The organism is Ensifer sp. YR511 (assembly GCF_900103045.1).
Classification (GTDB): Bacteria; Pseudomonadota; Alphaproteobacteria; order Rhizobiales; family Rhizobiaceae; genus Ensifer; species Ensifer adhaerens.
In genome coordinates this window covers 224664-280558 of record NZ_FNGR01000002.1, presented here as the reverse complement: position 1 = coordinate 280558, position 55895 = coordinate 224664, and the positions used below count along the sequence as shown (strand labels likewise).

The 55895-nt window shown below is 63.5% G+C and carries 55 protein-coding genes and 1 pseudogene (2 of these 56 cut by a window edge); 30 read left to right on the top strand and 26 right to left on the bottom strand.

Annotated features, from left to right (window positions below):
• Positions 1 to 625 carry the 5' portion of a L,D-transpeptidase gene (locus BLU15_RS05845; protein WP_034804083.1) on the bottom strand. It extends 119 nt beyond the left edge of the window, so only the first 625 of its 744 coding nucleotides appear in the window; it begins with the start codon at positions 623 to 625; the stop codon falls past the left edge of the window.
• 214 nt (positions 626 to 839) lie between these two features.
• Here BLU15_RS05845 and recO point away from each other — a divergent pair, with 214 nt between their 5' ends.
• Both recO and BLU15_RS05835 read left to right on the top strand, forming a co-directional pair.
• Complete coding sequence (recO, locus tag BLU15_RS05840) at positions 840 to 1586, top strand: DNA repair protein RecO (RefSeq protein WP_060522226.1); 747 nt, start codon at positions 840 to 842, stop codon at positions 1584 to 1586.
• Between the two features lie 16 nt (positions 1587 to 1602).
• Entirely contained in the window at positions 1603 to 2112 is a 510-nt protein-coding gene (locus BLU15_RS05835) for a PaaI family thioesterase (RefSeq protein ID WP_034804064.1), read from the top strand.
• A 180-nt stretch (positions 2113 to 2292) separates the two neighbouring features.
• Here the strand turns inward: BLU15_RS05835 and BLU15_RS05830 are convergent, their stop codons facing one another.
• Positions 2293 to 4305 carry a PhoX family protein gene (locus BLU15_RS05830; RefSeq protein WP_090294628.1) on the bottom strand — a complete coding sequence of 671 codons (2013 nt, stop codon included), beginning with the start codon at positions 4303 to 4305 and terminating at the stop codon, positions 2293 to 2295.
• A gap of 195 nt (positions 4306 to 4500) precedes the next feature.
• Between BLU15_RS05830 and BLU15_RS05825 the strand changes: the two genes are divergently transcribed.
• The 3 genes from BLU15_RS05825 to BLU15_RS05815 all read left to right on the top strand — a co-directional run bounded on the left by BLU15_RS05825 (position 4501) and on the right by BLU15_RS05815 (position 9075).
• On the top strand, positions 4501 to 7380 hold the full coding sequence (locus BLU15_RS05825) for a DUF2339 domain-containing protein (RefSeq protein WP_090294626.1): 2880 nt from the start codon (positions 4501 to 4503) through the stop codon (positions 7378 to 7380).
• A gap of 6 nt (positions 7381 to 7386) precedes the next feature.
• Entirely contained in the window at positions 7387 to 8043 is a 657-nt protein-coding gene (locus BLU15_RS05820; protein WP_034804057.1) for an HD domain-containing protein, read from the top strand.
• A 180-nt stretch (positions 8044 to 8223) separates the two neighbouring features.
• On the top strand, positions 8224 to 9075 hold the full coding sequence (locus tag BLU15_RS05815; RefSeq protein ID WP_034804054.1) for an MOSC domain-containing protein: 852 nt from the start codon (positions 8224 to 8226) through the stop codon (positions 9073 to 9075).
• A gap of 46 nt (positions 9076 to 9121) precedes the next feature.
• Here BLU15_RS05815 and BLU15_RS05810 read toward each other — a convergent pair whose 3' ends face one another.
• Positions 9122 to 10054 carry a phytanoyl-CoA dioxygenase family protein gene (locus tag BLU15_RS05810; protein WP_090294625.1) on the bottom strand — a complete coding sequence of 311 codons (933 nt, stop codon included), beginning with the start codon at positions 10052 to 10054 and terminating at the stop codon, positions 9122 to 9124.
• A gap of 127 nt (positions 10055 to 10181) precedes the next feature.
• On the opposite strand from BLU15_RS05810, the gene BLU15_RS05805 reads away from it, so the two are divergent.
• From BLU15_RS05805 to nadC, 5 genes are all read left to right on the top strand, one after another.
• Complete coding sequence (locus BLU15_RS05805; RefSeq protein WP_090294623.1) at positions 10182 to 11048, top strand: helix-turn-helix domain-containing protein; 867 nt, start codon at positions 10182 to 10184, stop codon at positions 11046 to 11048.
• A gap of 98 nt (positions 11049 to 11146) precedes the next feature.
• Complete coding sequence (locus BLU15_RS05800; protein ID WP_034804045.1) at positions 11147 to 12385, top strand: MFS transporter; 1239 nt, start codon at positions 11147 to 11149, stop codon at positions 12383 to 12385.
• Between the two features lie 173 nt (positions 12386 to 12558).
• Positions 12559 to 13638 carry a quinolinate synthase NadA gene (nadA, locus tag BLU15_RS05795; RefSeq protein ID WP_034804309.1) on the top strand — a complete coding sequence of 360 codons (1080 nt, stop codon included), beginning with the start codon at positions 12559 to 12561 and terminating at the stop codon, positions 13636 to 13638.
• A 55-nt stretch (positions 13639 to 13693) separates the two neighbouring features.
• A complete protein-coding gene (locus tag BLU15_RS05790) occupies positions 13694 to 15292 on the top strand; it encodes an L-aspartate oxidase (RefSeq protein ID WP_034804041.1) in 1599 nt (532 codons plus the stop codon).
• Positions 15293 to 15341: 49 nt separating this feature from the next.
• Entirely contained in the window at positions 15342 to 16250 is a 909-nt protein-coding gene (gene nadC / locus BLU15_RS05785) for a carboxylating nicotinate-nucleotide diphosphorylase (protein WP_034804039.1), read from the top strand.
• A 132-nt stretch (positions 16251 to 16382) separates the two neighbouring features.
• Here nadC and BLU15_RS05780 read toward each other — a convergent pair whose 3' ends face one another.
• From BLU15_RS05780 to BLU15_RS05740, 9 genes are all read right to left on the bottom strand, one after another.
• On the bottom strand, positions 16383 to 16628 hold the full coding sequence (locus BLU15_RS05780) for a hypothetical protein (protein ID WP_077961811.1): 246 nt from the start codon (positions 16626 to 16628) through the stop codon (positions 16383 to 16385).
• Positions 16629 to 16783: 155 nt separating this feature from the next.
• Entirely contained in the window at positions 16784 to 17806 is a 1023-nt protein-coding gene (locus tag BLU15_RS05775) for an NUDIX hydrolase (RefSeq protein ID WP_034804035.1), read from the bottom strand.
• The gene (locus BLU15_RS05770) at positions 17754 to 18293 is read right to left on the bottom strand and encodes a tyrosine phosphatase family protein (RefSeq protein ID WP_034804033.1); all 540 of its coding nucleotides are present in this window, start codon (positions 18291 to 18293) and stop codon (positions 17754 to 17756) included. Before BLU15_RS05770 ends, BLU15_RS05775 begins: the two co-directional genes overlap by 53 nt.
• Position 18294: 1 nt before the next feature.
• On the bottom strand, positions 18295 to 18903 hold the full coding sequence (locus BLU15_RS05765; RefSeq protein ID WP_034804032.1) for a YfbR-like 5'-deoxynucleotidase: 609 nt from the start codon (positions 18901 to 18903) through the stop codon (positions 18295 to 18297).
• Entirely contained in the window at positions 18900 to 19748 is an 849-nt protein-coding gene (locus BLU15_RS05760) for a CAF17-like 4Fe-4S cluster assembly/insertion protein YgfZ (protein ID WP_060522110.1), read from the bottom strand. Before BLU15_RS05760 ends, BLU15_RS05765 begins: the two co-directional genes overlap by 4 nt.
• A 155-nt stretch (positions 19749 to 19903) precedes the next feature.
• A complete protein-coding gene (locus BLU15_RS05755) occupies positions 19904 to 20698 on the bottom strand; it encodes a hypothetical protein (protein WP_034804030.1) in 795 nt (264 codons plus the stop codon).
• A gap of 15 nt (positions 20699 to 20713) precedes the next feature.
• Positions 20714 to 20983 carry a hypothetical protein gene (locus BLU15_RS05750; protein WP_089043914.1) on the bottom strand — a complete coding sequence of 90 codons (270 nt, stop codon included), beginning with the start codon at positions 20981 to 20983 and terminating at the stop codon, positions 20714 to 20716.
• A gap of 158 nt (positions 20984 to 21141) precedes the next feature.
• Complete coding sequence (locus BLU15_RS05745) at positions 21142 to 21594, bottom strand: TIGR02301 family protein (RefSeq protein ID WP_060522111.1); 453 nt, start codon at positions 21592 to 21594, stop codon at positions 21142 to 21144.
• A complete protein-coding gene (locus BLU15_RS05740; protein ID WP_090294622.1) occupies positions 21591 to 22064 on the bottom strand; it encodes an NUDIX hydrolase in 474 nt (157 codons plus the stop codon). The genes BLU15_RS05745 and BLU15_RS05740 overlap by 4 nt, the downstream gene beginning before the upstream one ends.
• 58 nt (positions 22065 to 22122) lie before the next feature.
• On the opposite strand from BLU15_RS05740, the gene BLU15_RS05735 reads away from it, so the two are divergent.
• The gene (locus BLU15_RS05735; RefSeq protein WP_090294801.1) at positions 22123 to 22902 is read left to right on the top strand and encodes an SOS response-associated peptidase; all 780 of its coding nucleotides are present in this window, start codon (positions 22123 to 22125) and stop codon (positions 22900 to 22902) included.
• A 20-nt stretch (positions 22903 to 22922) separates the two neighbouring features.
• Here the strand turns inward: BLU15_RS05735 and BLU15_RS39455 are convergent, their stop codons facing one another.
• Entirely contained in the window at positions 22923 to 23066 is a 144-nt protein-coding gene (locus BLU15_RS39455; RefSeq protein WP_164475065.1) for a hypothetical protein, read from the bottom strand.
• 414 nt (positions 23067 to 23480) lie between these two features.
• Between BLU15_RS39455 and cysS the strand changes: the two genes are divergently transcribed.
• From cysS to rarD, 8 genes are all read left to right on the top strand, one after another.
• On the top strand, positions 23481 to 24872 hold the full coding sequence (gene cysS, locus BLU15_RS05730) for a cysteine--tRNA ligase (RefSeq protein WP_060522113.1): 1392 nt from the start codon (positions 23481 to 23483) through the stop codon (positions 24870 to 24872).
• Positions 24873 to 24979: 107 nt separating this feature from the next.
• Positions 24980 to 25363, top strand: a complete 384-nt coding sequence (locus BLU15_RS05725; protein ID WP_090294620.1) for a VOC family protein — start codon at positions 24980 to 24982, stop codon at positions 25361 to 25363.
• A 12-nt stretch (positions 25364 to 25375) separates the two neighbouring features.
• Positions 25376 to 25867: a GFA family protein gene (locus tag BLU15_RS05720; RefSeq protein ID WP_034804016.1), complete on the top strand. Its 492-nt coding sequence runs from the start codon at positions 25376 to 25378 to the stop codon at positions 25865 to 25867.
• Positions 25864 to 26340: a GFA family protein gene (locus tag BLU15_RS05715; RefSeq protein ID WP_034804014.1), complete on the top strand. Its 477-nt coding sequence runs from the start codon at positions 25864 to 25866 to the stop codon at positions 26338 to 26340. The genes BLU15_RS05720 and BLU15_RS05715 overlap by 4 nt, the downstream gene beginning before the upstream one ends.
• Positions 26313 to 26834: a GFA family protein gene (locus BLU15_RS05710; protein ID WP_034804013.1), complete on the top strand. Its 522-nt coding sequence runs from the start codon at positions 26313 to 26315 to the stop codon at positions 26832 to 26834. Before BLU15_RS05715 ends, BLU15_RS05710 begins: the two co-directional genes overlap by 28 nt.
• A 2-nt stretch (positions 26835 to 26836) precedes the next feature.
• A complete protein-coding gene (pip, locus tag BLU15_RS05705; protein WP_034804012.1) occupies positions 26837 to 27805 on the top strand; it encodes a prolyl aminopeptidase in 969 nt (322 codons plus the stop codon).
• A gap of 24 nt (positions 27806 to 27829) precedes the next feature.
• Positions 27830 to 29446, top strand: coding sequence for a citramalate synthase (gene cimA / locus BLU15_RS05700; protein ID WP_090294619.1), 1617 nt, complete (start codon positions 27830 to 27832; stop codon positions 29444 to 29446).
• A gap of 215 nt (positions 29447 to 29661) precedes the next feature.
• Positions 29662 to 30594 (top strand): EamA family transporter RarD, encoded by a 933-nt coding sequence (gene rarD, locus BLU15_RS05695; protein ID WP_034804008.1) that lies wholly within the window; start codon positions 29662 to 29664, stop codon positions 30592 to 30594.
• Between the two features lie 68 nt (positions 30595 to 30662).
• Here the strand turns inward: rarD and BLU15_RS05690 are convergent, their stop codons facing one another.
• Positions 30663 to 31283, bottom strand: a complete 621-nt coding sequence (locus BLU15_RS05690; RefSeq protein ID WP_034804006.1) for an LOG family protein — start codon at positions 31281 to 31283, stop codon at positions 30663 to 30665.
• A gap of 244 nt (positions 31284 to 31527) precedes the next feature.
• On the opposite strand from BLU15_RS05690, the gene BLU15_RS05685 reads away from it, so the two are divergent.
• From BLU15_RS05685 to pssA, 4 genes are all read left to right on the top strand, one after another.
• Complete coding sequence (locus BLU15_RS05685; protein ID WP_090294617.1) at positions 31528 to 33291, top strand: LysM peptidoglycan-binding domain-containing protein; 1764 nt, start codon at positions 31528 to 31530, stop codon at positions 33289 to 33291.
• Between the two features lie 205 nt (positions 33292 to 33496).
• Positions 33497 to 35383 (top strand): ABCB family ABC transporter ATP-binding protein/permease, encoded by a 1887-nt coding sequence (locus BLU15_RS05680; protein ID WP_034804301.1) that lies wholly within the window; start codon positions 33497 to 33499, stop codon positions 35381 to 35383.
• Positions 35384 to 35562: 179 nt separating this feature from the next.
• Positions 35563 to 36261, top strand: coding sequence for a phosphatidylserine decarboxylase (locus BLU15_RS05675; RefSeq protein ID WP_034803995.1), 699 nt, complete (start codon positions 35563 to 35565; stop codon positions 36259 to 36261).
• 9 nt (positions 36262 to 36270) lie between these two features.
• Positions 36271 to 37146: a CDP-diacylglycerol--serine O-phosphatidyltransferase gene (gene pssA, locus BLU15_RS05670; RefSeq protein ID WP_051659665.1), complete on the top strand. Its 876-nt coding sequence runs from the start codon at positions 36271 to 36273 to the stop codon at positions 37144 to 37146.
• Between the two features lie 108 nt (positions 37147 to 37254).
• On the opposite strand, the gene BLU15_RS05665 is transcribed toward pssA, so the two are convergent.
• The 5 genes from BLU15_RS05665 to alr all read right to left on the bottom strand — a co-directional run bounded on the left by BLU15_RS05665 (position 37255) and on the right by alr (position 43081).
• Positions 37255 to 37995 carry an SDR family NAD(P)-dependent oxidoreductase gene (locus BLU15_RS05665; protein WP_090294615.1) on the bottom strand — a complete coding sequence of 247 codons (741 nt, stop codon included), beginning with the start codon at positions 37993 to 37995 and terminating at the stop codon, positions 37255 to 37257.
• A 12-nt stretch (positions 37996 to 38007) separates the two neighbouring features.
• A complete protein-coding gene (purF, locus tag BLU15_RS05660; RefSeq protein WP_034803990.1) occupies positions 38008 to 39495 on the bottom strand; it encodes an amidophosphoribosyltransferase in 1488 nt (495 codons plus the stop codon).
• A 145-nt stretch (positions 39496 to 39640) separates the two neighbouring features.
• Complete coding sequence (locus BLU15_RS05655; RefSeq protein WP_034803987.1) at positions 39641 to 40264, bottom strand: CvpA family protein; 624 nt, start codon at positions 40262 to 40264, stop codon at positions 39641 to 39643.
• Between the two features lie 124 nt (positions 40265 to 40388).
• Entirely contained in the window at positions 40389 to 41792 is a 1404-nt protein-coding gene (gene radA, locus BLU15_RS05650) for a DNA repair protein RadA (protein ID WP_034804296.1), read from the bottom strand.
• Positions 41793 to 41941: 149 nt separating this feature from the next.
• On the bottom strand, positions 41942 to 43081 hold the full coding sequence (alr, locus tag BLU15_RS05645) for an alanine racemase (RefSeq protein ID WP_034803986.1): 1140 nt from the start codon (positions 43079 to 43081) through the stop codon (positions 41942 to 41944).
• Between the two features lie 150 nt (positions 43082 to 43231).
• Between alr and BLU15_RS05640 the strand changes: the two genes are divergently transcribed.
• From BLU15_RS05640 to BLU15_RS05630, 3 genes and pseudogenes are all read left to right on the top strand, one after another.
• Positions 43232 to 44089 carry an AraC family transcriptional regulator gene (locus tag BLU15_RS05640; RefSeq protein ID WP_034804294.1) on the top strand — a complete coding sequence of 286 codons (858 nt, stop codon included), beginning with the start codon at positions 43232 to 43234 and terminating at the stop codon, positions 44087 to 44089.
• A 156-nt stretch (positions 44090 to 44245) separates the two neighbouring features.
• A pseudogene (locus BLU15_RS05635) lies at positions 44246 to 44898 on the top strand (AzlC family ABC transporter permease).
• Positions 44895 to 45194 (top strand): AzlD family protein, encoded by a 300-nt coding sequence (locus tag BLU15_RS05630; protein WP_090294614.1) that lies wholly within the window; start codon positions 44895 to 44897, stop codon positions 45192 to 45194. Before BLU15_RS05635 ends, BLU15_RS05630 begins: the two are co-directional and overlap by 4 nt.
• A 117-nt stretch (positions 45195 to 45311) precedes the next feature.
• Here BLU15_RS05630 and BLU15_RS05625 read toward each other — a convergent pair whose 3' ends face one another.
• Positions 45312 to 46814, bottom strand: coding sequence for a replicative DNA helicase (locus BLU15_RS05625; protein ID WP_043611355.1), 1503 nt, complete (start codon positions 46812 to 46814; stop codon positions 45312 to 45314).
• A 332-nt stretch (positions 46815 to 47146) separates the two neighbouring features.
• On the opposite strand from BLU15_RS05625, the gene BLU15_RS05620 reads away from it, so the two are divergent.
• Genes BLU15_RS05620 through BLU15_RS05610 form a run of 3 tightly spaced genes read left to right on the top strand, consistent with a single transcriptional unit; the run spans position 47147 to position 50424 of the window.
• The gene (locus BLU15_RS05620; protein ID WP_034803983.1) at positions 47147 to 47590 is read left to right on the top strand and encodes a MarR family winged helix-turn-helix transcriptional regulator; all 444 of its coding nucleotides are present in this window, start codon (positions 47147 to 47149) and stop codon (positions 47588 to 47590) included.
• A 5-nt stretch (positions 47591 to 47595) separates the two neighbouring features.
• Positions 47596 to 49308, top strand: coding sequence for an MFS transporter (locus BLU15_RS05615; RefSeq protein WP_090294612.1), 1713 nt, complete (start codon positions 47596 to 47598; stop codon positions 49306 to 49308).
• 18 nt (positions 49309 to 49326) lie between these two features.
• Positions 49327 to 50424 (top strand): HlyD family secretion protein, encoded by a 1098-nt coding sequence (locus tag BLU15_RS05610; protein WP_090294611.1) that lies wholly within the window; start codon positions 49327 to 49329, stop codon positions 50422 to 50424.
• 103 nt (positions 50425 to 50527) lie between these two features.
• Here the strand turns inward: BLU15_RS05610 and rplI are convergent, their stop codons facing one another.
• From rplI to BLU15_RS05580, 6 genes are all read right to left on the bottom strand, one after another.
• Positions 50528 to 51103, bottom strand: coding sequence for a 50S ribosomal protein L9 (gene rplI / locus BLU15_RS05605; RefSeq protein ID WP_034803982.1), 576 nt, complete (start codon positions 51101 to 51103; stop codon positions 50528 to 50530).
• A 32-nt stretch (positions 51104 to 51135) separates the two neighbouring features.
• Positions 51136 to 52089, bottom strand: coding sequence for a membrane protein (locus tag BLU15_RS05600; RefSeq protein ID WP_034803975.1), 954 nt, complete (start codon positions 52087 to 52089; stop codon positions 51136 to 51138).
• Positions 52090 to 52281: 192 nt separating this feature from the next.
• Positions 52282 to 52530: a 30S ribosomal protein S18 gene (rpsR, locus tag BLU15_RS05595; RefSeq protein ID WP_025426448.1), complete on the bottom strand. Its 249-nt coding sequence runs from the start codon at positions 52528 to 52530 to the stop codon at positions 52282 to 52284.
• Positions 52531 to 52556: 26 nt separating this feature from the next.
• A complete protein-coding gene (rpsF, locus tag BLU15_RS05590) occupies positions 52557 to 53003 on the bottom strand; it encodes a 30S ribosomal protein S6 (RefSeq protein WP_034803973.1) in 447 nt (148 codons plus the stop codon).
• Positions 53004 to 53277: 274 nt separating this feature from the next.
• Positions 53278 to 53790, bottom strand: a complete 513-nt coding sequence (locus BLU15_RS05585; RefSeq protein ID WP_090294609.1) for a ClbS/DfsB family four-helix bundle protein — start codon at positions 53788 to 53790, stop codon at positions 53278 to 53280.
• A 19-nt stretch (positions 53791 to 53809) separates the two neighbouring features.
• A complete protein-coding gene (locus tag BLU15_RS05580) occupies positions 53810 to 54853 on the bottom strand; it encodes an aldo/keto reductase (protein WP_090294607.1) in 1044 nt (347 codons plus the stop codon).
• A 339-nt stretch (positions 54854 to 55192) separates the two neighbouring features.
• Between BLU15_RS05580 and fabD the strand changes: the two genes are divergently transcribed.
• Positions 55193 to 55895, top strand: the 5' portion of a protein-coding gene (gene fabD, locus BLU15_RS05575; RefSeq protein ID WP_089043928.1) for an ACP S-malonyltransferase. Its footprint extends 242 nt past the window's final position; 703 of the gene's 945 nt are visible here — the first part of the coding sequence; the start codon lies at positions 55193 to 55195; its stop codon lies off the right edge, out of view.

Below are 55895 nucleotides of genomic sequence, written 5' to 3'. Positions count from 1 at the left end.
TGTAGAGGTCGATGATATCGGGATTGAAGAGACGGATGCAGCCGCTGGACACGGCCTTGCCGATCGACCAGGCCTCGGTCGTGCCGTGGATGCGGAACAGCGTGTCGCGGTTGCCCTGGAATAGATAGAGCGCGCGGGGGCCAAGCGGGTTGCGCACGCCCGGCTCCATGCCGCCGGCAAGCGGGCCGTAACGTTCCGGCTCGCGCGCCACCATCTCTTGCGTAGGCGTCCAGCGCGGCCATTCGGCCTTGCGCGCGATCCGCGCTTCACCTTCGAACTCAAGGCCGGCCTTGCCGACGCCGATGCCGTAGCGCATCGCCATGCCGCCATCCTGCACGAGGTAGAGGAAGCGGTTCTGGGTATCGATCACGATCGTGCCCGGCGGCTCATGCGTCTGATAGGCGACCTGCTGGCGCAGATAGCGCTTGTCGACCTTGCTGATGTCGATGGCATCCAGCGGGAATTTTTCGTTCGGCAGCGGGCCGTACATTGCCACATAGTATGGATCCGGTCCCTTCGGCTTGGCTGGCCCCGACGTGGTGACGCAGCTTGCGAGCGTCGAGGTGGCGAGAAGAAGGGCGAAGAGCTGCGCCAGGCGGCCGGCGCTGTTCCGGGACACACACATAATAAAGTTCTGATCCTGCTGATTGTCATTTTCGGGCGGGAGACACGGCTTTTGCCGCCCTTCCGTTCTAATGTCAAAGACGGCGTCGGGGCGGCGACAGCATGTCGCAAATGAGGCAACCATTAGGTGTGGCCGAAAGGCTACAGTCGGCAATGGCATTTTGCTTCCGCAAGACAGCTTGATCCGCTTTCGACCGCGGGTGTATGCCATAGCCATGCAATGGAGCGATCAGGCCATCATTCTCGGGATCCGGCGGCACGGCGAAAGCTCGGCCATCGTCGAGGTCATGAGCGCTACCCACGGCCGGCATCTCGGCATGGTGCGCTCGGGGCGTTCGCGCACGATGCAGCCGGTGCTGCAGCCGGGCAACTCGGTGGAGGTCACCTGGCGCGCCCGGCTCGACGAGCACATGGGCGAATTCCGGATCGAACCGGTGGAGCTGCGGGCCGCCCGGCTGATGGAAACGGCAACCTCGGTCTATGGTATCCAGGCGCTCGGCGCTCTTCTTAGGCTGCTTCCCGAGCGCGACCCGCATCCGCATCTCTACGAGGCGCTGACCGTCATCGTCGACCATCTCGCCGATCCCGCCGACGCCGGAGAATTGTTCGTGCGCTTCGAACTCGCAGTCCTCAACGACCTCGGCTTCGGGCTCGATCTCACCGAATGCGTTGCAACCGGCGCTCGTACCGAACTCGTCTATGTCTCGCCGAAATCGGGCAGGGCGGTCTGCCGGGAGGCCGGAGAGCGTTATGCCGACCGCATGTTGGCGTTGCCGGACTTCCTTTCGGCCGAAGCGCGAAGGGCTGCGGATCACGACAGCCTCGCCGCCGCCTTCCGCCTGACCGCCTTCTTCCTCCACCGCCATGTCTATGAGCCGCGCGGTCTCGACGTTTCTTCCGCCCGCGACGGTTTCGTCCATGCGGCGCTGAAGGCGCTGAAAGCGCAATCCTCAGCCGCCTGATTCCCAGGAGTTATCGATGTACCAAGAGCTTTATCCCGGCATGTCCGTATCCGGCGTCGGCGTGCTGTCGCTCGACCGCGTCGCCCGCGATGGCGGTCTCAAGGCAATGCAGGATCTTTTGAGCGGCGAGCTGCCGGCGCCGCCGATGTCGAAGACGCTGAAGTTCGGGTTGAGCGAAGTCGAGGAGGGTCGGGTGGTCTTCAAGGGGCTGCCGACCGAGGAACACCTCAATCCGCTTGGCACAGTGCATGGCGGATGGACGGCAACGATCATGGATTCGGCCCTCGGCTGCGCTGTCTTCACCACCGTCAAACCTGGGGAGGCCTATACGACGGTCGAGTTCAAGGTGAACCTCGTGCGGCCGCTACTGCCCGATATGGGCGAGGTCTTCTGCGAGGGGCGCATCGTGCATCGTGGCCGCACCATCGCGACCTCCGAAGCCTGGCTGCGCGACCGTAACGGCAAGTTGCTCGCCCACGGCACCGAAACCTGCGCCATCTTCCCGATCGACAATCTCAGGCGTTAAAGCAATTCCAGGAAAAGTGCGAAGCGGTCTTCCGCTCGGAATTGCGTCACTTCAAGCTGAGCAATTCCAGGAAAAGTGCGAAGCGGTTTTCTGCTCGGAATTGCGTCGCTCAAGCAATGTCGGAAGCAAGAAACGCCGCGCAGAATGGCGCGGCGTTCCTCTTTGTAATCGCAGTCCTGATCAGCCGATGCGGCCGCCGCCCTGCTTCGTTACGGCGACGACAGCCGGGCGTACCGGCATGTCGTCCTGGAAGTCCGGCCAGCGGGTGGCCGGCGTCTCGTAAGTTGCAAGGCCGGCGTCGCCCGGGTGCTGGACGGCGAGGAAGAATGTGTCCGAGGTCGGGTTGAAGCAGGGGCCGCACATTTCGGCGCCGACCGGCACGCGGAAGAAGAGCTTCGACGTGCCGCGGGCGGCGCCGTCCGTGTCGATCGCCCAGATACCGTCGGTGCGGCCGGTGTCCTTCTCGTTGTTGCCGTCAGTCGATACCCAGAGGCGGCCATCGGTGTCGATGGCGCAATTGTCGGGCATGCCGAACCAGCCGTTCTTGGTGGTGGCGGTCGAAAACGAAGCGCCGACCTCGGCAACGCTCGGATCGCCGCACTTCAAAAGAACGTCCCAGCGGCTCTTCAGCGACGCGAAGTCGCCGTCGGTCTCGGTGATCTCGACGATGTGGCCGAAGGCGTTCTTGGCGCGCGGGTTGGCCGCGTCGACTTCTTCGGCCTTGCGCTTGGTGTTGTTGGTCAGCATCACGTAGACTTTGCCCGTCTGCGGGTTCGGCTGAACGTCTTCCGGACGGTCCATCTTGGTGGCACCGAGCGCGTCGGAGGCAAGACGGGTGTTGATCAACACGTCCGCCTGCGAGGCAAAGCCGTTGGCTTCGGTCAGCGGGCCTTCGCCGTGCGTCAGCGGCATCCAGGTGACGGAGCCGTCTTCGTCGAACTTGGCGACATAGAGCGTGCCCTCGTCGAAGAGGTCCATGTTGGCGGCACGATCGTCAGGGTTGAACGTGCCCTTGGTCACGAACTTGTAGACATAGTCGTAGCGCTCGTCGTCGCCGGAATAGAGCACGACGCGGCCGTCCTTGTTGATGATCGATTCGCAGCCTTCGTGCTTGAAACGGCCGAGGGCTGTGCGCTTCTTCGGCACCGACGTCGGATCAAGCGCGTCGACCTCGACGATCCAGCCGAAGCGATTGGCTTCGTTCGGCTCCTTGGAGACGTCGAAACGGTCGTAGAAGGACGCCCATTCATACTGGCCGCCCGGTGCGCCCAGCCGCTTCAGCTGCTTGTATTCCGGATGGTCCTCGGCAATCTCGCCGCCGAAATAGCCGTTGAAGTTTTCTTCGGCCATCATGTAGGTGCCCCAGGCGGTGACGCCGCCGGCACAGTTGTTGAGCGTGCCGAACACCTTTTTGCCGGTCGGGTCGGACGGCGTCTTCAGGCGGTCGTGACCGGCGACCGGGCCGGTGATCTGCATCTCGGTGTTGACGGTGATGCGACGGTTGTTCTTGCCGTCGAGAACCGGCTGCCACTTGCCGTCGACCTTGCGGATCTCGATGATCGTGCCGCCATGTGCGGCCATCTCGATGTCGACCAGCTCCTTGCTGTATTCGCCGAGAACGACCTTCTCTTCCTCGACTTCCTTGCCGTCCTTCGTCACCTTTTCCTTCACGACGCTGGCGAAGGCCGGGAACATCAGTTCGGCATTGGTGTATTCGTGGTTGACGACGAGCAGGCCGTGGTCGGCGCTGCCGTCGAGCGGGATGAAGCCAACATAGTCGTTGTTGTAGCCGAACAGCTTTTCCTGGGCAGCGGCCGTCTGGTTCTTCGGGTCGAACTCCGGGCTGTCGGCGAAGATCTTGTCGCCCCAGCGAAGCAGGACGTCGGCATCGTAACCTTCGGCCACATGGTGCTTTTCGTCGACGCCGGCTTCGATCTCGGTAAAGTCGAAGCGCGAACCCTCCTCGGCGCGTGCCTCTTCGGCGGTCAGGAGAGCGAGCGGGCTGACGGTGGTCGAGATCGCGGCAACTGCCAGCGAGCCGCCGATGAACGACCGGCGCGAGAAGCGGCGGTGGATGATGTCGCCCATCGTCGGATTGGCGGAACAGTTGTGGCCGACATCTTCCAGCTCTTCCCTGCGTTCCGTCAGCGTCTTGAATTCGGTCTCTTCCGTCTGGGCGAGATGCTTGTCCATGATCGGGTCTCCTGGTTGAACGATGGAAACCACCGCGCAAGGCAGCGGTGTTCATCCGCCTGTACCAGCTGCCCCATGACAGTTCTGCGACATTTCCGTGAAGAGATTACAGCGCTCGGCCGTCTATAGATTTGGCGCTTGCATAAAAGTCTGTATGGTTGCGCGCGCCGGCGATTGCGACTGCCAGGGGAAAGTATGTTCGAACTTATTGCTTTAGCTGCCTTTATTCTGGCCCTGTCCGCCTATCTCGGCAACCGCAGGACGACCGAGCGTCTTGGTACCGAACTGGCCGCCCTCAAGGCGGAGGTCGTGGCGCTGAAGGCCGCTCCGGGGGGAGGCGCCCCGGCTGAAACGGCGACCGAGGCGTTTGCGGCTGCGGATGAGTTGCCGGCCATGTCGGAGACGCCGGAGCTAGAGACGCTGGACGATGCCGCTGCCGCCTTGTCGGCCAGTGCGCGCGTGGGCGCCCGGATTTTCGGCGATGCGGAAGGAGCAGCGGCCAAAACCGAGGGCGAGGAGACGATCGCTGCCGGCACGGAAGCACCGCAGCCGGTCGCAACCGTACCCCGTCAGACCGAAAGCCTGGAAAGCCGCCTCGGCGCCCGTTGGGCCGTCTGGGTTGGCGGCATCGCGTTGGCGCTCGGCGGCGTCTTCATGGTCAAGTATTCAATCGATGCCGGGCTGTTGAGCCCGGCGGTTCGCTTGACGCTTGCTGCCTTGTTCGGCCTCCTGCTGATGGCGGCGGGCGAGGTCATCCGTCGGCGCGCGGTGCCCGTGATCGCCAACGAATTCCAGAACGCCATGATCCCCGGCATCCTGACGGCGGCCGGTGCCGTCACCCTCTTCGGGGTCGCCTATGCCGCCTATGGCATCTACGAATATATCGGCACGGGCACGGCCTTCGTTCTCCTGGCGGCGATTTCGCTCGCCACTGTTGGTCTGTCGCTGCTGCATGGGCAGGCGCTCGCTGGCCTCGGCCTGCTTGCCTCGCTGATCACGCCGGCGCTGGTTTCGAGCAACGAACCGCGCCCCTGGGTTCTTTTCGGCTTCCTCGCGATCGTTTGGCTCGCGACCCTGCTTGCATCGCGGCTGCGCCGATGGACCGTAGTGCCGACGCTTGCCAATGTTGGCATAGGGCTCTGGGGCCTTGTCTATGTCGCTGCGGCATCCCCCTTCGAAGCACGGCCGGTCGCTTTCATCCTACTTGTGATGATCGCCGGCATCGGACTTATCTGGCCTGCCGCCATCGAACGGGAGCCAGTGGCAGAAGCGCGCGAAGTGCGTGATGCGACTGAAGGGTCCGAAATGCTGGAGCCGACCGAAGCGACAACCCGACCCCGGGCCGTCGTCGGGCCATGGGAACGCCTGTTCGTTCCACCACACGCGGCAATCTCCATTTCGGCCGCGATCGTCGTCACCATGCTTGCGCTCCTCCTCATCAGCCCAGCAGTCTATGCGGTCCGCTTTCCGGTGGCGGAGTTTGCAGTTGTCGTTGCGGCGCTGGCGGCGTTGGGCGCCTGGCGGACAACGGCAGTCTATCCCGCCGTGCTTTCAGCGGTCGGCGCTGTTGCTGGCGTCTGGAGCCTGACGGCGCTGAGCGGCGTGCTCGCCTATCTCGATCCCTCGCTGGCCGACGCTCTTCCGGCAGTCGTCCTGCCCGGGCGCACCGCGATGATCACCGCAATGCTGCTTGCGGCGCTGTTCGTCGCACTCGGCGGTTTCGTGCTGTCGCGCCGGCTCGTCGCCCATCCGCAATATTCGACACTCTGGGCGGGCATCGCCGCGGTCGTTCCGATCGCGCTCGTCGCGATGTCGTTCCTGATGACCGGCAACTATGCCTTCGACCTGCCGCACGGCCTGTTCTCACTCGTCGCCGCGGCGGCGCTGCTGGCGCTTGCGGACTGGCTCTACCGCCGCGAAAGCGAGGCGGTGGCGCGCGATACGGCGGCCGGCTTGCTGGTGGCCGGCTCCTTCACCTTTCTCGTGCTTGCCCTCCACGCCTGGACGGACGGGCTGGTCACGACGCTTGCGATCGCCGTGCTTGGAACGGCCTATGCGCTCGCCACGCGGATCCGCACCTGGCCGATTCTGCCGTGGATGACTGGTGCAGCGGCCGTCGTCGTACTCGGGCGCATCGCCTGGGAGCCGACGATCGTCGGTGCCGGCAATCTCGGCACCACGCCCGTCTTCAATGCGCTGCTGCCGGGCTACGGCATCCCCGCCGTGCTGCTTGCGGGCTCCGCCTATTTCCTGAGATCCTGGCCAGGCACGCGGGTGCGCAACTTGCTGCAGGCGCTTGCCAGCCTTTTCGTGCTGTTGACGCTCGCGATCCTGGTGCGCCATGCGATGAACGGCGGCGTGCTCGACAGCGCGGTGCCGACCCTCGGCGAGCAGTCGATCTACACGCTGCTGGCAATCGGCGCCTCGGCGATCTTCATGAGCCTCGACATGAAATCACCGAGCCCGGTCTTCCGCTACGGCGGCATGGGCCTCGGCGTGCTCTCGATGCTGTCGGTGCTTTCGGCGCATCTCCTCGGCCTCAACCCCTATTTCAGCGGCGAACTGCTGGGGCGTATCCCGTTCTTCGACCTGCTGTTGATCGGTTATCTGTTACCGGGGCTCGGCTATGCGGGGCTCGCCTGGTATGCACGCGACAAGCGGCCCTTGCCCTATGTCATGGCACTTGCGGTCAGCGGCGCGGTGCTTGCTTTCGCCTGGGCGAGCCTCACGGTCCGCCGTGTCTGGCAGGGGGAAAACATCGCGGACTGGAAGGGTTTTCTGCAGGGCGAGACCTACACCTATTCGGTCGTCTGGCTGCTGCTCGGCGTGCTGCTGCTGGTGCTCGGCTCGCGCTTCCATGCCAAGAGCATCCGCATCGCGTCGGCCGTTCTGGTCTTCGTTGCCGTGCTGAAGGTGTTCCTGATCGACATGTCCAACCTCGAAGGTTTCCTGCGGGCTCTGTCCTTCATCGGCCTTGGCGGGGTATTGATCGGGATAGGGCTCTTCTACCAGAAGATCTTGTCCGGCGTCGGCGCTGCACCGACGGCGCCGGCAAAGCCTGCCGAACAGCAATAGGACATCATGACAGAGATTTCGAAACTCGCGGCCGCCTTCGCGCCGCATGAGGAACTTGCGGCGGCGTTGCTGCCGCATGCCTTCGCCGCCGATGACGGCTCGCACGATGCCGCACATCTGATCCGTGTCTGGAAGAATGCCGCCCGCATCCAGGCGGAGGAGGGCAGTGAGGCGCGTTTGCTCGCCGCCGCGGTGCTGCTGCATGACTGCGTCTCGGTCGAGAAGAACTCGCCCCTGCGCACGCAGGCATCACGACTGGCGGCCGAAAAGGCGACGGGCATTCTGAAAGATCTCGGTTGGGGCACGGATGAGATTGCCGCGGTGGCGCACGCCATCCTGACGCACAGCTTCTCGGCGAACATCCCGCCGGAAACCCTGGAGGCGAAGATCCTTCAGGATGCCGATCGGCTGGATGCGATCGGCATGGTCGGCGCTGCCCGCTGCTTCTACATCGCCGGGCGCATGGGCAGCGGCCTTTACGACCCGCTCGATCCGTTGGCTGAGGCGCGGGCGCTCGATGACAAGGCCTTCGCCATCGATCATTTCGAGACCAAGCTCTTCCGGCTCGCTGACGGGTTCAAGACCGAGGCCGGCCGCCGTCTGGCTCACGAGCGTGAGCAGCGGCTACGCGACGTGCTCGCCATGATGCTGGATGAAATCTAGTTGCCGGGAAGGGCGTGGGGCGCTTTTCTGCGAGCGATTGTGCCGCGCCGATTGCACCGGAACATTTCTCCGTTTCCATCAAACCGAGAAATGATCTAGGCCTTTCAACGGATTGCAGCCGCCCGGTGAATCGGATCGTCAGGCGCTTGAATCAGTTTTTGAAGATGGAAGGAACTGTCCATGAAGGTGACCGGCCTCAATATTCATCCGCTGAAGAGCGGTCGCGCGATTGCCCGCGAGACGGTCTCGGTCAATCTCGACGGCGTCGAGGGTGACCGGCGTTTCATGCTGATCCAGCCGGATGGGCGCTTTATCACCCAGCGCGAACTGCAGACATTGGCGCAGGTTGAGGCGAGCCACATCGATGGCGGCGTGCACCTGAGGATGGGTGAGCGGGAGATCTCCGTCCGCTTCGATCCGGACCGTCGTCTGAACGTCGTCGTTTGGGGCAGCGAGGTCGATGCCGCCGTGTCGGATGAAACGACGGACGAGGTTCTCTCTTCATGGTTCGGCCGCCCGGTCAGGCTCGCCCATATGGACGCCTCGGCCGAACGGCTCGTCGGCGCCGAATGGGCAGGAGCGGCCGCACCCGTCGGCTTTGCCGATGGCTTTCCGATCCTGATCACGACCACGGGTTCGCTTGCCGATCTCAACCGGACGCTCGCCGAAAAGGGCCAGGAACCGGTCGGCATGGAACGGTTCCGCACCAACATCCTCGTCGACTGCGATGAAGCCTGGGAGGAGGATTTCTGGGAGAGCGTCGAGATCGGCGGCATCCGCTTCGATCTCGTCAAACCCTGCTCGCGCTGCATCATGACGACCCAGGACCAGATCACCGGCGAGCGCATCGGCGGCAATCCGATCCAGGGGTTGGCGGAGAAGCGCATGTCGGCCGACCGCCGCGTGACCGGCGTGCTCTTCGGCTGGAATGCGGTGCCGCGCAGCGAAGGCACCGTGAAGCTCGGCGATGAGGTCAAGATCATCGGCCGACGCGGCGAGCGCTGGCCGATGAAGGTGCGTGCTTCGGCTTAGTTCAGAAGCAATTCCGGACGGAAACGATCTCACGCGTTTCTCGGTATCAAGCCCAGGGCGTGATACCGAGAAGCTTGGCGCCCAGATCCGAAAGGCTGGCGGGGGAGGCGTTGTGCTTTTCCCATTCGCGCGGGTCGCCGGGAAAGGCGTCGCGCTTCGGATGGTCGAGCTCGCGCCACAGGCGCACCCGTTCCTCGCGCTCGGCGACATTGCCCCATTCTGCCGGATGCATCGAAATGTACTGCGCCATGCGCACGCGGCCATCGGAATGATTGGGCCGCACGCCGTGGGCCAGCAGGCTGTTGAAGATCATCAGGTCGCCGGCCTCCATCTCGATGTTGACGGTCGAAAGACCGGTCATGTCGGGGTGCATCGGGTCGCGGTCGGCGCTTTGAGTCTTCTCCCAGCTTTCGAAGTTTTCGAACAGTTCCGGCACGCATTGGAAGCCGCCGACGTCGCCGTCCTGCTTCTTGAGGCTGAGCACGCCCTGAACGCCGATCGGCAGCGGCCGGATTGAGGTGTCGACGTCCCAATGTATGAAGCCGTTGGGATTGCCCTTGACCTTCTTCGGTGGGTTGAGGTTGGCGCGGTCGATCGTCACCCACAGGTCTTCGCGGTCCCAGATGTCGACGAAGGCGCCGTAGATGCGCGGCTCCTGGCGGTTGTCCCAGAGATACTGGTGATTGTAGATCTCCAGCATGCCGGTGTTGTTGAGTTCCTTCATCTTGTGCTCGCGTCGCTGCGGCGCATACCAGGTCGAAGGGTCGACCGGATCCTTTTCGTCGAAGCGCCAGAGCAACTCGACGAGCCGCTCGACATTGGTCGCCGGTACCGCCTGACGGACGATGACGTAGCCCTTGGTGATCCAGTGCTGCCAGTCCGCTTCCGAAAGCACGCGCAGAGGCAGCCGCTTCCGGATGTCCTTCAGTTGAATATCGAGATGGGCCGCCGTCGGGTGACTGTCTCTGAGTGGCTGCATGTGGATCTCCTCGCCTGGCAGGTTTGATTGGTGATGGAGAAAACCTAGCCCTTTCAACGGTGCCGCTGTTGCACGCAGCCTGCCTACATTGATACTATTCTGGCTTCTGAGGATAGAATGGTGCAACATGAAGGCTGTTTTGCAGAAGATCTCGAGGCCGACCAATGCCTCATCAATCTTGCTAGACCGCCGGCTCGACGATGCCATCCCGTTCCAATGGCACCATCATCCCGAGTTCGAACTGACGCTGACGCTCAACTCGCGCGGCCAGCGCTTCATCGGAGACCATATCGGTGCCTATGAGGACGGCGATCTCGTGCTGGTCGGCTCCAACTTGCCGCACACCTGGCACTCCGCCGGCAAGGTCGACGAGGCCGAACCGCACGTGGCGCTGGTGCTCTGGTTCCATCCGGAATGGGTGGAGCGCGTGGAGGAAGGCTTCGTCGAACTCGCCGGCGTCAAGGCGATGTTCGAGCGTTCGGCTCCAGGGTTGCAGTTCACGCCGGAAGTGGCCACCCGCGTGCGGCCGCTGTTCGAAGGGTTGCGCCGGTTGGCGCCGGAGGAGCGCCTGCCGGACGTCCTGTCGATGCTGACGATCCTGGCGCGCGAGCAGGCGGTAACACCACTGTCGAGCCGGGTCGTCACGCCATCAGGCCGATCGGTCGACCGCGGCCGCCTCGACCGGGTGCTCGACCATATCCACCTGCATTACGCCGAAAACCCGTCGATGGACGAACTCGCGGATCTGGCCGCGCTCAGCCTTTCCGGCCTGCACCGCCTGTTCCTGCGCCACCTCAACATGCCGGTCTCGGAATATCTGATGCGCCTGCGGATCGGCGAGGCCTGCGCGCTGCTCAGTGGTTCGGCGCGTTCGATCGCTCATGTCGCCGATGCCGTCGGCTATCGTTCGCTTGCCAACTTCAATCGCCAGTTCAAGGCGGCCAAGGGCATGACGCCGAGAGCGTTTCGCGACCGGTTCCGCAGCGCCGCTTGATCAAGGCATCAATTCCGGTGATTGCGGCGTCAATTTAATTGGCTTTTATCTGTTTTAGCAGCCGCCTAGGATCGCGCTCCATCAATCGGAGAGATTCCATGTCCGCTGTTTCCGGAGCATCCGCGCCGTCCAGTGCCCGTCAGGAGATGCCCTGGCTGATCATTGCGGCCGGCTCGGTCGTTGCGATGCTCACCTTCGGCCCGCGCTCGGCGATGGGCTTCTTCCAGCTGCCGATGCTCGCCGATACGGGCTGGGACAGGACGACCTTCGGCCTTGCCATGGCATTGCAGAACCTCTGCTGGGGCCTGAGCCAGCCCTTCTTCGGCGCGATCGCGGACAAGTTCGGAACGTGGCGCGTGCTCGCCATGTCGGGCCTTCTCTACGCTGCAGGGCTCTTCATCATGGCCTTCGCCAACGCGCCGATCTGGCTGCACATCGGCGGCGGCGTGCTCGTCGGCATGGCGGTGGGCTCCGGCTCCTTCGGCATCCTGCTCTCCGCCTTTGCCCGCAACGTCACGCCGCATCAACGGTCGCTCGCCTTCGGCATCTGCACGGCGGCGGGCTCGGCCGGCATGTTCCTGTTCGCGCCCCTGAGCCAGGGGCTGATCTCGGCCTATGGCTGGTCGGACAGCCTGGTCTATCTCGGTGTCCTCATGCTGGTGGTGCCGTTCTTCGCGATCCCGCTGCGCGGCAACGCGTCCTCCGGCCGCCAGAGCGAGGCGCAATTCAAGCAGTCGATCGGCGAGGCGCTGAAGGAGGCACTTGGCCACAAGAGCTACCTGCTGCTGGTTTCCGGCTTCTTCGTTTGCGGCTACCAGGTTGCCTTCATCACCGCGCACTTCCCGGCTTACATAGGCGATATCGGCATCGACGCGCGCTATGCGGTGATCGCGCTGGCACTCATCGGCTTCTTCAACATCATCGGTTCTCTGTCGGCGGGCTTCATCGCCCAGCGCTACTCGAAACCCTATTTCCTGGCGCTGATCTATATCGCGCGGTCGGTGGCGGTGACGGCCTTCCTGCTGCTGCCGCAGACGCCGACCTCGGTCATCGTCTTTGCCATCGTTATGGGCCTGCTCTGGCTTTCGACCGTGCCGCCGACCAATGCGCTGGTCGCGATCATGTTCGGTACGCGCCACCTCGGCCTGCTCGGCGGCATCGTCTTCCTGTCGCACCAGGTCGGCTCATTCCTGGGTGTGTGGATGGGCGGCTACCTCTACGACCACTTCGGTTCCTACGATCCGGTGTGGTGGCTCGGTGTAGCCCTCGGCGTCTTCGCTGCAATCGTCCACTGGCCGATCGAGGAGAAGGGCGTGGCACGGCCGGCGATGGCCTGATCGCGAACCAAAATCAGAAGCGCCGCGAAAAGCGGCGCTTCTATTCTTGAATTCTGTCACAAAACTTTCTAAATCAACCCATGCGGCTTTGCCGCTTTTGTTTTGGTTCAATTATGCTCAGAGTGAGCATAATTGAAAACCCGCCCAGGAAGAGGGGCGGAGAGGAGATGTCGATGACGCGCCTTGCACCCCGCACCGCGGCCGTGGCGAAACCGGTTTTTGTCAGCGCCGCTGAGCGCTTCGGCATCATCGAAAGGCCCGAGCTCGCCTTTACGCCGGCGATCGCGCGCGAAACCGAGCATCTCTACGAGAAGGTCAAGGATTTCATCCCGGCGATCGAGTGGCCGGTCTACGCGCCCTATGTGCACGCCATCAACCGGCTGAAGAAGGAGCGTAACGCGGTCATCCTCGCGCATAACTATCAGACGCCGGACATCTTCCACTGTGTCGCCGACATCGTCGGCGACTCGCTGCAGCTCGCGCGCGATGCTGCCAAAGTCGATGCGGAAATCATCATCCAGTGCGGCGTGCACTTCATGGCCGAAACGTCGAAGTTGCTGAGTCCGGAAAAGACCGTGCTGATCCCCGACGCCAAGGCAGGCTGCTCGCTGTCGGAATCGATCACCGGCGCCGATGTCCGCCTGCTGAAGCAGCGCTACCCCGGCGTTCCCGTCGTCACCTACGTCAACACGTCTGCCGACGTGAAAGCCGAGACCGACATCTGCTGCACCTCGTCGAACGTGCTCGATGTCGTCGAGAGCCTGGAATCCGACACGGTTCTCTGCATTCCCGACGAATACCTGGCGATGAACGTCGCGCGCCAGACCAACAAGAAGATCCTGACCTGGAAGGGCCACTGCGAGGTGCACGAGCGCTTCACCGCCGCCGAGTTGCTCGCCTACAAGGAAGCCAATCCGGGTATCGAGATCATCGGTCATCCGGAATGCCACCCGGACGTAATCGCCGTCTGCGACTTCGCCGGCTCGACCTCCGGCATGATCAACTACGTCAAGGACAATCGCCCGTCGAAGGTGCTGCTCGTTACCGAGTGCTCGATGGCGTCGAACATCCAGGCCGAGATCGAAGGCGTCGAGTTCGTCAAGCCGTGCAACCTCTGTCCGCACATGAAGCGCATCACGCTGCCGAAGATCCTCGACAGCCTGCTGACCATGACGGAGGAGGTTCTCGTCGATCCTGATATCGCCGATCGCGCCCGCCTTGCGGTCGAGCGCATGGTGAACCTCAAGCAGTAACAATTTCCGCCGGGTCATACCGGATGCAGGCATGCGCATTGGAGGAGAATGAATCATGCTGACCGACCATTTCCGCCCGCAATCCTTCAACGGGATTGACGATATCGTCATCGTCGGTGGCGGCCTGGCCGGCCTCTTCTGCGCGCTGAAACTGAGCCCGAGACCGGTGACGATCCTTGCCGCAGCCCCGATCGGCCACGGCGCCTCGTCGGCCTGGGCTCAAGGCGGCATCGCCGCAGCCATGAGCCCCGGCGACACCTTCGAGAAACATGTCGCTGACACGTTGGCCGCCGGTGCCGGCATCGTCGACGAGAAGATGACGCGCATGATGGTGGCCGAAGGCCCGGCGCGCATTCACGATCTGCTCGAATACGGCGTGCCCTTCGATCGCGATCTCGAAGGCAAGCTGCTGCTCTCGCGTGAGGCGGCCCATTCCGAGCGACGCATCGTCCGCGTCAAGGGCGACATGGCCGGCAAGGCGATCATGGAAGCGCTGATTGCCGCCGTCCGCCGGACGCCTTCGATCCGCGTGATCGAAGGCTATGTAGTCGAGGAACTCGTGCGCGAAGGCCGGTTCATCTCCGGCGTCATCGCCCGGCCCGATGCCGGCCAGTCGAAGAAGCGTGTGGCTTTCCCGGCCCGTGCCGTCGTGCTCTGCTCCGGTGGAATCGGTCATCTCTATGCTGTCACGACCAACCCGTGGGAAGCGTGCGGGCAGGGGCTCGGCATGGCCGCCCGCGCCGGCGCGATCATCGCCGATCCGGAATTCGTGCAGTTCCACCCGACGGCGATCAACATCGGCAAGGATCCGGCGCCGCTCGCGACCGAGGCGCTGCGCGGTGATGGCGCCCAGCTTCTGAACGCCGCCGGCCATCGCTTCATGCTCGATATCCACCCGGACGGCGAGCTTGCGCCGCGCGACATCGTTTCGCGTGGTGTCTTTGCCGAGGTCCAGGCCGGCCGCGGCGCGTTCCTCGATTGCACCAAGGCTGTGGGCAAGCATTTCCCCGAGATGTTCCCGACGGTCTATGCCTCTTGCATGGCGGCCGGCATCGATCCGGTGACGCAAGCCATCCCGGTCGTGCCGGCGGTTCACTATCACATGGGTGGCGTGCTCACCGATGCCGAAGGTCGCACCTCGATCGATGGTCTCTGGGCTGCTGGAGAAGTGACCTCCACCGGCGTGCACGGCGCCAACCGGCTCGCCTCCAACTCGCTGCTCGAAGCCGTCGTCTTTGCCGCCCGCATCGCCGAAAACATCAAGGGCACGCTGCCGACGCCGCAGCTTACCGAATGGGGCGATAATGCCGGCGAGAACGACGATCCGGTGACCGTCGAAGACAGCCCGCAACTGAAGATCCTGCGCCAGGTGATGAGCGATTGCGTCGGCGTGATCCGAACCCGCGAGAGCCTGGTAAAGGCGATCCGCGAGATCGCACAGCTCGAGCGCGACAACACCCGCATGCGCTTCACCAACATTATTACCACGGCCAAGTTGATCGCCGTCGGCGCGCTGCGGCGCACGGAAAGCCGCGGCGGTCACTTCCGCGCCGATTGCCCACAGGAACAGCCGGAATGGCGCCGCCGCACCTATCTGACGCTCGCCGACGCCAACCGCCTGGCGAGCGAACTGGCGGAGACGGAAGCGGCGTGATTTCACGCGCGCCGCTTGCATGGACCGACACTCAAGGACGAAAAAGCAGATGACCGCAGCCCTCCGCCCCGAACTTCCCGCACTGATGATCGAGGACCAGGTGCGTGCCGCACTTAACGAGGATCTCGGCCGCGCCGGCGACATTACCACGCTCTCGACCATCGGGCCGGAGCTGACCGCAAAGGCCGGCATGAACGTGCGCGATGCGGGTGTTGTTGCCGGGCTGGAGCTTGCGCGTGCCGCCTTCCGTCTGGTCGATCCGTCGATCCACTTCGAGGCATTGGTGGCGGATGGTGACCGGGTCGCGCCGGGCACGGCGATCGCCCGGATCTCCGGTCGCGCCCGCGGGCTGCTGTCGGCCGAACGTGTCGGCCTGAACTTCCTGATGCACCTTTCGGGCATCGCAAGCTATACGGCGAAATTCGCCGACGAGATCGCCCACACGCGTGCGAAGGTCTGTTGCACCCGCAAGACCATTCCTGGGCTGCGGGCGCTGGAAAAATACGCGGTGCGTCTGGGCGGTGGCTCCAATCATCGCTACGGCCTCGACGATGCCGTGCTGATCAAGGACAATCACATTGCCGTATCTGGTGGTGTCGCCAGCGCCGTCCATGCGGCGCGTGCCTATTGCGGCCATCTCGTCAAGATCGAGATCGAGGTCGATGGCCTCGATCAGATGCGCGAGGCGCTGACGGCCCAACCCGACGTCATCCTGCTCGACAACATGGGGCCGGACTTGCTCCGCGAGGCCGTTGCGGTCAACCGCGCGTTTTGGCAGCTCTCCGCCGACGCCTATGCGGTCGATGCCCGCCGGACGCGGTTGGAGGCTTCAGGCAACGTCAAGATCGATACGGTGCGGGCAATCGCCGAGAGCGGCGTCGACTACATCTCGACCTCGAAGATCACCATGGCCGCCCCGACGCTCGACATCGGCCTTGATGTGGTGATCGAAAGGTAAGCAACTCCAGGAAAAGTGCGAAGCGGTTTTCCGTCCGGAGTTGCGCCCAAAAGAGGCCAACTCCAGGAAAAGTGCGAAGCGGTTTTCCGTCCGGAGTTGCGTCTTTTCAGAAGCTAACCGAGGTTTTGAACGTCAACGCTGCATGATGAACGGGCAGGAGAAACGTTCGCCGACGGTGATCTGCGTGCCGCAGTCGTAGCGGCAGGTCCGGAACTGCCCGTTCAGGTCCTGGCTGTTGAGATTGCAGATGGTTGTCTGCGGCTGCATGCCGCCGCCCTGTTGGTTCTTGAAGTAGTCGGGCATCTTCGGCTTTTCGTCGGTTCCCGATTGGGGCGAGGTGCCGAGCAGCGACGTAAGCAGGGTCAGGACGAGCAGCATGGTTGTCACCTCGGTCGTAAACGCCGCATGGTTTGCGGGCAGCGAAAGTTCGGTCGCGTCCCACTGCACCGATTATAGCATCATCCCCGCACATGTAGGGCGTTCTGTCGGATGTTTTTAGGTGCCGATCCACCGTTTGGTGGGCGGTACTGCCCTCATCGCCCACCGACCTTGAGCCCCGGGGCAGGGCGCTCGTCGAGGATCTGGCGGCGGAAGCGGAAGAGGGCGGCCGGCCGCCCACCGGTGGAAGACAGCGTCATCCCCGTCGGCTCCACCAGTTCGGCCCCTTCGACCAGGCGGCGGAAGTTCTGCTTGTGCAGGTGGCGCCCGGAGATCGCTTCGACGGTTGCCTGCAGATCGGTCAGCGTGAACTCGGGCGGCATCAGTTCGAAGACGACCGGCCGGTACTTGATCTTGCCGCGCAGCCTCGCCATTGCCGTGGCGACGATGCGGCGATGGTCATGGCGCATCGCCAGCCCGGCGGTCAGAACGTCGTTGCCATTACCGTGGCCGTCGATGGCCGCCTCGGGCACGAGCCCTGCCTCGTAAAGGAGCTCATAGCGCTCCAGCACGCGTTCCTCGTCCCAGGGAAAATCGCCGAGGCCGAAGGCCAGGCGAATGCGCGCCCGGCGCCCGGCAATCCGGGCGGCTCGGTCGTCACCGGACACACCTGTTTCCCAGCGGGCAAGTGCCGGCAGGAGCGCCTGGTCCAGCACCGCCGGGCGACCCTGCCGCCAGTCCTCCCAGGGCAGGTAGCCGTACCAGTCGCGCCAATGCGCGCCGGCTTCGGCCAGCCGCTCGGTGTTTTCGGCATCGGTTCTCGTCAGGGCCAGATAGCCGACCGAGACCATGTGCTTGCCTTCTTCGCCCGGCAGCCGCTGACGGCCGCGATCGCCGAAGGTGTAAAGCTGTTCGATATAGCCGAGCTTCAGCGCCGTACGCTTTTCGACGCGATCGCGCAGGCTCGTCTCAAAGGTCCGGTGGAGCGCCGGATCGAAGGGGCCGAAGGGCAGGCTGTCACGCGCATCGCCGTCACTTTCGCTGACGGCGAGGATGCGCGGGCTGCGGTTGACGACGGCGACGATCGCCGCATTGAGGCCGATCTCGACCGTTGTCGGCTGCGTCTCAATCGGCAACGGCTGCTCCTTCGGAAGCAAGCGGCAGAAGGAACGGCGCATTGCCGTCGGCATCCGCGCCGCGACCGATCGCGCGAACGGCGGCGATCAGCCTTCCATTGCGCGCAAGCACGCCGTCGCCAATCTCGACGAGCCGGCTGTTGGGGGTCGCATAGGGCGAGGCGCGGCGCAGCCGCTGCACCAGCTCCGCGTCGTCCTGGTCCGGCTCGGCCGCGAGCGCGGCGATGAGGGCGGCTGCCGGCGAACGGGAGACGCCCATCCAGCAATGAACGAGGAGCGGCCGTGCACGGTCCCATTCGCGCGCAAAGGCGACGATCTGCCGGACATGGTCTTCCTGCGGCGCAATGAGGTCGCCGGTGCCGGCAAAGGTGATGTCGTTCATGCCGAGCGTCAGATGTCGCGCCTTGGCGATGACGCCGGGGCGATGGAAATCCTGGCCCTTGGCGACGAGGCTGATCATCTCGGTGCAGCCATGGCGGACGGCCATTTCGGCAATGCGGGAAAGCGGAGAAACGATGATGCCGGGCATGTCAGATTTCCGCGCGCGCGGGCACGCGCTGCGCTTCCAGCGTGAGGAACCGTTCGGTGAACAGGCGCTGCGCCTCGACCGCCGGCAAGGGATCGATCAGCAGCGTCTCGCGGGTGATGCCGCGCGGCTGGCCGAAGAACTTGCGCGCCTCTTCGACGGAGAAGCCGGCAAGCACCGTTGCTTCGAAATAGGCCGCGACATGATCGGCCTTCTTGATGCGGTCCTTCAATTCCTTGGAGCAATGCGGCGGCAGGCCGAAACGAAGGTGGATGGCGCTTTCCAGCCGCTTCTCGACCGATTTGTAGCCGCCGCCGACCACCGCCTTGAACGGCGAGATCATGTCGCCGATCACATATTCCGGCGCGTCGTGCAAAAGCGCCAGCAGGCAATCGTCGGTGCTGCACTTGTTGCTGCGGCGAAAAATATCTTCGACCATCAGGCTGTGCTGGGCGACAGAGAAGGCATGATCGCCGGCGGTCTGGCCGTTCCACCGGGCAACACGGGCGAGGCCATGGGCGATGTCGCCGATCTCGACATCGAGCGGCGAGGGATCGAGCAGGTCCAGCCTTCGGCCGGAAAGCATGCGCTGCCAGGCGCGGGCCGCCGTCACGCGCTTGCCTCGTCCGTGCTGGTCGGGAAGGTGAGGCCGGTCCATTCGGGCAGAACCATTGTCACCGGCACGTCGCCGGCGAGCAGCGGGATCCCATTCGCCATGGCTTCACCGGCCTTGTCGATGCGCACGATCGCGAGCGCCGACTTGCCCTGCACCGTGCCCAGCGCGCCGATCGCCTTGTCGTTCGCCGTAATCGTCGTTCCCGTGGGAGGAAGGGCGGCGTCCGCCGAAACGATCACGACCCGGCGGCGCGGCGTGCTGCGGTGCTGCATGCGCGACACCACTTCCTGACCGACGTAGCAGCCCTTCTTGAAGGAGAGGCCGCCGTTTTTGTCCAGGAGCACGTCATGGGGGAATGCGTCCTGCACCGCATAATCGGCACCGGCATTCGCAATGCCCGCCGCGATCCGCAGCCGTTCGAGGTCTTCTGCGCCGGCCGTGTCGCCGGTGGCTTCCCCATAGGCGCGAAAGAGCGCAACGCCCGCCTTCTCGAAACGGTGGTCCCTATAGGCACCCGTCGGTGCTGCTTCGTCGAATATCACGGTGACGGCGTCGGAAGCCCTGATCGAAAGCTCGACTGCCGAGCGAAGCTTGTACATTGTCATGCGCTTCAGCAGCGCTTCGGCCTGGTCGCGTGCCGTTTCCAGCCGTAGGCCATCGCCGTCGCGGGAGATCAGGAACTCGAACAGGATCTTGCCCTGTGGCGTCAGAAGCGCGCCAGGACGCGCCTCGTCGGGCGCAAGCGCGTCGAGGTCGGTGGTGATCAGTCCCTGAAGAAGATCTTCGGCGTCCTTGCCGGAAATGGAGACGATCGCACGATCGTCGAGGCGAACTCTGGGCATCGTTCGAATCCTGTTCGACGGGAGGGGAGAATCCCGCGCTAACCTAGCAAACGATCACCTGGTAGCCGTGGCCGACTCAGGCCCCGGTCTCACCGGCGATCTCTTGGCGAAGAGGTAGGATGTTCGGCTGTCATCGGCAAGCAGGTCGCCGGCGCTCAGTCGCCGGCGATGAAGAATTTCCACTTGCCGTCCGGCATGATGCCGACGCGATAGAAGTTGTAACTGCCGAATTCTTCCATGTCGGCAAAGTCGCCGGCGGTGACCAGGCGGAACAGGTCGACCTTTTCCGGTGCCGTCAGCGTCGAAAGCTTCTTTTCTGCAAAATAGGGCCAGACATAGGCCTCCTGCGGCGTGCCCTTGTCGACCAGCACGAAGCCGGTCGACAGCACGTCGAGCAGGATCGCGAGAATTTCGACGCCTTCCTGGTCGCCCGAAAGGCTCTTCAGGATCGACACCGGGTCTTCATCGCCGGTGACGCCGGTGACCTGGGTCTGGTTCGGGCCCTTGCCGAGCAACGGGCGCAACCGCTCGATGTCGCCGGAAGCCGCCGCCTCGACGATCAGCTCGCGCATGCGGGCGACCGGCGCCGGAATCTTGGAAACGTCGGTCAGGACTTCGACAGGCCCGGTCGGCTCCGGTTCTTCGGCTTCGGGAGCGTCTTCCTTCGTGGCTGTCGCCGACTTGTTGATCAGCGGGTCGGGCATCGGGATTTCGAGCGGAAGCGTCTCTTCCTCATCCGGCTCTTCGGCAACGGGTTCGGCGGCAGGCGGCGTCGCCTTCTGATCGCCGGCGGCAGGCTGTTGCTCGGCCGGAACGGGTTGCGGCGCGCCCTGCAATTCGCTGAGAGCGAAGGCGGGGGAAACCGCTGCCGGGGTGGTCAAGGCGACACCGGCCAACAGCAGTGTGGCGAGGCGAACCGGAAGGGTCCGGTTTGCAAGATTCCGATGCATCGGGCAGTCCTGATATTACTGAATCGTGCGCTGGGGCGAGAATTCGCCGGCGAGCACGCGCTCGCGAAGCGAATTGAGCATTGCTTCGGCGCCGTCTTCGCCATGAAGCCGAACGGTTTCCCGCATGGCAAGAGCAATGGCCGCATCGGCGATGATTTCCGGCTCGATACCGTCGGCCATTCCGTCCGCCCAGGCCTCGCTCTGGTGTTCCAGCGCAGCCTGCATCTTCTCGTGGACGATCATGTCATCGATGTCGGTCAGGCTTGGTTCCATCATTCGTTCCATGCGACTTCCATTGTGCAAGCGGTTCATATTATGGCCGTTCGGCTGAACTCCGACTGAACGACCGTGACGGACTCGCCACTTCTTACCACTCTCTTAACGAACTTAGCAGCCTTTTCCCGAAACGACACGGGGTCGTGAGAAAAGAGGTTAATTTATTGCTAATTTCCAAAGCGGGCGACGATTTCTGACGCAAGTGTTGCCCCTTCGGCACGATATCGCTGTTCGGCGACGATCGCAGGGCCTGTGCAGTTCGTATAGACCGATGCGAAGGTGCGGTACCCGCGGTTGAAGGCGGCAGTCATCCGCTCGCGTCGTTTGACTTCGGTGGCGGTTTCCTTGTCGATCAGATCCTGCATCGAGCGGCGCCAGACGTCTTCCGGTTCCTTGACGCAGAGATTCCTGAGGTAGTGCACGGAGCCGAGGATCTCGGAGAGTCGAATCAGCCGCTGGTCATAGGGCGTCGGCTTTTCTTCCACAGCGGCCGGGGCAGGGGCTGCGGTCTCGGTCTTGGCCGGCTCTTTCGTCGGTGTTTTTTGCGCCGCCGCACCAGTGGCGACCGTCAGGGCGATTGCAGCGAGCGTAAGCCTTGCGAGGATCGGGACAGGGATCATGATTTCATCAAGCCCGAATTGTCGGCGGTTTCAAGGCCGTCGCCTGATGTCGCGGCGTTCGCGCCGGTGCCGGAGAGCCTTTCCACACATTCGCGCACGCTGTCGGGGATCGGCAGGGCGAAGATCTCCTCAGGGGTGAACCAGCCGAGCCCTGCCGCGTCGTCGCTGGCGACGGCCACCGCGTCGGCATCCGCCTCGGCCCTGAACACCGAAAGCAGGAAGTGTCGCCCTTCGGACTCCCTGCCCGGCAGATCGTAGATTTCAAACAGCACCGGATCGCGCGCCTTGATGCCGGTTTCTTCGAACAATTCGCGAAGCGCTGTCTCCTCTGGCGTCTCGCCGGGCTCGGCACGGCCGCCCGGAAAGGCGTACATGTCGGCCGACGGTGGGTTGGCCCGGCGAACGAGCAGATAGCGGCTGTCGCGTTCTAGAATGACGGAGGAAGCAAGTTCGGGCTTGGTCGGCATCAGGGAATCAAATCGTCTCGGTAGCGTTGACCCATCCTACGTGAAGTGCCACATCGATGTCATGTGCGGACGTTTTGCGCTGACGGCGACCCCCGACGAAATGATGGAATTGTTCAGCCTGCTGGAAAGCGACGACTTTCCGGCGCGCTTCAATATCGCGCCAACCCAGCCGATCATGGTTGTCGTGGCCGGCGAGCGCGCGGCACCCGGCAGCAACCTGCCGGAGCGCAAGGCGGTGCTCGTGCGCTGGGGCTTTGTGCCGGGCTGGGTGAAAGACCCGCGTGACTTTCCGCTGCTGATCAATGCGCGGGCCGAATCTGCAATCGACAAGGCCTCGTTTCGCGCCGCCATGCGCCACCGGCGTGTTCTCGTGCCGGCCTCCGGTTTTTACGAATGGCGCCGGCCGCCGAAAGGCAGCCGCGAGCCGTCGCAGGCCTATTGGGTGCGCCCGCGGAAGGGCGGCATCGTCGCTTTCGCCGGGCTGATGGAAACCTGGTCCTCGGCCGACGGCTCCGAGGTCGACACAGCGGCCATCCTGACGACGGCCGCCAACGCCTCGATCCGGCAGATCCATGACCGTATGCCGGTCGTCATCCAGCCCGAGGATTTTGGCCGCTGGCTGGATTGCAAGACGCAGGAGCCGCGCGAGGTTGCCGATCTCTTCGGCCCCGTCGCGGAGGACTACTTCGAGGCGATCCCTGTCTCGGACAAGGTCAACAAGGTCGTCAACACCGGTCCCGAAATCCAGGATGCCGTCACGCCCAGGTCGGTTGCGGATGCCCAGCTAAAAGGCAAGGGCAAGCCGACCGAGCCCGATGGCGGGCAGATGTCTCTCTTTTAAGGAAAAGAGCGTCGGAACCGTCAGGCTGGCCGCTTGGTCAGCTTGCCAGCCGGCTTCGCCTTCACCTGCAACGCTGCGGCAAGTACGGCCTTCAGGCCGAGCGGGCGATACTGTTCGACGAGGTTGGCGGATTTGGTGATGTCTTTGGTCTTTGCGGCTTTCACTTGCACTCACTCCTTGATGCTTTCCCGAACCGGATACACTGTCGCTTTCGTACGTCTTCACGAAAGCGACGCTCCTCCTCGCTCTCCGGAGACAGGATTTCGTGGTGTGCTACCAACTACACCGCGAATCTGTTTTCCGCATGGCGATCTCAGATAAGCCTAATCATGACAAATCCATGACCGCGGAATCCTTTCGATAGTCGGCTGTGCTTGCACGCGGCTGACCTCTTGACCGAAATCGGGTGACGCGCGATAAGTGAGGCCATGAAAACGGTTATCTGCATTATCTGCCGGAACATTATTCGCTAGCGCTCCGCTGGCCTGGCCGTTTTCGTCTCCTAAAATCCAAGATGACAAACGCGCGGGCCTCCCGGGCGCGGTATTTTACGGTCGTATGCATCTTGGAGAATGGCAATGGGCGGAACGCCGACACTGAAGCTGTACAACACGCTGACGCGGGAGAAGATCGAGTTCAAGCCGATCGATCCCGACAACGTTCGCATGTATGTCTGCGGCCCGACGGTCTATGACTATGCCCATATCGGCAATGCCCGGCCGGTCATCGTCTTCGACGTCCTGTTCCGGCTGCTGCGCCATGTCTATGGCGCGGATCACGTCACCTATGCGCGCAACATCACCGACGTCGACGACAAGATCAACGCGCGGGCGCTGCGGGACTATCCGACCCTGCCGCTCAACGACGCGATCCGCCGGGTGACGGAGAAGACCGAAACGCAGTTTCTCGACGATGCCAGGGCGCTCGGCTGCCTCGATCCTGATGTCCAGCCGCGGGCGACCGACAACATCGCCCAGATGATCGACATCATCGAAAAGCTCATCGTCAAGGGCCACGCCTACCAGGCGGGCGGCGAGGTGCTGTTCGATACCAAGTCGATGGCCGATTACGGTCAGCTCTCGAAGCGCAACCTCGACGAACAGCAGGCCGGCGCCCGCGTCGCCGTCGAGGCGCATAAGAAAAGCCCCGGCGATTTCGTGCTGTGGAAGCTCTCCGGCGACAACGAACCGGGTTGGGAAAGCCCGTGGGGCAGGGGCCGTCCCGGCTGGCACATCGAGTGCTCGGCCATGAGCAGCCGCTATCTCGGCGAGGTTTTCGACATCCACGGCGGCGGGTTGGATCTCATCTTCCCGCACCACGAAAACGAGATTGCCCAATCCCGTTGCGCCCATGGCACCGAGGTGATGGCGAATGTCTGGATGCACAACGGCTTCCTGCAGGTCGAAGGCCGCAAGATGTCGAAGTCCGAAGGCAACTTCGTCACCATCTACGAACTGCTGCACACGGAAAAGTTCGCCGGCCGCCAGTGGCCGGGCGACGTGCTGAGGCTCGCGATGCTGATGACGCACTATCGCGAGCCGATCGATTTTTCGGTGAAGCGGCTGGAAGAGGCAGAGCATCTGCTCTCCAAGTGGCCGGTGCCGGGTGACGCCACGGGTGAGGCCGACCCGGCCGTGGTCGCCGCACTTGCCGACGACCTCAACACGGTCGCGGCCGTCCAGGCGGTCCATGCGCTCGCCCAGAAGGCGGCGACCGATCCGAAACTGCTCGGCACCTTCGCCGCAAGTGCTGCGCTGATCGGCGTGGTGCCGCAGGCGGTCGAACTCGACGAGGGGCTGGTCCGCGACATCGACAGCCGCGTGCGAGCCCGTCTGGAACTGCTGAAGGCGAAGAACTTCGCGGAAGCCGACAAGATCCGCGATGATCTGCTGGCGCGCGGTGTTCAGCTGAAGGACGGCAAGGATCCGGCAACCGGCGAGCGGGTGACGACCTGGGATATCAAACGGTGACGGTGGGCCGCCCCCAGAGCCCTGTCCGATCGCTCTGATCGGTTCGGACAGGGCATCTGAAAGGGCAGCGGAAAGCGGAGCGCATGCATGAAAGAGGAGTTCGTGCGATGATCGACCATACGGGCATTCCCGTCGCGGATTTCGACCGGGCGCAGTCGTTCTACGACAAGGCCTTTGCTCCGCTTGGCGCCTCCTTGCTGATGATGGTGCCGTTGGAGCACACCGGCGGCGTGAAGGTCGGTGGTTGTGGCCGCGAGCGGCCGGTTTTCTGGCTGCATGAAACGGCCGAGGCAGGCCCGGGCCGCCACTACGCCTTTTCGGCGCGCAGCCGCGCCGAGGTCGATGCCTTCTATGAAGCGGCGATTGCCGCCGGCGGACTTGACAACGGCAAGCCGGGGCTGAGACCGCACTACCACCCGGACTATTACGGGGCCTTCGTATTCGATCCCGACGGCAACAATATCGAAGCCGTCTGCCACGCGCCGGGCTAAGGAGGAGTTGCGATGAGTCTCGACAACAGGCCCCATTATGCCGGCGGCTGCCAATGCGGCGCGGTCCGGTTCCGCGTCGAGGGCAAGCTCGGTGACGCATCCGTCTGTCATTGCCGCATGTGCCAGAAGGCGAGCGGCAATTTCTACATGCCCTTGGTTTCGGTTCGCGGCGCGCATGTGACCTGGACCCGCGGAGAGCCCAAGCGCTTCCAGTCGTCAAACGCCGCGCGACGCGGCTTCTGCGCCGATTGCGGCACGCCGCTGACCTACGAGGCACCGGATGGCATGGCGCTGGCGATCGCTGCCTTCGACGAGCCGCAAGGCATCGTGCCGACCATCCAATGGGGAGTCGAGGGTAAGCTGCCCTATGTCGATCACGTTGCCGATCTGCCTGGCGTTCATACGCTGGAAGATCCGGACGCAATCGAGTTCCTGACCAATCTCGTTTCCTATCAGCATCCCGACCACGACACCGAGACCTGGCCCCCGGAGGAGAAGCGATGACCGAAAACGTTCGAACAGGTGGATGCCAATGCGGCGCGGTCCGCTTCCGGATCAAGGGTGAACTCGGACGCGCGTCGATCTGTCATTGCCGCATGTGCCAGAAACAGTTCGGCTCGTTCTTCTCGGCGCTGGTGACGGCGCCGAAGGATGGCGTCGAATGGGTGCGGGACGAACCGAGCTATTTCCAGTCCTCGGTCAACATCGACCGTGGCTTCTGCCCGAAATGCGGAACGCCGATGACCTATCGGCATCCGGGTGGCCTTGAGATCGCCATCGGCACCTTTGACGATCGCACCGATCTGGCGCCGAAAATCCAGGTCAATCACGCCTCGCGGCTGCCCTGGGTCGATACGATCTTCGAGCAGCCGGTGCTTGAGGATCAGGATTTTTACGCCAGGCAGGAAAGCATCATCTCGTTCCAGCATCCCGACCACGAGACCGATCAATGGCATCCCTCGGGAGCATTCCGGTGACCATCGCGCGCATCTATACGGGCGGATGCCAATGCGGCGCCGTGCGCTACCGCGCCGAGGGCGTGCTTGCGGACCCGCATATCTGTCATTGCCGCATGTGCCAGAAGGCGACCGGGAACTATTTCATGCCGCTCGCCAATGCGTCCCGAGACACGTTCGACATTACCCGGGGCCAGCCGTCCTGGTTCCGCTCGTCGCATCTGGTGCGCCGCGGTTTTTGCAGCGATTGCGGCACGCCGCTGTTCTACGATATGCCCGACGAGAACTTCATCAACATCGCGCTCGGCTCGCTCGACGACCCCGATGACGTACAGCCCGTTTACCAGTCCGGCGTCGAATCCCGCGTCATATGGTTCTCACGGCTCGCGGGCTTGCCACCAAGGGAGACGGATGACGGTAGCGAGGTCTCGGCGACCCGCCATCTGATCGTTCTCGAAACCAACCGCCAGCATCCCGACTACGACACCGTGCACTGGCCGCTCACGAAAGACTGAAAATGACGACTGTTCTGCGTACGCTTTATCCGGAAATCGAACCCTATGCGTCGGGCCACCTCGAGGTCGGCGACGGTCACACCATCTATTGGGAAAAGGCCGGCACGCCGGGCGCTAAGCCTGCCGTCTTCCTGCATGGCGGGCCAGGCGGCACGATCTCGCCGAACCACCGCCGCCTGTTCGATCCGACGCTCTACGACGTAACGCTGTTCGACCAGCGCGGCTGCGGTAAGTCGACGCCGAATGCCAGGATCGAAGCCAACACCACCTGGCATCTCGTCGCCGATATCGAGCGGCTGCGCGAGATGGCCGGCGCCGACAAGTGGCTGGTCTTCGGCGGTTCCTGGGGATCGACGCTGGGGCTTGCCTATGCCGAGAAGCACCCGGAACGGGTTTCCGAACTGGTGCTGCGTGGCATCTACACGCTGACCAAGGCCGAGCTCGACTGGTACTACCAGTTCGGCGTCTCGGAGATGTTCCCGGACAAGTGGGAGCGTTTCATCGCGCCCATTCCCGAGAACGAGCGCCACGAGATGATGCACGCCTATCATCGCCGCCTGATGAGCGAGGACAAGGCGACACGCCTTGCGGCCGCCAAGGCCTGGAGCATCTGGGAGGGTGAGACGATCACGCTGTTGCCGGAGCTCGCAACCAGCGAGCCCTTCGCCGACGACGATTATGCTGACGCCTTCGCGCGGATCGAGAACCACTTCTTCGTCAATGCCGGCTGGATGGAAGAGGGCCAATTGCTGCGCGACGCCCACCGGCTGCACGGCATTCCCGGCGTCATCATCCACGGGCGGTACGACATGCCGTGCCCGGCGAAGTACGCTTGGCAGCTGCACAAGGCCTGGCCGGGATCAGAGCTGCATCTGGTCGAGGGAGCAGGCCATGCATATTCCGAGCCGGGCATCCTCGACCGGCTGATCCGCGCCACGGACCAGTTCGCAGGCAAGACCGAGCAAAAGTAAACCGAGCATATTTGGACGAGAGCCATGACCAGGGAACGCATCTACCTCTTCGACACGACGCTGAGAGACGGGCAACAGACGCCCGGCATCGACTTTTCCGTCGAGGACAAGATTGCGATTGCCGGCCTGCTCGATCAGTTCGGCATGGACTATATCGAAGGCGGCTATCCCGGCGCGAACCCGACCGACACGGAATTCTTCGGGCGCAAGCGTACCCAGAAGGCCTCCTTCGTCGCCTTCGGCATGACCAAGCGCGCCGGGGTTTCCGCGTCGAACGATCCGGGCCTCGCGGCGCTGCTCGCGGCCAAGAGCGACGCCATCTGTCTTGTCGCCAAGAGCTGGGACTATCACGTCGAAGTGGCGCTCGGCTGCACCAACGAGGAAAACCTCGACAACATCCGGGCCTCGGTCGAGGCGGTGGTCGCCTCCGGTCGCGAGGCGATGGTCGATTGCGAGCATTTCTTCGATGGCTACAAGGCCAACCCCGCCTATGCGCTCGCCTGCGCGAAGACGGCCTTTGACGCCGGCGCGCGCTGGGTGGTCCTCTGCGACACCAATGGCGGCACGCAGCCTCCGGAGGTGCGCGAGATCGTTGCGGCCGTGATCGCTGCCGGCGTGCCCGGCGCCAATCTCGGCATCCACGCCCATAACGATACCGGCCAGGCGGTCGCCAATTCGCTTGCGGCGGTCGAGGCCGGCGTACGCCAGATCCAGGGCACGCTGAACGGCATTGGCGAACGCTGCGGAAACGCCAATCTCGTCACGCTGATCCCGACGCTTGCTTTGAAAGAGGCCTATTCCAGTCGCTTCGAAACGGCGATCGATGCCGACCGCTTGCTGGAGCTGACGAAGCTCGCCCATTCCTTCGACGAGCTGTTGAACCGCTCGCCAGACCAGCAGGCGCCTTACGTCGGCGCGTCGGCCTTTGCAACCAAGGCCGGCATCCACGCTTCGGCATTGCTCAAGGATCCGCGCACCTATGAGCACGTGGCGCCGGAAAGCATCGGCAACCTGCGCAAGGTCATGGTGTCCGACCAGGGCGGAAAGGCCAATTTCATCAACGCGCTGAAGCGCCGCGGCATCGTCGTCAGCAAGGACGACCCGAAGCTCGACAAGCTGATCGCCATCGTCAAGGAACGCGAAGCGACCGGCTATGCCTACGAAGGGGCGGATGCGAGCTTCGCGCTGCTCGCCAGCCGCATTCTCGGCACGGTGCCGGATTTCTTCCACGTGGAAAGCTTCCGGGTGATGGTCGAGCGCCGCTTCGACGCCAACGGCCATCTGAAGACGGTGTCGGAAGCGGTGGTGAAGGTGGTCGTCGACGGCGAGACGATGATGTCGGTCGCCGAAGGCCACGGCCCGGTCAACGCGCTCGACCTGGCGCTGCGCAAGGATCTCGGCAAGTACCAGTCGGAAATCGAAGACCTGGAGCTCGCGGACTACAAGGTCCGTATCCTCAATGGCGGGACCGAGGCGATCACCCGCGTTCTGATCGAATCGACCGATGGCACGGGCGCACGCTGGTGGACCGTGGGGGTCTCCGACAACATCATCGATGCGTCTTTCCAGGCGCTGATGGACAGTATCGTCTTCAAGCTGCTCAAGAACCGCGACCACGTCGGGCTGATCGCCGCCGAGTAATTTCGGCGATCGACCCGGTAACGCTGATGAACTGGCCGGGGGAGGGTGAGCAAAACTCATTCTCCCTTCACGGAAATGAATTGGTGCATCACCGGCCATTGGGGTAGGACGCACCAATGGGAGATCGTGCCGGCCGACTGGCTGTGCCCTCCCTTCTGACCGGTGAGCGGCCATTGCCGCCAGGGCTCTCCGGCAAAACACCAGGAAAAGATGATATGGCCGAGCCGAAAGCACCCGCCGAAAATACCGATTCCGCACAAGGCTTTGCCTTCGCGCTGACCGCCTATCTGCTTTGGGGCTTCCTGCCGTTCTTCATGAAGGCTGTCGCCCATATCCCGGCGCCGGAAGTGGTGGCGCACCGGATCGTGTGGTCGGTGCCGCTCGCAGGTCTCGTGCTGCTCTGGCTCGGGCGCACCGACGATATCAAGACGGCACTGCGCTCGCCGCGCATGCTGTGCATGGCCGCACTGACTGCCGTGCTCATCACCATCAACTGGGGCATCTATGTCTGGGCAATCGGGGCGGGCCGCGCCATCGAAACCGCGCTCGGCTACTACATCAATCCGCTCTTCTCGATCTTCCTCGGCGCCGTGCTTTTGAAGGAGAGGCCGAACCCGGCGCAGATGGTCGCAATCGCGCTCGCTGCTTCCGCCGTCGCCGTGCTCGCCTTTGATGCCGGCGGTCTGCCGTGGGTGTCGATCGGCCTCTGCCTGTCCTGGGGTTTCTACGCCTTCTTCCGCAAGACCCTGCCGGTTGGCCCCAACCAGGGCTTCTTCCTGGAAGTCCTGCTGCTGAGCGTTCCGGCCATCGGCTACATTATCTGGCTGGAGACGACGGGGCAGGGCCATTTCGGCGACACCGGCATGGCCGACGTCCTGTGGCTGCTGTCCTGCGGCATCGTCACGGCCGTGCCGCTGATGATCTATGCCAATGGCGCCAAGCTCCTGCGCCTCTCGACCATCGGCATCATGCAGTACATCGCGCCGACGATGATTTTCGTGATCGCCGTCTTCGTCTTCCATGAGCCCTTCGGTACGGCAAAGCTCATCGCCTTCGGCCTGATCTGGGCGGCGCTGGTGATCTATACCGGCGCGATGCTGGCTGAAAGCAGGGCGCGCCGCGCCCTGCAGGCAAGCCCCGCCGAATAATGTCGGTTGCAATAGAAACAAAAAAGGCGCGCCGGGGGCGCGCCTTTTTTGTTGGCTGAACAGGTTTCTCAAAGCTTGGAGATGATCTCGGCTTCGCCGTCGCGGCCGTTGCCGCCGTTGGCGGCCGCCAGGATGGTCGGCACGATGTCGGCGGCGTCATTGACGACGAGCGGCTGCACCAGATGCGCCGTGTGGACGAAGCCCTCTTCGCGCATGTGCTGCAGGAGGTCCATCATCGGCCTCCAGAAATTGTTGATGTTGCCGAAGACCATCGGCTTGCGGTGACGGCCGAGCTGCGCCCAGGTCATGATCTCGACGATCTCTTCAAGCGTGCCGATGCCGCCCGGCAGAGCCACGAAGGCGTCGGCGCGTTCGAACATCGTGTGCTTGCGCTCGTGCATGTCGGCCGTGACGATCAGTTCGTTCAGTTGGCCGAGCGAATGGCGGGTCGCTTCCTTGTCCATCAGGAATTCAGGGATGATCCCGGTAACTTCGCCGCCGTTGGAAAGCACGCCGCTGGCAACCGCTCCCATGATGCCGCGTGTGCCGCCGCCATAGACCAGGCGAAGCCCGTGATCGGCGATGGAGCGGCCGAGCGCGCGGCCGGCCTCCATGTAGGCATTGTCGCGTCCCGGCTGTGAACCGCAATAGACGCAGATGGATCGAATCGTGCTGTTCTCGGTGCTCATGCCCCCCAAAAAACATTGCAGCGCAGCATGGGTCAAGAAAAATGAGGGGAAACCCGGCTTTCTGTGGGTTGCCGTGCCTTCGGCTGCTTGTATGCCGAATCGCGAATCGCTAGCAATTTCAGTGATTGATTGAAGAAATCGGACGAGTTGCTTGCTGTTGCGCTATAATGACGGCGCAAGCCCGCACCGCAGGCCGATGAGAGGGCATGCGCGGAGCGTTGCTCCGCTCCGTGTGGAGAGTGGCATGATCAAAAATAAGGCCGGCTGGGTGGCCATTTCTGTCCTCGTGGCAGCAACAGCGTTGATGGTATTCGTAATTCAACCGAACTTGCGCGACGACGGCCAGAAGCCAACGGCGGAGCAGGCGGCAGGCACCGCGACACAGTCGACCGAGGCGACGCCTGCGACCAGTGGCCCGCAGGCGGCTGGCGCCTCTGCCGAGACAGCAAAGACGGATGCTGCGCCGCAGCAGGAACAGTCGAAGGCCGACGCGGCGACTGCCGCCAATGCGCCTGCAACCGATCCCGCCATTCCCGGTTTCGATGTGTTGCGCGTGGAGCCCGATGGCTCGACGGTGATCGCCGGCCATGCCCAGCCGAATTCGAAGCTTGAGATCCTGAGCGGCGATACGGTGGTCGGCACCGCTGATGTCGGCGCGACCGGCGACTTTGCCGCGGTCTTCGACGATCCGCTTCCGGCGGGTGACCATCAGCTCACGCTGCGCAGCACCGGCGAAAACGGTGCGGTGAAGAGCTCCGAGGAGGTCGCGACCGTTTCTGTTCCCAAGGATCCGTCCGGTCAACTGCTTGCCATGGTCTCGAAGCCCGGCATGGCGAGCCGGCTGATCACGACGCCGGATACGGTGGAGGGGACAGCGGCTGTGGACGCCAAGCCGGCCGAGGTTGCTTCCGCAACGCCGCAGGCGGTCGATACCGCTACTGCGCCGGCCAAGCTTTCTGGCGTGCCGGGCCTGCAGGTGAGCGCCGTCGAGATCGAAGGCAGCAAGATGTTCGTTGCCGGCAGCGCCAAGGCAGGCGCCTTGGTTCGCGTCTATGCCGACGACAGGCTCGTCGGCGAAATGAAAGCCGACGACAAGGGCCACTTCGTCGTCGACGGCCAGATCGAGTTGACGGTGGGCAGCCACATCATTCGGGCCGACATGCTGAACGAGGATGGCACCAAGGTCGTGATGCGCGCTTCGGTTCCCTTCGACCGGCCCGCCGGATCGCAGGTCGCGGCCGTGGCACCTTCGGGCACGCCGTCCGCAACCGCGGGTCTCGATGGCCTGCGTGCGGAAGCTGGAAAGGCGCTCGCACTGTTGAAGGGTCTCTATGCCAATGGCAAGGTGCCGAACGGCGAGCAACTGGCCGCCGCCCGTTCGGCGACCGAGATTGCGTTGAAGTCGCTTGCCGATTTCCGCGTCGCCGACAGTTCCGACCAGACGCTCGTCGCTTCCGCGACGCGGGCCGCAAAGGCCTCCGCAAGTGCGCTCGCGGCGCTGAAGGCTGCACCTCAGGACGCATCGAGCGTGGCGACGGCACTTGCCAAGGTTGATGAAACGGTTGGTGCGGTCCTTGCCGAGCAGGGCAGCGCCACGCCGGCGTCGCCCGAGAGGGCCCAACCGAAGGACAATGCCCCGGCTCCGGGCGAACTGGCAAAGGCAATGGGTGCTGGAAGCGCAGTTGTAAACGACGCTGCACCGGCGCAGCCGGCGACCGAAACCGCGGCCGTTGCAGCCTCGCCCGACCAGCCCCAGACGCTCGAGCAGGCTCCGCTCAAGGAGAGCAAGAGTTCGGTGATCATCCGTCGCGGCGATACGCTGTGGCAGATCTCGCGTCGCGTCTACGGCGCGGGCCTGCGCTACACCACGATCTATCTCGCCAACCAGGACCAGATCGAGGATCCGGACCGCATTCGCCCGGGTCAGGTCTTCGGCGTGCCGGACAAGGCGCTGCCGGACGAAGAATCGCGGGAAATTCACAAGAAGCACATGAAACAAGAACAATAAGCAGCCGATCGGCGGCCGCCGACATTGCGGCGGCTGCGACGGATGCTTATCTCCAGACCAAGGGCGGCGCCTTCGACAGGGCGCCGCTTTTCATTGAACGGTGATGACGGCGCCGCAGGTCTTCGTTTACAGGGAAGGCTCGGCGCATAGCTTGGATGCGCAACAATCTGCCTCCAAGCGCGCAAACGTAAGAGCGGATCAGAACGTGGCACCCCAGAAGAAAACCGTTTCGGCCGATACCAGCAATCCCTTGCATACGATCGCCAATCTCTGGCCCTACATGTGGCCGTCGGACAGGGCCGATCTCAAGCTTCGGGTGATCTGGGCGACGGTCATTCTGATCATCGCCAAGGTCGTGCTGATCCTCGTTCCCTATTCCTTCAAATGGGCAACCGATGCGCTGAACGGCAAGCCGGATGTCCTGGGCTTTCTGCCCGTGTTCATGACCGGCGCGGTCATGCTGGTGCTTGCCTACAACCTCGCGCGTCTTTTGCAGGCCGGCTTGAACCAGCTGCGCGATGCGCTGTTTGCAAGCGTCGGTCAGCACGCGGTCCGGCAACTGGCCTACAAGACCTTTGTGCACATGCACCAGCTGTCGCTGCGCTTCCATCTGGAGCGGCGCACCGGTGGGCTTTCTCGCGTCATCGAGCGCGGCACCAAGGGCATCGAAACGATCGTCCGTTTCACCATCCTCAACAGCGTGCCGACCCTGATCGAATTCCTGCTGACGGCCGTGATCTTCTGGTGGGGCTACGGCTTCAGCTATCTCCTCGTCACCGCTGTCACCGTCTGGCTCTACATCTGGTTCACCGTGCGCGCGAGCGACTGGCGCATCGCCATCCGCCGTTCGATGAACGACAGCGACACCGACGCCAACACCAAGGCGATCGACTCGCTGCTGAACTTCGAGACGGTCAAGTATTTCGGCAACGAGGAGATGGAAGCCCGTCGCTTCGACAAGTCGATGGAACGCTACGAGGCGGCGGCGACCCAGGTCTGGACGTCGCTCGGCTGGCTCAACTTCGGCCAGGCGTTGATCTTCGGCGCCGGTACGGCCGTGATGATGATCATGTCAGCGCTTGCCGTGCAGCGTGGCGAGCAGACGCTGGGTGACTTCGTCTTCATCAACGCCATGCTGATCCAGCTTGCGATCCCGCTCAACTTCATCGGCTTCGTCTACCGCGAAATCCGTCAGGGGCTCACCGACATCGAGCATATGTTCGACCTGCTCGACGTGCGTGCCGAAGTGGTGGATCGCCCGAATGCGAGCGAACTTGTCATCGGCAAGGGCGCCATCGCCTTCAAGGATGTGCATTTCGCCTATGACGCGGCGCGTCCGATCCTGAAGGGCATCACTTTCGAAGTGCCCGCCGGCAAGACGGTCGCCGTCGTTGGCCCCTCCGGTGCCGGCAAGTCTACGCTCTCGCGGCTGCTCTATCGCTTCTACGACGTGCAGGAAGGGGCGATCACCATCGATGGCCAGGACGTGCGCACAGTGACGCAGAAGAGCCTGCGCTCGGTGATAGGCATGGTGCCGCAGGATACGGTGCTCTTCAACGACACCATCGCCTACAACATCCGCTATGGCCGTGTTTCGGCGAGCGAAGCCGAAGTCGAGGCGGCGGCCGAAGCCGCGCAGATCGCCGAGTTCATCCGCACCCTGCCGGAGGGCTTCCAGGCCATGGTCGGCGAACGGGGCCTGAAGCTTTCGGGCGGCGAGAAGCAGCGCGTTGCGATCGCCCGCACCATTCTCAAGGCGCCGCCGATCCTGATCCTCGACGAGGCGACCTCGGCACTGGATACGCGCACGGAGCAGGAGATTCAGTCGGCACTCGACGTCGTTTCGCGCAACCGCACGACGCTTGTCATCGCGCACCGGCTCTCGACCGTCATCAACGCCGACGAGATCATCGTGCTGAAGGACGGCGTCATCGCCGAGCGCGGCACCCATGGCGAGCTGATCGATCGCGACGGCCTCTATGCCTCGATGTGGAGCCGCCAGCGCGAAGCGACGCAGGCCGAAGAGCAACTGAAGCGCGTGCGCGAGAGCGACGATCTCGGCATCGTCACCCGCGGCGAGCCGGCGGTTTGATGGCGTCTTTTTCTTTGCTGCGCGCGACGCGTTTTGTCGCTACCGGGCGGGCAACGTTGCCCGCCGGGACATTTCGCGCTAGAGCGGGGGGCAGGAAAAGCGTTTGCGGTTTTCCGTCCGCATCCCGCGCTAACTTATAGAAAACGATCACGTTCCACGGAAAATCTGGAGTAGAGTTCATGAGCCTGGTCAATACGATCCGCAACACGCTCGTCCCGGTGCACAAGGAAGGCTACCGCTTTGTTGCGATCTTCTTCGTCGTGTCGCTGGTGCTTGGCTTCCTGTGGGAGCCGTTGATGTGGATCGGCTTCGTGCTGACCGCGTGGTGCGCTTACTTCTTCCGCGACCCCGAGCGCATGACGCCGCTCGACGACGATCTGGTGATCAGCCCGGCCGACGGCCGCGTCTCGTCGATCGCGACGGTCCTGCCACCGGAAGAACTGAACCTCGGTTCGGAACCGATGCTGCGCATCTCCGTTTTCATGAATGTGTTCAACTGCCACGTGAACCGCGCGCCGATGGCCGGCACCATCACCCGCGTCGCCTATCGCGCCGGCAAGTTCGTCAATGCCGAGCTCGACAAGGCGAGCCAGGAGAACGAGCGCAACGGTCTGGTGATCGATACAAAACACGGCGCCATCGGCGTCGTTCAGATCGCCGGTCTCGTTGCCCGCCGCATCCTGTGCTGGAAGTATGAGAACGGCTCGCTGGAGGCCGGTGAACGCTTCGGCCTGATCCGCTTCGGCTCGCGTCTCGACGTGTTCCTGCCGGCCGGCTCCGAGCCGCGCGTCAGCGTCGGGCAGACTGCCGTTGCGGGCGAAACCGTGCTCGCCGAGTTTGGCTCGGCCAAGGGCCCGGTCATCAGCCGCCGCGCATAAGGAGTGTCTATGGAAGGCTCTGAACAGGAAAAACCGATCGACACGCGGCAGGCGTCCGAGGACGCCAGCGGCTCGAGCGATACCGCGCGCGGCCCACGGCTGCGCGAAATCCCGCTGCGGTTGATGATCCCCAATCTGATCACCGTGCTCGCGATCTGCGCCGGCCTCTCGGGTATCCGGCTCGCCTTTGAAAACCGCATCGAGCTTGCCGTTGCCATGGTGTTGCTCGCCGCCTTTCTCGACGGCATCGACGGCCGCGTCGCGCGCGCCCTGAAGGCGACGTCGAACTTTGGCGGCCAGATGGATTCGCTCGCCGACATCATCAACTTCGGTGTCGCGCCGGCCCTCGTGCTCTATGTCTTCATCCTCGACCAGGCGCGTTCGATCGGCTGGATCGCGGCACTGATCTACGCGATCGCGATGGGCCTGAGGCTCGCCCGCTTCAACGTGATGGCGGAGCGCCAGGTCAAGGCGTCCTGGCAGTCGGAATATTTCGTCGGCGTGCCAGCGCCCGCGGGTGCCATGCTGGTGCTGTTGCCGGTCTATCTCGGCCTCCTGGGCCTGGCGCCAGAACGCACCTTCGCGCTCATCGCATCCGCCTACACGGTGCTGATCGCCTTCCTGCTCGTCAGCCGTCTGCCGGTCTGGTCCGGCAAGTCGGAAAACAGCCGCGTGCGCCGCGACCTCGTGCTGCCGGCCATCCTCGGCGTCGTCTTCTACGTCGCGACGCTGATGACCTACACATGGGAAACGATGGCGGTGACGGCGCTTGGCTACCTGATCACGCTGCCCTTCGGCGCGCGATCCTGGCAGCGCAAATATGGCGGCGACTGGCCGGCCCATCCTTCGACCGGCGGCGACGGCCTGCCGGGCGACAAGGACTAACGCAAGTCCGCGAGAGGCGTGAATCGGCTTTCCGACCGGCAATGCCCAAAATGAAAAGGCCACCGTGACGACACGGTGGCCTTTCTCATTTGAGCGGTGTGACGAAGCTTATTCCGGCAGCCGGTAGTCGACGATCTTGTCTTCGCGCACGATGTAGAGCTTGCCGGTCTCGGTCTGGTTGGGGCCAACCAGCGGCAGCAGCTTGGCTGCGACTTCCGAAGGATGCGGCACGGTTTCCGGATCCTCGCCCGGCATCGCCCGAGCGCGCATCGCCGTACGGGTGGCGCCGGGGTCGACCGAGAGGATGCGCAGCGGCAGGCGCTGCGTCTCGCCGGCCCAGGTACGGGCCAGAGCCTCGACGGCAGCCTTCGAAGCGGAGTAGGGCCCCCAGAAGGGCTTGCACTTGTGTGCAGCGCTCGACGACAGGATCAGCGCACGGCCGGCATCCGACTTGATCAGCAGCGGCTCGAGCGAACGGATCAGCCGCCAGGTGGCGTTGACGTTGATGTTCATCACCTTGTCGAACACCTTCGCCTCGACATGCCCGATCGGCGAGATCGTGCCAAGCACGCCGGCATTGGCAACGAGGATGTCGAGCTTACCCCAGCGTTCGTTGATCGCGCCACCGAGCTTGTCGATCGCCGGCATGTCGGCAAGGTCGAAGGGCACCAGCGTCGCCGAGCCGCCCGCCGCCTTGATCGCGTCGTCGAGTTCTTCGAGACCGCCGACGGTGCGGGCGCAGGCAACCACATGGGCACCGGCCTTGGCCAGTTCGAGAGCGGTGAAATAGCCGATACCGCGCGATGCGCCGGTGACCACGGCCACCCGGCCTTTGAGATCGATCGTCATTTTTCTGTCTGATTATCCGTTGCTGGCGAGAACCGAGAGTTTGCGGACATTGCTGGCGCCTTCCTGGTCGAGAAGGCGGGTCGGATAGTCCCCGGTGAAATAGTGGTCGGTGAACTGCGGCGACTTCGGATCGCGCTTTTCGCCGCCGACCGCCTCATAAAGACCGTCGATCGACAGGAACTCGAGCGAGTCCGCGCCGATGTAGCGGCACATGGAGGCGAGGTCCGCATGCTGGTTGGCGAGCAGCTTGTCGCGGTCCGGCGTGTCGATGCCGTAGAAGTCCGGATGGAAGATCATCGGGCTCGCGACGCGCACATGCACTTCGCGCGCACCGGCCTCGCGCATCATCTGCACGATCTTTACCGACGTCGTGCCGCGCACGATCGAATCATCGACGAGGATGATGCGTTTGCCCTCGATCATCGCGCGATTGGCGGAATGCTTGAGCTTGACGCCGAAGGCGCGGATCTGCTGCGTCGGCTCGATGAAGGTGCGGCCGACATAGTGGTTGCGGATGATACCGTATTCGAAGGGGATGCCACTCTGCTGGGCATAGCCGAGGGCGGCCGGCGTGCCGCCGTCCGGCACGGGAACCACGACGTCGGCCTCGACCGGCGCTTCCTTGGCGAGGTTGATGCCCATGTTCTTGCGCGACACATAGATGCTGCGGCCGCCGACGACCGAGTCCGGCCGGGCGAAGTAGACATACTCGAACAGGCAAAGACGCTCGGGCTGCGAAACCTCCGGCTTGCGCGCGTCGATGGTGATCGAACCGTCGGGCTGGATCTCGCAGATGATGACTTCGCCGTTCTCGACGTCGCGGACATAGGTCGCGCCGATGATGTCGAGTGCGCAGGTCTCGGAGCAGAAGATCGGCTTGCCGTCGAGTTCGCCCATCACGAGCGGACGGATGCCGATCGGATCACGTGCGGCGATCAGCTTCGTGCGCGTCATCGCCAGCATCGAATAGCCGCCTTCCATCTGGCGGATGGCATCGATGAAGCGGTCGGAAGAGGACGCCTGCTTGGAACGGGCGATCAGGTGCAGCACGACTTCGGTGTCGGACGTCGACTGACAGATGGCGCCGTCGGCGATCAGCTGCCGGCGAAGCGTGAGGCCGTTGGTGAAATTGCCGTTATGGGCGACCGCAATGCCACCGACTTCGAGTTCGGCAAAGAGCGGCTGCACGTTGCGCAGCGCCACTTCGCCCGTCGTCGAGTAGCGGGTGTGGCCGATCGACATGAAGCCCGGCAGTTTCGCCAGCGTCGCCGGATCCGTGTAGTGGTCGCCGACGAGGCCCATGCGCTTCTCGGTGCAGAACTGCTTGCCGTCAAAGGTGACGATGCCGGCTGCTTCCTGGCCGCGATGCTGGAGCGCATGAAGGCCCAGCGCCGTCAGCGCCGCCGCGTCCGAGTGCCCCAGTATGCCGAAGACGCCGCACTCTTCGTGCAGCTCATCGCCTTCGAGTTCATCGTGGATTTCGATGGATCTATCGGTCATCACAGTCGCCTTTGCTCCGTACCGGTGCGCATATCGTGATCAGGCCCGCCGTCTTCAAGCAATCTTAGCTGAAAACGGCTGCAAGCGTTATTCCCCAAAAGGACAAAGCCCGCGGGGCGGGCTTTGTCGGCAAATCGTTCCTGTCTCAGCCGTTGGTGGCCGGGGCGTCGTCGGCGGGCGCCTGGTCCGGCGTCGTCGCAGGTGCCTGGCCGGGCGTCGTTGCCGGCGCTTCGCCTTCGCCTTCGCCGGTTGTGTCCTTGCCGCGCAGGCGATCGAGAATGGTGGCGTCGGCTTCTTCGGGCAAAAGCGCGATCAGCTTGTTGCCGAGATTGTCGAGCAGCGGCTTCGACTTGGCCTGGGTGACCCAAGTCGGCTGCTGCTGCGGAGCGACGAGCCAGTTGAAGAACAGCATGGCGACGACGACCAAAAGGATGCCGCGGGCAGCGCCGAACAGGAAGCCGAGCGTGCGGTCGAGCGCGCCGATGCGGCTGTCGATGATGAAATCGGCGATCCGCATGGTGATGAAGGAGATGATGATCAGCGCGATCAGGAAGATCACCGCCGCCGATCCGATCATCGCGACCGTGTCGCTGTTGGTATACTGCTTCGCGTAGGGCAGGAGATGCGGGTAGAGGAAGTAGGCGGCAGCCGCCGCACCCACCCAGCTCGCGACCGAAAGCACCTCGCGCGAGAAGCCTCGAACCATGGCCAGGATTGCGGAAAACAGGGCGACGCCGAGAACGATACCGTCGAGAATTGTAATGGGCATTTTGTCCTTACTCCGGACCCGGTTCGTCCGGGTCTCCTCAAGCCTATCCGCCATCGGCCCTGAGTTCAGGGCATTTGCAGCCTGTTTGCGGCCCTTAAAGGGCGGCCTGCGGCATCCGCATCTTTCAGTCTTCGTCCTCCACCGGTCTCAGCGCGTTTCGCGACCCCGCGATGCGCGCCACCAGATCGGGCAGGCTTTCCATCTCGCTCCAGCGGCCATTGCCGTTTTTCGGCAGTTCGGTCGAAGCGGACGGCAGGACCGCCTGGGAGAACCCGAGCTTCTCGGCTTCCTTAAGGCGTTGTGCGGTATGCGCAACCGGCCGGATGGCACCCGACAAGCTGACTTCGCCGAAATAGACGCAATCCGCCGGAAGGGCAAGCCCGGCAAGCGATGAAACCAGTGCGGAAGCCACAGCTAGATCGGCCGCCGGCTCGGAAATGCGGTAGCCACCGGCGATGTTGAGATAGACGTCGTGCTGGCCGAGCCGCACGCCGCAATGGGCTTCCAGCACGGCAAGGATCATCGAGAGCCGTGCGGAATCCCAGCCGACGATGGCGCGTCTCGGCGTGCCGAGCGAAGTCGGGGCGACCAGCGCCTGCACTTCGACGAGAACCGGGCGGGTGCCTTCCATGCCGGCAAAGACGGCGGCGCCCGGCGATTTCTCGTTGCGTTCGCCGAGAAACAGTTCCGACGGGTTGGCGACCTCGCGCAGGCCCTTGTCCGACATTTCGAACACGCCGATCTCGTCCGTCGGGCCGAAGCGGTTCTTGACGGTGCGCAGGATACGATAGTGATGGCCGCGGTCGCCTTCGAAATAGAGCACGGCGTCGACCATATGCTCGACGACGCGCGGACCGGCGATCTGGCCCTCCTTGGTCACATGGCCGACGAGCACGACGGCGGTTCCCGTCTGCTTGGCAAAGCGGATCATCGCCTGCACGCCGGTGCGAACCTGGGTCACCGTGCCCGGCGCGGAATCGACGATGTCGCTCCAGAGCGTCTGGATCGAATCGATGATCACGAGATCCGGGCGCTTGCCTTCCGACAGCGTCGCCAGAATGTCCTCGACGTTGGTCTCAGCAGCGAGCAGCACATCGCTGTCGGCAGCCCCCAGCCGCTGGGCGCGAAGACGCACCTGCGCCACAGCCTCTTCGCCCGAGACATAGATGACGCGATGCTTGCGGCGCGAGAGCGCTGCCGCTGCCTGCATCAGCACCGTCGACTTGCCGATACCGGGATCGCCGCCGACGAGCAGCGCCGATCCGCGCACGAAGCCGCCTCCGGTCACCCGGTCGAGTTCCGAGATGCCTGTCTGGATGCGTGGCGCGTCTTCGATCTCGCCCGAGAGCGTGGTGAGCGCCACCGGGCGTCCCTTCTTCGGCGCGCGCGACGGACCGCCGCCGATGCCCGCCGTCGGGTCGTCCTCGATGATCGTGTTCCACTCGCCGCAGCCTTCGCATTTTCCCACCCAGCGAGTGTGGATCGTGCCGCAGTTCTGGCAGATGAATTGGGTACGCGCTTTCGCCATCGGCATCGACTTTCGGAATGTGAGACCGCCTACGTCGCGAGGGGACGTCGGCGGCAAAGAATCACCTGTATCGTCACATAATGCCGCAAAGTGCGGAACAAAAGGTGAATTTCTGCAAGAATGACCGAAAAATGAGCTGAAGGAGCGCGTCAGACGCTGTCGATATAGTGCCTGATATAGCGGCGGCCGAGGCTGGTCAGCATCTCGTAGCCGATCGTCCCTCCGGCGCGCGCGACATCGTCGATGGCGATGTGCCGGCCGAAGAGCTCGATGTAATCACCCGGTCGTACCGCGCTTTCAGGAAGGTCCGTGACGTCGAAGAGACTGAGGTCCATGGTGACGCGCCCGACATGCGGGACCTTCTGGCCGTGCAGGAAACCGAAGGCCCCTGATGGCGTTGCCTGCCTGAGCGTGACGCCGCCGCCGGACACGGAACGGTGATAGCCATCGGCATATCCCACAGCCACCGTGGCGATGCGACTGTCGCGGTCGAAGCGGGCAGAGGCGCCATAGCTCGCGGTGCCGCCGGCGGCCACGTCGCGCACCTGGATGATCCGTGCTTCGGCGGTCACCACCGGCTTCATCGGGTTGGGGATGTCGTTCACCGCCTCGCCGCCATAGACGGCGATGCCCGGCCGGGTCAGGTCGAAATGATAGTCGGGCCCGAGGAAGACGCCGCCGGAGTTGGCAAGGCTCGCATCGACCCCTTCATAGGCAGTCGACACCTCATGGAAGCGACGGAGTTGAAGGCCATTCAGCCGATGGTCCGGATCGTCGGCGCTGACGAGATGGCTCATGATCAGCACCGGCGAAAAGCTTGCCGGCCGCGCCGGGTCTGTCGCAAGCGCAACGGCCTGCTCGACCGTAAGGCCGAGCCGGTTCATGCCGGTATCCACATGCAGCACGCAAGGGTGGTCGCCACGCTCGGAAAGGGCGGCCATGAACACCGCCAGCTGCTCGTCCGAGTTGATGACCGGCACCAGATCGTTGTCGAAGAACAGCGCCTCGTTGCCCGGCCACATCCCGGCGAGAATGTAGATCCGGCCGTCCGGTGCAAGCGGACGGAGTGCTGCGCCTTCCTCGGCATTGGCGACAAAGAAATCGCGGGCGCCGGCCGCATAGAGGGCAGGGGCCGCCTGCGCGATGCCGATGCCATAGGCATCCGCCTTGAGGACGGCTGCGGCACGCGCCTTGCCGGAGCGCTTGTTCATGGCCCGCCAGTTGTCGACAAGCGCGCCAAGATCGATCGTGAGCCGGTTGGAAGCGGAAAGGAAGTCTGGAGGAAGCATGCCGGGCACTCTGCGTGGATGATCCAGGATCAATACAGCCAAGCGCAGAGCGTCGCAAATATTCCCCTGTCGTAGCGCCCTCGCGGATGGACCAGGCAAACGAGCACTTTTGTGCAAGACGCAGCCGCGCAGGCGCACTATGGTTTTGCCATGCAGACAATTTCGCAGGAAGAAGCCATCGATGTCATGCCGATAGAGGGCGCCGAGCGCACGCGCTTCTGGCGGGATTCCCGCTTCATGGGCATGGAATGTCTGACGGCGACCTTCATCACCCATGAATTTGCGCCGCACGCGCACGAAACCTTCAGCATCGGCGCCATCGAGGCCGGCTCGCAGATCAGCAAGATCAAGGGCGAGCGTTCGGAGGCCGGCCCCGGATACTTTTATCTGATCAATCCCGACGAAATTCACGACGGTCATCCGGGCGGCAGCGGCTATCGCTATCGCATGGTCTATCCGAGCGCCGAACTGCTGGTGAGCATCATCGAGGATGTCACCGGACGCGCTTTCAAGGGCACGCCATCCTTCTCCAAGCGTGTTTTGCAGGCGCCGGACCTGGCTCTTTCCTTCCATCAGGCCCACCGCACGCTCGAAGTGTCGGGGGCGACGCTCGAGGCGGAGGAAAAAATGTTCGCGGTGCTTGCCGCGATGTTCGAGCGCCACGGCAGCACGATCATCACGCCGATCGAAACGCGCGAGCAATCGGCCGTTCACCGGGCGCGCGACTTCCTGGCGGAAAACTATGCCGAGGACATCGGGCTCGAGGAACTGGCGAAGGTCGCCGGCCTCAGCCGCGCCCACCTCATCCGCGCGTTCCGCAAGGAGTTCCACATCACCCCGCATGCGTTCCTGACCGACAAGCGCGTGCGGGCGGCAAAGACACTGCTGCGGCACGGCTGGTCGGCGGTGGACGCAGCCTATCAATGCGGTTTTGCCGACCAGGCGCATTTCAGCCGTCATTTCAAGGCGCGCACCGGCGTCACCCCTGGGGCCTTCCGCGCCGGCTGATCACTTTCGTTCAAGACGATCCGCAGCCCGAGTCCTAGAACACTCGGGCAATTGCGATCGCGCGCCTGTGTGGAAGGGCGGCGCATCGCGCGAATGGAGACGTGGACGTTGCAGGAAAGAAGTGCGTTCCAGGAATTTCGGGCCGCGGCCGTTGCTATGACGCCGCTGATCGTCGCGGTCATGCCGGTCGGCCTCGTGTTCGGTGCGGTGGCGGCGAGCAAGGGACTTGCGCCGGCCGAGGTGGCGCTGATGAGCGCGCTGGTCTTTGCCGGCGGGTCCCAGTTCGTCGCGATGGATATCTGGACGCATCCGGCGTCCTGGGCGGCGCTTGGCTTTTCGGCACTGCTCGTCAACATCCGCCATGTGCTGATGAGCGCTTCGATCGGCGGCAAGCTCGACAGTTTCTCCGGCCCGGCGCGCTATGCCTCGATGCTGCTTCTGGCCGACGAGATCTGGGCCATGGCCGAGATGCGGGCGAGCAACGGCAAGCTGACGCCTGCCTGGTATGCGGGCCTTGCGGTGCCTTTCTACTGCCTTTGGGTGCTGACGAGCCTTGCGGGCGCGTTGCTTGGGGCATTCCTGGGCGATCCGAAGGTTACCGGCCTCGACTTTGCGTTCCCGCCGTCTTCATCGTGCTGGTCATGGGGTTCTGGAAAGGACGGGAGACGGGTGCCGTTCTGGCGGCTAGCGCTTGTGCTGCCGTGCTCACGCATCAGTTGCTGCCAGGTGTCTGGTACATCGCTGCCGGGGCTGCGGCCGGGGTCGTGGTCGCGCTTCTCTCCGGTGCACGCAAGGAGGCCCATGCATGACCGTCGATCCAAATACACTGCTTGCCATCGTCGCCATGGCGGCTGCGACGATCGCGACCCGCATCGGCGGTCTCGTGCTGATCCGGTATGTGACGATCGGGGAAAGCCAGAAGCGCGCACTGGAGGCGATACCGCCGGCCGTGCTGATGGCGGTTATCGCGCCGACGGCCTTCGTGACCGGCCCGGCGGAAACGATCGCCGCTGCCGCGACGGCCGTGGCCGCCATACGGCTGCCGCTCCTGGTATCGGTCGCCGTCGGTGTCGTCTCGGTAGCGCTGCTGCGCCTCGTGTTCTGAGAGGTTTGTGCTGGCGCGGCGCGCTTCAGCCAAAAGGCACGTGCCATTTGAGATTGAGAGCGGGCTGGGAAACCGCAAACATTTTTCCCAGCCCGCTCCGGCCGCCCCCACGGAACCCTAGTGTTCTTCGTACTGGGTGAAGGATGGATCGGCGAGATCGGTGAAGCGCGTGAATTCCGACTGGAAGGCGAGTTTCACGGTACCGGTCGGTCCGTGACGCTGCTTGGCGATGATCACGTCGGCCGTGCCCTTCACCTGCTCCATCTTCATCTTCCATTCTTCGTACTTCGGGTCGAACTCGTCGCGCGGCTCCAGGTTCTTCACGTAGTATTCCTCACGGAACACGAAGAGCACGACGTCGGCGTCCTGCTCGATCGAGCCCGATTCACGAAGGTCGGACAGCTGCGGCCGCTTGTCTTCGCGGCTTTCGACGCCACGGGAGAGCTGCGAGAGCGCGATGATCGGAACGTTCAGTTCCTTGCCGAGCGCCTTGAGGCCGGTGGTGATCTGGGTGATTTCCTGCACGCGGTTGTCGCTGGATTTGCCCGAGCCGGTCATGAGCTGGATGTAGTCCACCACTAGGCAGTCGAGGCCGCGCTGGCGCTTCAGGCGCCGCGCGCGGGCGGAAAGCTGGGCGATCGAGATACCACCGGTCTGGTCGATATAGAGCGGCACCTTCTGCATCATCTGCGAGCAGGCGACGAGCTTTTCGAAGTCGGCCTCGGAGATGTCACCGCGGCGGATCTTCGAGGAGGAGACTTCGGTCTGCTCGGAGATGATACGGGTGGCGAGCTGTTCGGACGACATTTCGAGCGAGTAGAAGCCGACGACGCCGCCGTTCTTGGCCTTGAACGAGCCGTCAGCCTGGACTTCCGGCTCGTAGGCCGCAGCAATGTTGTAGGCGATGTTGGTGGCAAGCGAGGTCTTGCCCATGCCGGGGCGTCCGGCAAGCACGATCAAGTCGGAACGCTGCAGGCCGCCCATCCGGCCATCAAGCGACAGGATGCCGGTTGAAATGCCCGAAAGGCTGCCGTCGCGCTCGAAGGCCTGGCCGGCCATGTCGATGGCGAGCGCCACGGCGTCGTTAAACGACTGGAAACCGCCGTCGTATCGACCGGTCTCGGCAAGTTCGAACAGACGGCGCTCGGCGTCTTCGATCTGGCCCTGCGGAGGCATGTCGAGCGGCGCGTCATAGGCGATGTTGACCATGTCCTCGCCGATGGTGATCAGCGAACGGCGCAGCGCCAGGTCATAGATCGCCCGGCCATAGTCTTCGGCGTTGATGATCGAGACGGCAGCGCCGGCAAGGCGCGCAAGATAGGTCGCGACGGTCACGTCGCCGACCTTCTCGTCGGCCTTGAGGAAGGTCTTGATGGTGACCGGGTTCGCCATCTTGCCCATGCGGATGATGTCGCCGGCGACTTCGTAGATCTTGCGGTGCAGCGGCTCGTGCAGATGCACCGGCTTCAGGAAGTCCGACACGCGGTAGTACGCGTCGTTGTTGACGAGGATCGCGCCAAGCAGCGCCTGCTCGGCCTCGAGGTTGTTCGGGGCCTCGCGGTAGTGCTGGTCCGCCTGATCTTTGCCGATAGGGGATAGCTTTCGCGACGCTTCGTTCATTCGTTTATCTCTGCCTCTGTCTGGTGTGGCACCGGTTTGCGTTTTAGCGCGGGCCGGGTCAAGTGCACGAGGGACACAGTCGCGAAGCGACGTCACCGCGCCCGGCGCTGTTCCCGTTGTTCGACTGATCCACAGGCGGGGGCTCGCAAATGTGCGGATTATGCCGTCGTCACAAATTTGGTCGTTGACGCCGCGAATCACCCGAACCTTCCCGACGAAACGAAGTGTAGCGCCGTCCTCCTCTGCCTCAAATCCGCATCTTGAAAATCCACCGCATTTGGATTAGATAGAGGCAGAATAATTAGCATGCTAGTAATATGGAAAAGATACCAATGTATCAACCCACCGTGAACCGCGAACTGTTCGATGCCCTGTCGCTGCTCAATCGCAAGCTGCGCGCCGTGTTCGATGCGCGGGTGAAGGAGAAGGGGCTGACGCTGTCGCGCGCCCGCGCGCTCTTCGCCTTGACGAAGAAGGATGGCCTGAACCAGCGGGAGCTCGCCGACGAACTCGACATCGAGACCCCGACACTGGTGCGCCTGCTCGACGGCATGGAGAAGCAGGGCTTCATCGAGCGGCGGGTCGAGGTCTCCGACCGACGCGCCAAGCAAATCCATATGACCGAACTCGGCCGCACCGTTGCCGACGAGATCCTCAGGCTTGCCGACGAAATCCGGGCCGAAGTGCTGCAAGGCATCGACGCAGCCGAGCTTGCCGTGACAAAGCGGGTGGTTCGTGCGATCGCCGACAATGTTCAGTCGCTGGCGCGGGAGTGACGGCGATGGGCGCAGTCGCGACGGCCGCCGCAAACGACAATCGCCTTGCCTCCGAGCTTGAGGCCGCGGAGGCCGTCGACGAGGACCAACACGGAGAAACCGTTATTGCGCCGGAACCGGCGCCAACCCCCGTGCCGGCCCCCGTCGAGAAAGGTCTGTTGCTTTCGGCGGTCTATGTCCTGGGCTCCGTGCTCCTGTTCCTGACGCAGGGGCTCGGCATGAACCTGGCGCTCGCCAACCTTACGCAGGTCCAGGGCTCGCTTTCGGCGACCTCCATCGAAGCCGGCTGGCTCTCGGCGGCCTACATGGCGCCGAATGTCAGCCTGTCGATCGCGCTGGTGAAGATCCGCGCCCAATACGGGCTGCGCCGTTTTGCCGAAATCAGCATCGCCGGTTTCGTCGTCGTCTCGTTGATGAACGTCTTCGTTTCCGATCTGCATTCGGCGATCGTCGTGCGCTTCATCAGCGGCATTGCCGCCGCACCGATGTCGACGCTCGGCTTCCTCTACATGCTCGAAGCCTTTCCGCCGGCGCGCAAACTGACCGTCGGGCTGGCGCTGGCGCTCACCTGCACGACGATTTCCGCGCCGGTCACCCGCCTGATCTCGCCGACCTTGATCGAATATGGCCAGTGGCATGCGCTCTACACGCTGGAAATGGCGCTGGCGCTGATCGCGCTGCCGATCATCTACCTGCTGCCGCTGACGCCGGTCCCGCATGCCAAGGTTATCCAGCGCATGGATATCCTGAGTTACCTCCTCGTCGCCGTCGCCTTCGGCTGCCTCGCCGTGGTCCTGACCATGGGGCGCCTCTACTGGTGGTTCGAGGCTCCTTGGCTCGGCGTCCTGCTGGTCGTCTCGATAGCGACGCTGACGACCGCGGTGCTGATCGAGCTTTATCGCCCGGTGCCGTTGATCGACGTGCGCTGGATCGCTTCAAAGGAGATCGTGCACTTTGCCGCCGTTCTCTTGATTTTCCGGCTGGTCGCCTCCGAACAATCGACTGTTGCTGCGAACTTCTACCAGCAGCTCGGTCTCCAGTTCGAGCAGGTCGCAACCCTCTATTGGATCATCCTTGCTGCGGCCATCGGCGGCGGTCTGCTTTGCGCCGCGCTGATGAATCCTGAACATGCGGAGCGCGTGCATATTCTGGCACTCGGCCTCCTGGCGGCCGGCGCCTACATGGACAGCCAGGCGACCAGCCTGACACGGCCGGAGCAGATGTATCTGAGCCAGGCGATGATCGCGTCCGGAACGGCGCTCTTCCTGCCGCCGGCCATGGCGCGCGGCTTCAAGGCGGCGCTCGCCAAGGGGCCGAGCTATATCCTCAGCTTCATTGTGATCTTCCTCTTTACCCAGAGCATCGGCAGCCTGATCGGCTCCGCCGCCTTCGGTACCTTCGTCACGATCCGTGAAAAGTTTCATTCCAACCTTCTCGCGGAACAGATCGTGCTCTCGAACCCTCTGGTTGCCCAGCGCGTCAACCAGCTTTCCGCCGCTTACGCCAAGGTGATGGGCGACAAGACCCTGCTCGGCGGCGAGGGCACCGTGTTGTTGTCACAACAGGTGACCCGCGAAGCTTACATCCTCGCCTACAACGACGCCTTCCTGCTTGCCTCGGCGGTCGCGCTTTTCGCGCTCGCCGGGCTGCTGCTGCACATCTTCTACAACTGGCTCAGGCAGAGATTGTCCGCTCCTGCGCCGATGCCGGCCACCTGATTGACAGAGTTGACGACCATGTTGAAATCCTTGCGCTCTCCCACGAGCATCATCGTTCTTCTCGCCGGCATCGCCGGTATCGCCCTTGTGCTCTACGCCTGGCGGCTGCCGCCGTTCCACAGTTCGGTGGAATCGACGGAGAATGCCTATGTGCGCGGCTTTGTAACGATCATGAGCCCGCAGCTTGCGGGCTATGTCGCCGACGTTCCGGTGCACGACTACGAGACGGTCAAGGCCGGGCAACTGCTGGTCAAGATCGACGACCGCATCTATGCGCAGAGGGTGGCGCAGGCGGAAGCCACGCTTGCCGGACAGAAAGCCGCACTTGCCAATTCCTTTCAGCAGGAGCTTTCCGCCAAGGCGGGCATCGCCGCCAGCCAGGCGCAGCTCGATGGTGCCAAGGCTGCCTTCAATCGGGCCCGGGCGACCTGGGACCGCATCCGCCCGCTCGCGGAAAAGGGTGTTTCGACCCGCAGTGATGCCGACCAGGCGCGTGCAGGCTTTGAGCAGGCCGACGCTGCCGTGAGCCAGGCAGAGGCCGGGCTGGAAGTGTCGAAGCAGGCGCTGGCGACGACGCTTGGCGCGCGTGCCGGATTGCAAGCCGCGGTGAGCGGGGCGGAAGCGGCCGTCGAACTCGCGCGAATCGATCTCGACAACACCCGCATCGTCGCGCCGCGGGACGGCCGTCTCGGTGAGATCGGCGCGCGGATCGGTCAATATGTGACGGCCGGCTCGCAACTCCTGGCGCTGGTGCCGAACGACGTCTGGGTCGTCGCCAATTTCAAGGAAACGCAGCTCGACGGCATGAAGGCGGGCCAACCCGTCGCCATCGCGGTCGACGCGCTGCAGCGGAACGAGCTGACGGGGCATATCGAGCGGTTCTCGCCCGCCGCCGGTTCGGAGTTCAGCATCATCCGTCCGGACAACGCCACCGGCAACTTCACCAAGGTGGCCCAGCGCGTCGGCGTGCGCATCGTCGTCGATCCCGGCCAGCCGCTGGCGGAAATGCTGTCGCCCGGCCTTTCGGTCGTCGTACGCGTCGACAAGGACGCGCCGGTGCGCGTTGCGCCGGACCAGGCGAACATCGGTGTCGCGCCTGTTGCCGCCCACGGATAAGACGGCCGAGGCCCACAGAGCCATTGCCAGAAACGGCCGCGCAACCAAGAAAAAAGCCCGGATCGATGATCCGGGCTTTCGCGTGTTGAATGGCCTTTAAGGCTTATTCTTCTTCGCCTTCGAATTCGGCTTCCGGGTTGAAGAAGTCTTCCGGCTTGAGGGCGTCTTCGTCAACACCGTAGATGGCGTCGGCCGAGGTCAGGCTTTCGCCCTTTGCCTGGCGACCGGCTTCTTCGGCCGAACGGGCAACGTTGACTTCAACCGAGATCTCGACTTCCGAGTGCAGGTGCAGCGTGACCTTGTGCAGGCCGATCGACTTGATCGGCTGGTTGAGGTCGACCTGGTTGCGGCCGACGTTGAAGCCTTCGGCAGCGAGCACTTCGATGATGTCGCGGGCAGCAACCGAACCGTAGAGCTGGCCGGTTTCGCCAGCCGAGCGGACGATGATGAACGACTTGCCGTCGAGCTTCTCGGCAACAGCCTGGGCTTCCGACTTGCGCTCGAGGTTGCGGGCTTCGAGCGTCGAACGCTCAGCTTCGAAACGGGCCTTGTTGGCAGCGTTGGCGCGCAGCGCCTTGCCGAGCGGCAGGAGGTAGTTACGGGCAAAGCCGTCGCGAACCTTTACGGTTTCGCCCATCTGGCCGAGCTTGGCGATACGTTCGAGAAGAATGACTTCCATGTTGGTTTCCTTTCAGAGTTCCAGTTCGTTGGTCAGTTTTTTCCAACCGGCGTGACCGCGATGGTGCGTCGCGTATCGATCAGGCCGGACAGGAGGAAGAAGAATGCCGGGATCGTGAACACGAGCACCGACAGGTATGCAATCCACAGCACGGGAAGCCGCCAGGACTTGCCGCGTGTGCGGAAATGGAAGGAGGCGAAACCGGCAAGCAGGAAGCCCGCGCCGAAGGTTCCGCAGATCAGCGCGCCGATCGTTGCGGGTGCGCCGCCGAGGAAGGTGAGGACCAGGCCGCCGAGAAAGATGAAGATCGCGTTGCGGTGCATGCGCAGCGTCGACGGAATGTCCTCGCGCGGGCGCAACGACCGGCCGGACATCTGCACGATGCGGGTGGCGAGGTAGTAGGCGGTAAACAGCATCAGCACCCAGATCGCGCCCTGGACGAGCGGCAAAGCGAGGGTGAAAAGCGACTTGATCTGGGCGATGGCAGCCGCATCCGGGTTGTAGGCGCTGTCCTGCGCCTTCACGGCCTGAATGACGATATCGACCATGCGATCGGAGATATCGGCTCCATAACCGACGATCACGCCGACGATGATCATGCCGACGGTCACCAGACCGGCGAGATGGCTGAGGATATCGGAGAGCGGATACCAGGCAAGCGCCTCGTCCGGGCCGCCGAGTTCGGACGCCGGGCGGGCGAGATTGGCGAGATGGCTCAGCCAACCGGCCGGGATCAGCGTGACAACGAGGATCAGCAGCGCGAAGTAGGGCGAAACGAGAACGGCACCGGTGGCGCCGGCCGTGACGATCGCGGTGATCGCTGCGGCATTGCCCCAGCCGAGGCCGGCAATCAGGATTGGAAGTGCCGAAGCGGCATAAAGGACGATCGCAAGAGACGACTGCGTATTCGCGCCCATCGACAAGAGGGCGGCGGTAAAGCCGGCGAGAACGCCGGTCAGCAGCGATGTCCTGTTCACATTCGTCACGTTCGCTGTCCTGCTTCGTGCAGTTAGGGGATGGCCAAAGCGCAGCCCCAGCATGGGATTTTGGCGCATCGCGCCGGTTCCGATCCGCGCCCATCGCGGAAGGGAGAGAAAGAGGCGCTCACCTTAGGGGAGCGCCTCTCCCAACAAGTCGGGTTCCGTCGAGTCAGAAGACTGACGGAGAGTCAGCCGTTCTTAGGAAACGACGTAGGGCAGCAGGCCGAGGAAGCGTGCACGCTTGATCGCCTGGGCGAGTTCGCGCTGCTTCTTCTGGGAAACGGCCGTGATGCGGGAAGGAACGATCTTGCCGCGCTCGGAAATGTAGCGCTGCAGAAGACGGATGTCCTTGTAGTCGATCCGCGGAGCGTTTGCGCCCGAGAAGGGGCAGGTCTTGCGGCGGCGGTGGAACGGGCGACGAACCGGAGCGGAAGAAACTTCAGCCATTGTCTTAATCTCCTAAAGCTTCTTGATTACGCACGGTCTTCGCGCGGACGGCGCGGGCGGTCTTCGCGGTCGCCACGGTCCGGACGCGGACCACGGTCGCCGAAGCCACGCTCCGGACGGTCGCCATCGCGGCGCGGACGGTCGTCGCGGTCGCGCTTCTGCATCATGGCAGACGCGCCTTCCTCGTGCTTCTCGACGGCGATCGTCATGTAGCGCAGGATGTCTTCGTTGATGCGCATCTGGCGCTCGATTTCGTGAACAGCCGCTGCCGGAGCATCGATGTCCATGAGAACGTAGTGGGCCTTGCGGTTCTTCTTGATGCGGTAGGTGAGGGACTTCAGGCCCCAGTTCTCGACGCGACCGACCTTACCGCCGTTTGCTTCGAGCACGCCCTTGTACTGCTCGACGAGACCGTCGACCTGCTGCGGCGTGATGTCCTGGCGGGCCAGGAATACGTGTTCATAAAGAGCCATTGTGGCTTGCCTTTCTTGCGTTAATCAGCCCGGACCTCGGCGGCTAAGCCTCAACGACTGTTCTTAGTGGCTGCAGGCAGCCGGCAAGAAAGTGTTGTATCGAGACGGTCGAGAGCGGAGACACGGGAGGCCGGAAAGACGTGCAATCCTAACGGCTCCCCTCGAGGAAGCCGGCCCTCCGTTCAGCCACCAGCCAGAAGACCGGGCATTTCGAACAGCGCGCTTATACGCATTTTTCCGCGGAAGGCAAGGCTTGCCGCGTCTTTTCCGCTTTCTACGCCAGCCCGTTCACCTTTTTCCATTTGCGCAGGCGGCCGTGGGCGTTGGCATAGGGAGAGGAAGTGTTGAACTGGATCATGCGTCCGAGCGTGAATTTTCCGTACCATGGCCGCCCGTAAAGCGTCTGCTCGTCGCGATCCCTGATGAGTACCTCGAGCGTCTCCTTGCTGCGCCTCAGTCTGGCGACAAGCTCGCCCGGCGAAAGAGCGTGGAAGTCCGCATAGAATTTCTGCGCAAGCCGTCCGAGTTCGTTCCATTGATAGCCCGTCTCGGGGAAGTCGACCAGCTCGCCGCGCTGATCGCGATCGATCCATTTGATCACCAGTTCGCCCCAGCCGATGAGGTAGGCGACGAGGTCGCCGACGCTCATCATCGTGCCCTTGGCGTGGCCTTCTAGCGACGGTTCGCGGTAGCGCTCGTCAGGAACCCGTTCCAGCTCGCGCATCAGCCTGGCGAACTGGACGTCGATCGCCGCAAGCAGTTCCGCTTTCGTCTGGGGTACCGGCATCGGCGATCTGGTCTCACGCTCAGATCGGCATCGGGTAGATCCGGTGCAGCCGCCGGATCCCGTTCACGATGTCCTGCGACAGCGTAAGGTCGACGGCGCCAAGGTTGGTCTTCAACTGCTCCATCGAGGTCGCGCCGATGATGACGGAAGCCATGAACGGCCGCGCCAGGCAGAAGGCGATGGCCATCTGCGCCGGATCGAGGCCGTGCTCGCGTGCCAGTTTGACATAGCCTTCGACGGCCGGTTCCTGGTGCGGCGTGAAGCGGCCGCCGAGATCGCCGTTGATCGAAAGTCGCGAGCCCTTCGGCTTCGCGCCATCGAGGTACTTGCCGCTTAAGAGGCCGGCGGCGAGCGGCGAATAGGCGAGCAGGCCCACGTCTTCGTGGTGCGACAGCTCCGACAGGTCGAGGTCGTAGGCGCGGTAAAGCAGGTTGTATTCGTTCTGGATCGAGGCGACGCGCGGCAGGCTATGACGCTCTGCCATGTCGATGAACTTCATCGCGCCCCAGGCCGTTTCGTTGGAGAGGCCGATGGCGCGGACCTTGCCGGCCTTCACGAGGTCGCCGAGCTTGTCGAGGATTGCCCGGAGGTCACTCGCGACATGATCCTTGTCCTGCTTGGACGGGTCATAGGACCAGGCGTTGCGGAAATGGTAGTGGCCGCGGTTCGGCCAATGAAGCTGATAAAGGTCCACATAATCTGTCTTCAGCCGCTTGAGGCTGGCGTCGATCGCCTGGTCGATGCCCTCGGGTGTCGTCGGGTTGCCGTTGCGGATATAGGGGCGGCCGGGGCCGGCGACCTTGGTCGCAACGACGACCTCATCGCGCCGGCCGCGCCTGGCCAGCCATTCGCCGATGAAGCGTTCCGTGTCGCCATAGGTCTCCGGCGAAAGCGGGGTCGTGGGGTAGAGTTCGGCCGTGTCGATGAGGTTGACGCCCTTTTCGAAGGCGTAATCCAGTTGCTCGTGCGCCTCGGCGATGGAGTTCTGTGAACCCCAGGTCATGGTGCCCAGGCAGATTTCCGAGACCTTGATGCCGGTGCGGCCAAGCGTGTTGTAGCGCATCTAGATAAGTATCCTTGTGAAGGGCGGCGCCGACCTGGGAGGGAAGGGGCGCTGGCACCGGGAATGGAGCGGTCGCCTCGACCCTGGTGATCGGGTAGGGCAGAGCGACATCGGGCGGCAAACTTACGCCTTGATTGTTGAAGATCAAGGGCAAAAGGCCTCGTCGGCCGTGTCCGTGCCGGCCTCCAAGCTTGACTCGTCGGTAAGGAATGTGAATGGAGAGGAAGCCGGAGATGTATGGTTTCTGCCTGCATCCCGCTCTAACTCATAAGAACCGATCACTAGGATTTCGTGTCGCGCCGACCCGAAATCCTAGTGATCTAGGGAAGGGACGATCCCATGAGCATTGCATTCACGTTTCCAGGCCAGGGCAGCCAGGCTGTCGGCATGGGCAAGGATCTGGCCGACGCTTTTCCGGAAGCGGCAGCCGTCTTTGCCGAAGTCGATGAAGCACTCGGCCAGAAGCTGTCCGAGATCATGTGGAACGGCCCCGAGGAAACACTGACGCTGACTGCGAACGCCCAGCCGGCGCTGATGGCCGTATCTATGGCCGTCATTCGCGTGCTCGAAGCCAAGGGCCTCGACCTCAAGTCCAAGGTTTCCTTCGTCGCCGGCCATTCGCTCGGCGAATACTCGGCGCTCTGTGCCGCCGGTACCTTCTCCATTGCCGACACGGCGCGTCTCCTGCGCATCCGCGGCAACGCCATGCAGGCGGCGGTTCCCGTCGGCAAGGGCGCAATGGCGGCGATCATCGGCCTTGAACATGCGGATGTCGAAGCCGTCTGCCGCGAAGCCTCCGCGCTCGGTTCCTGCCAGATCGCCAACGACAATGGTGGCGGCCAGCTGGTGATTTCCGGCGAGAAGGCTGCCGTCGAGAAGGCCGCAGCACTCGCTTCCGAAAAGGGCGCCAAGCGCGCTCTGATGCTGCCGGTCTCTGCCCCCTTCCATTCCGCGCTGATGGCGCCGGCTGCCGACGCGATGCGCGAGGCGCTGGCCAAGGTCGAGAAGCGTAATCCGGTGGTGCCTGTCATCGCCAACGTGC

Coding starts and splice junctions, on each gene's coding strand:
- recO (WP_060522226.1), top strand. CDS start 840: ATGCAATGGAGCGATCAGGCCATCATTCTCGGGATCCGGCGGCACGGC.
- BLU15_RS05835 (WP_034804064.1), top strand. CDS start 1,603: ATGTACCAAGAGCTTTATCCCGGCATGTCCGTATCCGGCGTCGGCGTG.
- BLU15_RS05830 (WP_090294628.1), bottom strand. CDS start 4,305: ATGGACAAGCATCTCGCCCAGACGGAAGAGACCGAATTCAAGACGCTG.
- BLU15_RS05825 (WP_090294626.1), top strand. CDS start 4,501: ATGTTCGAACTTATTGCTTTAGCTGCCTTTATTCTGGCCCTGTCCGCC.
- BLU15_RS05820 (WP_034804057.1), top strand. CDS start 7,387: ATGACAGAGATTTCGAAACTCGCGGCCGCCTTCGCGCCGCATGAGGAA.
- BLU15_RS05815 (WP_034804054.1), top strand. CDS start 8,224: ATGAAGGTGACCGGCCTCAATATTCATCCGCTGAAGAGCGGTCGCGCG.
- BLU15_RS05810 (WP_090294625.1), bottom strand. CDS start 10,054: ATGCAGCCACTCAGAGACAGTCACCCGACGGCGGCCCATCTCGATATT.
- BLU15_RS05805 (WP_090294623.1), top strand. CDS start 10,182: ATGAAGGCTGTTTTGCAGAAGATCTCGAGGCCGACCAATGCCTCATCA.
- BLU15_RS05800 (WP_034804045.1), top strand. CDS start 11,147: ATGTCCGCTGTTTCCGGAGCATCCGCGCCGTCCAGTGCCCGTCAGGAG.
- nadA (WP_034804309.1), top strand. CDS start 12,559: ATGACGCGCCTTGCACCCCGCACCGCGGCCGTGGCGAAACCGGTTTTT.
- BLU15_RS05790 (WP_034804041.1), top strand. CDS start 13,694: ATGCTGACCGACCATTTCCGCCCGCAATCCTTCAACGGGATTGACGAT.
- nadC (WP_034804039.1), top strand. CDS start 15,342: ATGACCGCAGCCCTCCGCCCCGAACTTCCCGCACTGATGATCGAGGAC.
- BLU15_RS05780 (WP_077961811.1), bottom strand. CDS start 16,628: ATGCTGCTCGTCCTGACCCTGCTTACGTCGCTGCTCGGCACCTCGCCC.
- BLU15_RS05775 (WP_034804035.1), bottom strand. CDS start 17,806: ATGCGCCGTTCCTTCTGCCGCTTGCTTCCGAAGGAGCAGCCGTTGCCG.
- BLU15_RS05770 (WP_034804033.1), bottom strand. CDS start 18,293: ATGCCCGGCATCATCGTTTCTCCGCTTTCCCGCATTGCCGAAATGGCC.
- BLU15_RS05760 (WP_060522110.1), bottom strand. CDS start 19,748: ATGCCCAGAGTTCGCCTCGACGATCGTGCGATCGTCTCCATTTCCGGC.
- BLU15_RS05755 (WP_034804030.1), bottom strand. CDS start 20,698: ATGCATCGGAATCTTGCAAACCGGACCCTTCCGGTTCGCCTCGCCACA.
- BLU15_RS05750 (WP_089043914.1), bottom strand. CDS start 20,983: ATGGAACGAATGATGGAACCAAGCCTGACCGACATCGATGACATGATC.
- BLU15_RS05745 (WP_060522111.1), bottom strand. CDS start 21,594: ATGATCCCTGTCCCGATCCTCGCAAGGCTTACGCTCGCTGCAATCGCC.
- BLU15_RS05735 (WP_090294801.1), top strand. CDS start 22,123: ATGTGCGGACGTTTTGCGCTGACGGCGACCCCCGACGAAATGATGGAA.
- cysS (WP_060522113.1), top strand. CDS start 23,481: ATGGGCGGAACGCCGACACTGAAGCTGTACAACACGCTGACGCGGGAG.
- BLU15_RS05725 (WP_090294620.1), top strand. CDS start 24,980: ATGATCGACCATACGGGCATTCCCGTCGCGGATTTCGACCGGGCGCAG.
- BLU15_RS05720 (WP_034804016.1), top strand. CDS start 25,376: ATGAGTCTCGACAACAGGCCCCATTATGCCGGCGGCTGCCAATGCGGC.
- BLU15_RS05715 (WP_034804014.1), top strand. CDS start 25,864: ATGACCGAAAACGTTCGAACAGGTGGATGCCAATGCGGCGCGGTCCGC.
- BLU15_RS05710 (WP_034804013.1), top strand. CDS start 26,313: ATGGCATCCCTCGGGAGCATTCCGGTGACCATCGCGCGCATCTATACG.
- pip (WP_034804012.1), top strand. CDS start 26,837: ATGACGACTGTTCTGCGTACGCTTTATCCGGAAATCGAACCCTATGCG.
- cimA (WP_090294619.1), top strand. CDS start 27,830: ATGACCAGGGAACGCATCTACCTCTTCGACACGACGCTGAGAGACGGG.
- rarD (WP_034804008.1), top strand. CDS start 29,662: ATGGCCGAGCCGAAAGCACCCGCCGAAAATACCGATTCCGCACAAGGC.
- BLU15_RS05690 (WP_034804006.1), bottom strand. CDS start 31,283: ATGAGCACCGAGAACAGCACGATTCGATCCATCTGCGTCTATTGCGGT.
- BLU15_RS05685 (WP_090294617.1), top strand. CDS start 31,528: ATGATCAAAAATAAGGCCGGCTGGGTGGCCATTTCTGTCCTCGTGGCA.
- BLU15_RS05675 (WP_034803995.1), top strand. CDS start 35,563: ATGAGCCTGGTCAATACGATCCGCAACACGCTCGTCCCGGTGCACAAG.
- pssA (WP_051659665.1), top strand. CDS start 36,271: ATGGAAGGCTCTGAACAGGAAAAACCGATCGACACGCGGCAGGCGTCC.
- BLU15_RS05665 (WP_090294615.1), bottom strand. CDS start 37,995: ATGACGATCGATCTCAAAGGCCGGGTGGCCGTGGTCACCGGCGCATCG.
- purF (WP_034803990.1), bottom strand. CDS start 39,495: ATGACCGATAGATCCATCGAAATCCACGATGAACTCGAAGGCGATGAG.
- BLU15_RS05655 (WP_034803987.1), bottom strand. CDS start 40,264: ATGCCCATTACAATTCTCGACGGTATCGTTCTCGGCGTCGCCCTGTTT.
- radA (WP_034804296.1), bottom strand. CDS start 41,792: ATGGCGAAAGCGCGTACCCAATTCATCTGCCAGAACTGCGGCACGATC.
- alr (WP_034803986.1), bottom strand. CDS start 43,081: ATGCTTCCTCCAGACTTCCTTTCCGCTTCCAACCGGCTCACGATCGAT.
- BLU15_RS05640 (WP_034804294.1), top strand. CDS start 43,232: ATGCAGACAATTTCGCAGGAAGAAGCCATCGATGTCATGCCGATAGAG.
- BLU15_RS05630 (WP_090294614.1), top strand. CDS start 44,895: ATGACCGTCGATCCAAATACACTGCTTGCCATCGTCGCCATGGCGGCT.
- BLU15_RS05625 (WP_043611355.1), bottom strand. CDS start 46,814: ATGAACGAAGCGTCGCGAAAGCTATCCCCTATCGGCAAAGATCAGGCG.
- BLU15_RS05620 (WP_034803983.1), top strand. CDS start 47,147: ATGTATCAACCCACCGTGAACCGCGAACTGTTCGATGCCCTGTCGCTG.
- BLU15_RS05615 (WP_090294612.1), top strand. CDS start 47,596: ATGGGCGCAGTCGCGACGGCCGCCGCAAACGACAATCGCCTTGCCTCC.
- BLU15_RS05610 (WP_090294611.1), top strand. CDS start 49,327: ATGTTGAAATCCTTGCGCTCTCCCACGAGCATCATCGTTCTTCTCGCC.
- rplI (WP_034803982.1), bottom strand. CDS start 51,103: ATGGAAGTCATTCTTCTCGAACGTATCGCCAAGCTCGGCCAGATGGGC.
- rpsR (WP_025426448.1), bottom strand. CDS start 52,530: ATGGCTGAAGTTTCTTCCGCTCCGGTTCGTCGCCCGTTCCACCGCCGC.
- rpsF (WP_034803973.1), bottom strand. CDS start 53,003: ATGGCTCTTTATGAACACGTATTCCTGGCCCGCCAGGACATCACGCCG.
- BLU15_RS05585 (WP_090294609.1), bottom strand. CDS start 53,790: ATGCCGGTACCCCAGACGAAAGCGGAACTGCTTGCGGCGATCGACGTC.
- BLU15_RS05580 (WP_090294607.1), bottom strand. CDS start 54,853: ATGCGCTACAACACGCTTGGCCGCACCGGCATCAAGGTCTCGGAAATC.